At 71.1% G+C, this 56712-nt stretch carries 52 protein-coding genes (2 of these 52 cut by a window edge); 24 read left to right on the top strand and 28 right to left on the bottom strand.

Going from position 1 to position 56712, the window contains the following annotated elements:
* Positions 1-6544, bottom strand: the 5' portion of a protein-coding gene (locus KBX46_RS13405; protein ID WP_210792743.1) for a type I polyketide synthase. The gene continues 3512 nt to the left of window position 1, outside the view; 6544 of the gene's 10056 nt are visible here — the first part of the coding sequence; it begins with the start codon at positions 6542-6544; its stop codon lies beyond the left edge, outside the window.
* Positions 6545-6849: 305 nt separating this feature from the next.
* Between KBX46_RS13405 and KBX46_RS13400 the strand changes: the two genes are divergently transcribed.
* A complete protein-coding gene (locus KBX46_RS13400; protein ID WP_088947709.1) occupies positions 6850-7224 on the top strand; it encodes a DUF5988 family protein in 375 nt (124 codons plus the stop codon).
* A 78-nt stretch (positions 7225-7302) separates the two neighbouring features.
* Here the strand turns inward: KBX46_RS13400 and KBX46_RS13395 are convergent, their stop codons facing one another.
* The gene (locus KBX46_RS13395) at positions 7303-8055 is read right to left on the bottom strand and encodes an ABC transporter permease (RefSeq protein ID WP_099852477.1); all 753 of its coding nucleotides are present in this window, start codon (positions 8053-8055) and stop codon (positions 7303-7305) included.
* Positions 8056-8068: 13 nt separating this feature from the next.
* On the bottom strand, positions 8069-9037 hold the full coding sequence (locus tag KBX46_RS13390) for an ATP-binding cassette domain-containing protein (protein ID WP_210792742.1): 969 nt from the start codon (positions 9035-9037) through the stop codon (positions 8069-8071).
* A gap of 214 nt (positions 9038-9251) precedes the next feature.
* Here KBX46_RS13390 and KBX46_RS13385 point away from each other — a divergent pair, with 214 nt between their 5' ends.
* Complete coding sequence (locus tag KBX46_RS13385) at positions 9252-10109, top strand: metallophosphoesterase (protein WP_307871529.1); 858 nt, start codon at positions 9252-9254, stop codon at positions 10107-10109.
* Positions 10110-10264: 155 nt separating this feature from the next.
* Here KBX46_RS13385 and KBX46_RS13380 read toward each other — a convergent pair whose 3' ends face one another.
* The 3 genes from KBX46_RS13380 to KBX46_RS13370 are packed head-to-tail and all read right to left on the bottom strand — an operon-like array spanning position 10265 to position 15257.
* On the bottom strand, positions 10265-13039 hold the full coding sequence (locus KBX46_RS13380; RefSeq protein ID WP_210792740.1) for a LuxR family transcriptional regulator: 2775 nt from the start codon (positions 13037-13039) through the stop codon (positions 10265-10267).
* Positions 13040-13084: 45 nt separating this feature from the next.
* Positions 13085-14860 carry a 2-isopropylmalate synthase gene (locus KBX46_RS13375; protein WP_307871530.1) on the bottom strand — a complete coding sequence of 592 codons (1776 nt, stop codon included), beginning with the start codon at positions 14858-14860 and terminating at the stop codon, positions 13085-13087.
* A 58-nt stretch (positions 14861-14918) separates the two neighbouring features.
* On the bottom strand, positions 14919-15257 hold the full coding sequence (locus tag KBX46_RS13370; protein ID WP_099857337.1) for a hydroxyisourate hydrolase: 339 nt from the start codon (positions 15255-15257) through the stop codon (positions 14919-14921).
* A 273-nt stretch (positions 15258-15530) separates the two neighbouring features.
* Between KBX46_RS13370 and KBX46_RS13365 the strand changes: the two genes are divergently transcribed.
* Positions 15531-15710 (top strand): hypothetical protein, encoded by a 180-nt coding sequence (locus tag KBX46_RS13365; RefSeq protein ID WP_088947704.1) that lies wholly within the window; start codon positions 15531-15533, stop codon positions 15708-15710.
* Positions 15711-15814: 104 nt separating this feature from the next.
* On the opposite strand, the gene KBX46_RS13360 is transcribed toward KBX46_RS13365, so the two are convergent.
* The 5 genes from KBX46_RS13360 to KBX46_RS13340 all read right to left on the bottom strand — a co-directional run bounded on the left by KBX46_RS13360 (position 15815) and on the right by KBX46_RS13340 (position 22752).
* A complete protein-coding gene (locus KBX46_RS13360) occupies positions 15815-19036 on the bottom strand; it encodes a BTAD domain-containing putative transcriptional regulator (RefSeq protein ID WP_308159492.1) in 3222 nt (1073 codons plus the stop codon).
* A gap of 253 nt (positions 19037-19289) precedes the next feature.
* Positions 19290-20729 (bottom strand): AMP-binding protein, encoded by a 1440-nt coding sequence (locus KBX46_RS13355; protein WP_210792738.1) that lies wholly within the window; start codon positions 20727-20729, stop codon positions 19290-19292.
* A gap of 162 nt (positions 20730-20891) precedes the next feature.
* On the bottom strand, positions 20892-21506 hold the full coding sequence (locus KBX46_RS13350) for a YdeI family protein (protein WP_210792737.1): 615 nt from the start codon (positions 21504-21506) through the stop codon (positions 20892-20894).
* Positions 21507-21591: 85 nt separating this feature from the next.
* Positions 21592-22239: a TMEM175 family protein gene (locus KBX46_RS13345; RefSeq protein WP_199177082.1), complete on the bottom strand. Its 648-nt coding sequence runs from the start codon at positions 22237-22239 to the stop codon at positions 21592-21594.
* 147 nt (positions 22240-22386) lie between these two features.
* Positions 22387-22752, bottom strand: coding sequence for a DNA polymerase ligase N-terminal domain-containing protein (locus KBX46_RS13340; RefSeq protein WP_088947701.1), 366 nt, complete (start codon positions 22750-22752; stop codon positions 22387-22389).
* 67 nt (positions 22753-22819) lie between these two features.
* On the opposite strand from KBX46_RS13340, the gene KBX46_RS13335 reads away from it, so the two are divergent.
* A complete protein-coding gene (locus KBX46_RS13335) occupies positions 22820-23461 on the top strand; it encodes an alpha/beta fold hydrolase (RefSeq protein ID WP_210792736.1) in 642 nt (213 codons plus the stop codon).
* Between the two features lie 40 nt (positions 23462-23501).
* On the opposite strand, the gene KBX46_RS13330 is transcribed toward KBX46_RS13335, so the two are convergent.
* Positions 23502-24314, bottom strand: a complete 813-nt coding sequence (locus KBX46_RS13330) for a class I SAM-dependent methyltransferase (RefSeq protein ID WP_210792735.1) — start codon at positions 24312-24314, stop codon at positions 23502-23504.
* Positions 24315-24346: 32 nt separating this feature from the next.
* Between KBX46_RS13330 and KBX46_RS13325 the strand changes: the two genes are divergently transcribed.
* From KBX46_RS13325 to KBX46_RS13315, 3 genes are all read left to right on the top strand, one after another.
* Positions 24347-24745: a hypothetical protein gene (locus KBX46_RS13325; RefSeq protein WP_210792734.1), complete on the top strand. Its 399-nt coding sequence runs from the start codon at positions 24347-24349 to the stop codon at positions 24743-24745.
* 183 nt (positions 24746-24928) lie between these two features.
* Positions 24929-26005: an SMP-30/gluconolactonase/LRE family protein gene (locus tag KBX46_RS13320; RefSeq protein WP_210792733.1), complete on the top strand. Its 1077-nt coding sequence runs from the start codon at positions 24929-24931 to the stop codon at positions 26003-26005.
* Positions 26006-26075: 70 nt separating this feature from the next.
* A complete protein-coding gene (locus KBX46_RS13315; protein ID WP_210792732.1) occupies positions 26076-27212 on the top strand; it encodes a toprim domain-containing protein in 1137 nt (378 codons plus the stop codon).
* Between the two features lie 43 nt (positions 27213-27255).
* Here the strand turns inward: KBX46_RS13315 and KBX46_RS13310 are convergent, their stop codons facing one another.
* Together KBX46_RS13310 and KBX46_RS13305 are read right to left on the bottom strand one after the other, a co-directional pair.
* On the bottom strand, positions 27256-28221 hold the full coding sequence (locus KBX46_RS13310) for a CU044_5270 family protein (RefSeq protein WP_210792731.1): 966 nt from the start codon (positions 28219-28221) through the stop codon (positions 27256-27258).
* Positions 28222-28238: 17 nt separating this feature from the next.
* Positions 28239-28808 (bottom strand): RNA polymerase sigma factor, encoded by a 570-nt coding sequence (locus tag KBX46_RS13305; RefSeq protein ID WP_210792730.1) that lies wholly within the window; start codon positions 28806-28808, stop codon positions 28239-28241.
* Positions 28809-28995: 187 nt separating this feature from the next.
* Here KBX46_RS13305 and KBX46_RS13300 point away from each other — a divergent pair, with 187 nt between their 5' ends.
* A complete protein-coding gene (locus KBX46_RS13300; RefSeq protein WP_210792729.1) occupies positions 28996-29367 on the top strand; it encodes a DUF302 domain-containing protein in 372 nt (123 codons plus the stop codon).
* A gap of 31 nt (positions 29368-29398) precedes the next feature.
* Here the strand turns inward: KBX46_RS13300 and KBX46_RS13295 are convergent, their stop codons facing one another.
* Entirely contained in the window at positions 29399-30583 is a 1185-nt protein-coding gene (locus KBX46_RS13295; RefSeq protein WP_210792728.1) for a MalY/PatB family protein, read from the bottom strand.
* A gap of 177 nt (positions 30584-30760) precedes the next feature.
* On the opposite strand from KBX46_RS13295, the gene KBX46_RS13290 reads away from it, so the two are divergent.
* Together KBX46_RS13290 and KBX46_RS13285 are read left to right on the top strand one after the other, a co-directional pair.
* Positions 30761-31948 carry an amidohydrolase family protein gene (locus KBX46_RS13290; RefSeq protein WP_210792727.1) on the top strand — a complete coding sequence of 396 codons (1188 nt, stop codon included), beginning with the start codon at positions 30761-30763 and terminating at the stop codon, positions 31946-31948.
* Positions 31949-32051: 103 nt separating this feature from the next.
* Positions 32052-32621 carry a hypothetical protein gene (locus KBX46_RS13285; RefSeq protein ID WP_210792726.1) on the top strand — a complete coding sequence of 190 codons (570 nt, stop codon included), beginning with the start codon at positions 32052-32054 and terminating at the stop codon, positions 32619-32621.
* A gap of 3 nt (positions 32622-32624) precedes the next feature.
* On the opposite strand, the gene KBX46_RS13280 is transcribed toward KBX46_RS13285, so the two are convergent.
* The gene (locus KBX46_RS13280) at positions 32625-33542 is read right to left on the bottom strand and encodes an oxidoreductase (protein WP_210792725.1); all 918 of its coding nucleotides are present in this window, start codon (positions 33540-33542) and stop codon (positions 32625-32627) included.
* A gap of 55 nt (positions 33543-33597) precedes the next feature.
* On the opposite strand from KBX46_RS13280, the gene KBX46_RS13275 reads away from it, so the two are divergent.
* On the top strand, positions 33598-34050 hold the full coding sequence (locus KBX46_RS13275) for a MerR family transcriptional regulator (protein ID WP_088951664.1): 453 nt from the start codon (positions 33598-33600) through the stop codon (positions 34048-34050).
* Here the strand turns inward: KBX46_RS13275 and KBX46_RS13270 are convergent.
* Positions 33962-34969, bottom strand: a complete 1008-nt coding sequence (locus tag KBX46_RS13270; RefSeq protein ID WP_210792724.1) for a GlxA family transcriptional regulator — start codon at positions 34967-34969, stop codon at positions 33962-33964. The genes KBX46_RS13275 and KBX46_RS13270 overlap by 89 nt on opposite strands.
* Before the next feature lie 104 nt (positions 34970-35073).
* Here KBX46_RS13270 and KBX46_RS13265 point away from each other — a divergent pair, with 104 nt between their 5' ends.
* The 3 genes from KBX46_RS13265 to KBX46_RS13255 all read left to right on the top strand — a co-directional run bounded on the left by KBX46_RS13265 (position 35074) and on the right by KBX46_RS13255 (position 37015).
* On the top strand, positions 35074-35733 hold the full coding sequence (locus tag KBX46_RS13265; protein ID WP_210792723.1) for a DJ-1/PfpI family protein: 660 nt from the start codon (positions 35074-35076) through the stop codon (positions 35731-35733).
* Positions 35734-35771: 38 nt separating this feature from the next.
* Complete coding sequence (locus KBX46_RS13260; protein ID WP_210792722.1) at positions 35772-36086, top strand: hypothetical protein; 315 nt, start codon at positions 35772-35774, stop codon at positions 36084-36086.
* A 278-nt stretch (positions 36087-36364) separates the two neighbouring features.
* Positions 36365-37015 carry a DinB family protein gene (locus KBX46_RS13255; RefSeq protein ID WP_210792721.1) on the top strand — a complete coding sequence of 217 codons (651 nt, stop codon included), beginning with the start codon at positions 36365-36367 and terminating at the stop codon, positions 37013-37015.
* Positions 37016-37027: 12 nt separating this feature from the next.
* On the opposite strand, the gene KBX46_RS13250 is transcribed toward KBX46_RS13255, so the two are convergent.
* The gene (locus tag KBX46_RS13250) at positions 37028-37324 is read right to left on the bottom strand and encodes an NIPSNAP family protein (RefSeq protein ID WP_308159490.1); all 297 of its coding nucleotides are present in this window, start codon (positions 37322-37324) and stop codon (positions 37028-37030) included.
* Between the two features lie 101 nt (positions 37325-37425).
* Positions 37426-37911 carry an N-acetyltransferase gene (locus KBX46_RS13245; protein ID WP_210792719.1) on the bottom strand — a complete coding sequence of 162 codons (486 nt, stop codon included), beginning with the start codon at positions 37909-37911 and terminating at the stop codon, positions 37426-37428.
* Between the two features lie 104 nt (positions 37912-38015).
* Between KBX46_RS13245 and KBX46_RS13240 the strand changes: the two genes are divergently transcribed.
* From KBX46_RS13240 to KBX46_RS13225, 4 genes are all read left to right on the top strand, one after another.
* On the top strand, positions 38016-38516 hold the full coding sequence (locus KBX46_RS13240; protein WP_141908990.1) for a GNAT family N-acetyltransferase: 501 nt from the start codon (positions 38016-38018) through the stop codon (positions 38514-38516).
* 332 nt (positions 38517-38848) lie between these two features.
* The gene (locus tag KBX46_RS13235) at positions 38849-39559 is read left to right on the top strand and encodes a class I SAM-dependent methyltransferase (RefSeq protein ID WP_088947684.1); all 711 of its coding nucleotides are present in this window, start codon (positions 38849-38851) and stop codon (positions 39557-39559) included.
* 195 nt (positions 39560-39754) lie between these two features.
* Positions 39755-40372 (top strand): TetR family transcriptional regulator, encoded by a 618-nt coding sequence (locus KBX46_RS13230; RefSeq protein WP_088947683.1) that lies wholly within the window; start codon positions 39755-39757, stop codon positions 40370-40372.
* Positions 40373-40497: 125 nt separating this feature from the next.
* Positions 40498-41997 (top strand): FAD-dependent monooxygenase, encoded by a 1500-nt coding sequence (locus KBX46_RS13225; RefSeq protein WP_210792718.1) that lies wholly within the window; start codon positions 40498-40500, stop codon positions 41995-41997.
* Positions 41998-42015: 18 nt separating this feature from the next.
* On the opposite strand, the gene KBX46_RS13220 is transcribed toward KBX46_RS13225, so the two are convergent.
* Both KBX46_RS13220 and KBX46_RS13215 read right to left on the bottom strand, forming a co-directional pair.
* Entirely contained in the window at positions 42016-42516 is a 501-nt protein-coding gene (locus KBX46_RS13220) for a hypothetical protein (RefSeq protein WP_210792717.1), read from the bottom strand.
* 148 nt (positions 42517-42664) lie between these two features.
* Positions 42665-43006: a helix-turn-helix transcriptional regulator gene (locus tag KBX46_RS13215; RefSeq protein ID WP_231927348.1), complete on the bottom strand. Its 342-nt coding sequence runs from the start codon at positions 43004-43006 to the stop codon at positions 42665-42667.
* A gap of 98 nt (positions 43007-43104) precedes the next feature.
* On the opposite strand from KBX46_RS13215, the gene KBX46_RS13210 reads away from it, so the two are divergent.
* The 3 genes from KBX46_RS13210 to KBX46_RS13200 all read left to right on the top strand — a co-directional run bounded on the left by KBX46_RS13210 (position 43105) and on the right by KBX46_RS13200 (position 45380).
* Positions 43105-44124, top strand: coding sequence for an NADPH:quinone reductase (locus KBX46_RS13210; protein WP_210792716.1), 1020 nt, complete (start codon positions 43105-43107; stop codon positions 44122-44124).
* A gap of 135 nt (positions 44125-44259) precedes the next feature.
* Positions 44260-44796, top strand: coding sequence for an alpha/beta hydrolase (locus KBX46_RS13205; RefSeq protein WP_210792715.1), 537 nt, complete (start codon positions 44260-44262; stop codon positions 44794-44796).
* Positions 44797-44846: 50 nt separating this feature from the next.
* Complete coding sequence (locus KBX46_RS13200) at positions 44847-45380, top strand: hypothetical protein (protein ID WP_210792714.1); 534 nt, start codon at positions 44847-44849, stop codon at positions 45378-45380.
* 70 nt (positions 45381-45450) lie between these two features.
* Here KBX46_RS13200 and KBX46_RS13195 read toward each other — a convergent pair whose 3' ends face one another.
* On the bottom strand, positions 45451-46203 hold the full coding sequence (locus tag KBX46_RS13195) for an MBL fold metallo-hydrolase (RefSeq protein WP_210792713.1): 753 nt from the start codon (positions 46201-46203) through the stop codon (positions 45451-45453).
* A 139-nt stretch (positions 46204-46342) separates the two neighbouring features.
* Between KBX46_RS13195 and KBX46_RS13190 the strand changes: the two genes are divergently transcribed.
* Positions 46343-47146: an SGNH/GDSL hydrolase family protein gene (locus KBX46_RS13190; RefSeq protein ID WP_088947677.1), complete on the top strand. Its 804-nt coding sequence runs from the start codon at positions 46343-46345 to the stop codon at positions 47144-47146.
* Positions 47147-47248: 102 nt separating this feature from the next.
* Here the strand turns inward: KBX46_RS13190 and KBX46_RS13185 are convergent, their stop codons facing one another.
* The 3 genes from KBX46_RS13185 to KBX46_RS13175 form a co-directional block, all read right to left on the bottom strand.
* Positions 47249-48112, bottom strand: coding sequence for an alpha/beta fold hydrolase (locus tag KBX46_RS13185; RefSeq protein WP_210792712.1), 864 nt, complete (start codon positions 48110-48112; stop codon positions 47249-47251).
* A 113-nt stretch (positions 48113-48225) separates the two neighbouring features.
* Entirely contained in the window at positions 48226-49146 is a 921-nt protein-coding gene (locus tag KBX46_RS13180) for an RNA polymerase sigma-70 factor (RefSeq protein WP_210792711.1), read from the bottom strand.
* Complete coding sequence (locus KBX46_RS13175) at positions 49143-50348, bottom strand: NAD(P)/FAD-dependent oxidoreductase (protein WP_210792710.1); 1206 nt, start codon at positions 50346-50348, stop codon at positions 49143-49145. The genes KBX46_RS13180 and KBX46_RS13175 overlap by 4 nt, the downstream gene beginning before the upstream one ends.
* Positions 50349-50542: 194 nt before the next feature.
* Here KBX46_RS13175 and KBX46_RS13170 point away from each other — a divergent pair, with 194 nt between their 5' ends.
* Positions 50543-51316: a maleylpyruvate isomerase N-terminal domain-containing protein gene (locus KBX46_RS13170; protein WP_210792709.1), complete on the top strand. Its 774-nt coding sequence runs from the start codon at positions 50543-50545 to the stop codon at positions 51314-51316.
* 117 nt (positions 51317-51433) lie between these two features.
* Here KBX46_RS13170 and KBX46_RS13165 read toward each other — a convergent pair whose 3' ends face one another.
* The 3 genes from KBX46_RS13165 to KBX46_RS13155 all read right to left on the bottom strand — a co-directional run bounded on the left by KBX46_RS13165 (position 51434) and on the right by KBX46_RS13155 (position 53733).
* Positions 51434-51763 (bottom strand): TraR/DksA C4-type zinc finger protein, encoded by a 330-nt coding sequence (locus KBX46_RS13165; RefSeq protein WP_210792708.1) that lies wholly within the window; start codon positions 51761-51763, stop codon positions 51434-51436.
* A gap of 1170 nt (positions 51764-52933) precedes the next feature.
* Positions 52934-53572, bottom strand: coding sequence for a hypothetical protein (locus tag KBX46_RS13160; protein WP_210792707.1), 639 nt, complete (start codon positions 53570-53572; stop codon positions 52934-52936).
* On the bottom strand, positions 53569-53733 hold the full coding sequence (locus KBX46_RS13155; protein ID WP_210792706.1) for a hypothetical protein: 165 nt from the start codon (positions 53731-53733) through the stop codon (positions 53569-53571). Before KBX46_RS13155 ends, KBX46_RS13160 begins: the two co-directional genes overlap by 4 nt.
* 72 nt (positions 53734-53805) lie before the next feature.
* On the opposite strand from KBX46_RS13155, the gene KBX46_RS13150 reads away from it, so the two are divergent.
* Positions 53806-56712, top strand: the 5' portion of a protein-coding gene (locus tag KBX46_RS13150; protein ID WP_210792705.1) for a tetratricopeptide repeat protein. Its footprint extends 1182 nt past the window's final position; only the first 2907 of its 4089 coding nucleotides appear in the window; its start codon is at positions 53806-53808; the stop codon falls past the right edge of the window.

The raw sequence follows: 56712 nt of genomic DNA, 5'->3' as shown, positions 1-56712 counted from the left end.
GGACGCCGGCCACGTGGGCGGCGCTCAGCTCGCCGATCGAGTGCCCGGCCAGGTAGTCGGGGGTGATGCCCCAGTGGGCGAAGAGCCGGAACAGGGCGACCTCGACGGCGAACAGCGCCGGCTGGGTGTATTCGGTGCGATCCAGCAGGTCGACGTGTGCCGGGTCGAGGACGAGGTCGCGGATCGACCGGTCGAGGTGGGCGTCCAGGTGGGCGCAGACCGCGTCGAACGCGTCGGCGTAGACCGGGTACGCGTCGTACAGCTCCCGGCCCATCCCGGCCCGCTGGCTGCCCTGCCCGGTGAAGAGCACCGCGGTGCGCCCGTCGACGGTGACGTCGGTGCTGAGCGCGGGAGCCGTGGTGTCGTCGCGCAGGGCGGTGAGGCTCAGGCGTACCTCGTCGAGGTCGGTCGCGACGATGGTCGCGCGGTGGTCGAGGGCCGCGCGGGTCGTGGCCAGTGACCAGCCGAGGTCGGTGAGGTGCGCGGCGGGCTCGTCGGTGAGGTGGTCGAGCAGCGCCGCCGCCTGAGCCCGCAGGGCGGGGGCGGTCGCGGCGGAGAGCGTGACCGGTACGGCGGGAAGCGACCCGCCGCCGGTCGGCGCCACCGGTGCCGGGGCCGCCGGGTGTTCCAGGATGACGTGAGCGTTGGTGCCGCTCACGCCGAACGACGAGACGGCGCCGCGCCGGGGACGACCGGTGTCCGGCCAGTCGCGGCGCTCGGTGAGCAGCCGGACGGTGCCGGCGGACCAGTCGACGTGCGGTGACGGCTCGTCGGCGTGCAGGGTGCGGGGCAGCACCCCGGCCCGCAGCGCGAGGACGGTCTTGATGACTCCGCTGACGCCGGAGGCGGCCTGGGTGTGGCCGATGTTGGACTTCAGCGAGCCCAGCCACAGCGGGTCCGCCTCGTCGCGGCCGGAACCGTAGGCGTTGATGACGGCCTGCGCCTCGATCGGGTCGCCGAGGACGGTGCCGGTGCCGTGCGCCTCGACCACGTCGACGTCGGCGGCCGTGAGTCCGGCATCGGCGAGCGCGGCGTGGATGACCCGCTGCTGGGCGGGGCCGCTCGGGGCGGAGAGGCCGTTGGAGGCGCCGTCCTGGTTGACCGCGCTGCCCCGGATGACGGCGAGGACCTGGTGGCCGTTGGCCTCGGCGTCGCGGAGCCGTTCGACGACCAGGACGCTGACGCCCTCGGCCCAGCCGGTGCCGTCCGCGTCCGCGCCGAATGCCTTGCACCGGCCGTCGGCGGCCAGGCCGCGTTGCCGGCTGAACTCGACGAAGACCATCGGGTTGCCGATCACCGCGACGCCGCCGGCCAGGGCCAGGTCACATTCGCCGCGCCGCAGCGACTGGGCGGCCAGGTGCAGGGCGACCAGCGACGACGAGCAGGCGGTGTCGACGGTGAGCGCCGGGCCTTCGAGGCCGAGCGCGTACGAGATGCGGCCGGAGATGACAGCGGTGGCGGTGCCGGTGAGCAGATAGCCCTCGGTGCCCTCGGGGGCGTTGCGGACGCCGGCGCCGTAGCCCTGGCTCGACGCGCCGACGAACACGCCGGTCCGGCTGCCGCGCAACGAGTGCGGGTCGATTCCGGCCCGTTCGAAGCCCTCCCAGGCGGTCTCCAGGAGGAGCCGCTGCTGGGGGTCGGTGGCGAGCGCCTCGCGGGGGGAGATGCCGAAGAAGTCGGCGTCGAAGTCGGCGGCCTCGTGCAGGAATCCGCCGGAGCGGGTGTAGCTGGTGCCCGGGTGGTCCGGGTCGGGGTGGTAGAGGGCTTCCACGTCCCAGCCGCGGTCGGCCGGGAAGTCCCCGATCGCGTCGCGGCCGTCGAGCACCAGTTGCCACAGGTCGTCCGGGTTGCGGACGCCGCCGGGCAGGCGGCAGCTCATCGCCACGATGGCGACCGGCTCGTCGGTCGTGGCGGGAGCCGTAGTGGGGTTCGCCGACGGGGCCGGGACGGTGCCGGCCACCTCGTCGCGCAGCAGCCTGGCGATGGCCTGGACGTTGGGGTGGTCGAAGGCGAGCGTGGTGGGCAGCCGCAGGCCGGTCGCGGTGCAGAGCCGGTTGCGGAACTCGACGGCCGACAGGGAGTCGAAGCCGAGGTCGCGCAGTGCCCGGTCCGGGGTGACGGCGGAGGCGTCGGCGTGCCCGAGCACCGCGGCGGCCTCGCCGCGCACCAGGTCGACCAGGAACGTGTCGCGTTCCCCGGGTGTCATCCCGGCGAGTTGCTCGCGCAGCCCGGCGGCCTGGCTGTCGTCGTCGGGAGCCGCGGCGGACAGCGCGGTGCGGGCGTCGTCCAGGTCGGCGAGCAGGGCGCTGGGCCGTCCGACGGTGAAGGACGGGGCGAACCGGTCCCAGCGCACGTCGGCGACAGTGACGGTGGCCTCGCCGAGCCCGACCGCCTGCGCCAGCGCGACAGTGGTCTGCTCGGGCGGCATCGGCGGCAGGCCGCGGCGCAGCAGGTGGTCGGCGGTCTCCTGTTTGGTGGCCATACCGCCGCCGCCCCAGGCGCCCCAGGACACGGCGGTGGCGGCGCAGCCGCGGGCCCGGCGAGACTCGGCGAGCGCGTCCAGGTAGGCGTTGCCGGCGGCGTACGCGATCTGCCCGCCGCTGCCCCAGGTGCCGGCGACGGAGGAGAACAGCACGAACGCGTCCAGGTCGTCGGGCTCGCCGAAGAGCCGGTCGAGGTTCGCGGCGCCGGTGACCTTGGCGTCGAGCACGTGGGCGAACTCGGCGAGGGTGACGTCGGCGATCGGCGTGTGCTGGGCGACACCGGCGGTGTGGATGACGGCACGGATCGGGTCGCCGGCGTCGGCGCTGTCGCGGACCAGTGCGGTGATCGCGTCGAGGTCGGCGACGTCGCACGCGGCGACGGTGACCCGCACACCGGTCGCGGTGAGTTCCTCGGTCAGCTCGGCGGCCCCGGGCGCGGCCGGACCCCGCCGGCTGGTGAGGATGAGGTGGTCGGCGCCGTTGCGGGCGAGCCACCGGGCGAGTTCGGTGCCGATGCCGCCGGTGCCACCGGTGATGAGGACGGTGCCGGTCGGCTGCCAGGTGGGCGCGGTGCCGGTGGCGGCGCGGGTCAGCCGGCGGGCGAGGACACCGGACGAGCGCACGGCGACCTGGTCCTCGACGCCGTCGCCGGCGGTGATGCCGGTCAGGACCGCGCAGAGCCTGTCGGCGGCCCGCTCGTCGAGGGTTTCCGGCAGGTCGACGAGACCGCCCCAGGAGGCGGACTGTTCCAGGGCGGCGACCCGGCCGAGGCCCCAGACGAACGATTGCGGGACCCGGCGTACCGGGTCGGCCGGGCCGGTCGAGACCGCGCCACGGGTGGCCGCCCAGACCGGGGTCTGCGGGTGGGTCTCGCGCAGGGCGGCGAGCAGGTCGGTGGTGGCGGCGGTGCCCCGGGTGAGGGCCCGGTGCTGGTCGGTTGGGTGTTCGTCGAGGGCGAGCAGGGACAGGATGCCGACCGGGGTGGCGCCGTCGAGCGCCCGGGCGAGTTCCGCCTCGGGGGTGACGGTGACAGTCGCGCCGGCCCGGGTCATCCGGTCGGTGATCGTCGAGACCAGGTCCTGGTCGGTGCCCGCCGGCACGAGCAGCAGCCAGCCGCCGTCGAGTCGCGGCTGCGGCAGGTCGGTGCGCGGTCGCCAGGTCACCCGGTAGCGCCAGGTGTCCAGCGCCCGGTGCTCGCGGCGTCCCCGACGCCAGTCGCCCAGGTGCGCGACGGCGTCGTTGAGGTGGCCCATGCCGAGACCGGTCAGGTCCCCGTTGTCGACGGCCGCCCAGAACTCGGCGTCGACCGGGTCGGCGGCGACCAGCTCGGGGGCCGGGTCCGGCCAGAACCGGCGCCGTTGGAAGGCGTACGTGGGCAGGTCGGTGCGCCGGGCCTCGGGCAGCACGGTGGACCAGTCGACGGGGGCGCCGGCGACGTGCGCCTCGGCGAGCGCGCGGACGATCCGCCGCTGGTCGCCTTCGCCACGGCGCAGCGTGTGCAGGACCGGGGTGGTGACCGTGTCGCTGATCCCGGCGGTCAGCACCGGGTGCGGGCTGATCTCCAGGAAGAGACGGTTGCCGGCGGTGGCCGCTGCGGTGACGGCCTGGTCGAGGCGGACCGGGTTGCGCAGGTTGGCATACCAGTAGCCGGCGTCGAGGGCGCCGCCGTCGGCGAGGGCGCCGGTGACGGTGGACAGGAACGGCACCGACGCCGGGCCGGCGGTGATGCCGGCCAGCGCGGTGGTCAGTTCGGCCGCGACCGGTTCCACGGCGTCGCAGTGCGAGGCGTAGTCGACAGCGACCCGTCGGGCCCGGACGCCCGCCGTCTCGCACCGGGTCAGGAAGGCGTCCACGGCCTCGGCCGGGCCGGCGACCACGACGGCGGACGGCCCGTTGACGGCGGCGATCGTGACGCCGTCGGCCAGCAGGTCTTCGACGGTGCCGAGCGGGGCGCTGACCGAGACCATGCCGCCGGTGCCGGCGAGCTGGAGCAGGGCCCGGCTGCGCAGCGCGACGACCTTCGCGCCGTCCTGGAGGGACAGCGCGCCGGCCACGACCGCGGCGGCGATCTCACCCTGGGAATGGCCGATCACCGCCGAGGGGGTGACGCCGTGGCTGCGCCAGAGTTCGGCCAGCGACACCATCACGGCCCAGAGCGCCGGCTGCACCACGTCGACCCGGTCGAGCAGGCCGGGGTCGTCGGAGCGGAGCACGTCGAGCAGGTCCCACTCGACGTGCGGGCTGAGCGCGTCGGCACAGGCGGCGATCCGGTCGGCGAAGACCGGCGCGGTGTCGAGCAGGTCGGCGGCCATGCCACTCCACTGGGAGCCCTGGCCGGGGAAGACGAAGACCACCTCGGCGTCACCGACGGCGGTGCCGGTGACCACGTCGGTGTCGGTGGTGCCGCCGGGTGTGGCGAGGGCGGCGAGGCCGGCCCGGTGCCGCGGGCCGAGGACGACCGCGCGGTGGGCGAGCACCGAGCGGGCGGTACGCAGCGTGTGCGCGACGTCCGCCGGTTCGGTGCCGGCGCCGGGGCCGTCGAGGTGGGCGGCCAGCCGCGACGCCTGGTCCCGCAGGGCGTCGGCGGTGGCGGCGGAGATCAGCCAGGGAAGCTCCCCGGCGCTCGGTGCGACCGGCTCGGCCGGCTCCACCACCGACGCCGGCTCGGCGGCCGGTGCCTCCTCCAGGATGACGTGGGCGTTGGTGCCGGACATCCCGAACGACGACACCCCGGCGCGGCGCGGTCGCTCGCCGGTCGGCCAGGGACGTTCCTCGGTGAGCAGGCGTACGTTGCCGGCGGTCCAGTCGACGTGCGGGGTCGGCTCGTCGACGTGCAGGGTCCGGGGCAGCGTCTCGTGCCGCAGCGCCTCGACCATCTTGATGACACCGCCGACGCCCGCAGCACCCTGGGAGTGCCCCAGGTTGGACTTGAGGGAGCCGAGCCACAGCGGACGATCCTCGGGCCGGTCCTGGCCGTACGTGGCGATCAGCGCCTGGGCCTCGATCGGGTCACCGAGCACGGTGCCGGTGCCGTGCGCCTCGACGGCGTCCACGTCGGCGGTGGTCAGCCCGGCGTTGGCGAGAGCCTGCAACACGACGCGCTGCTGGGCGGGGCCGTTGGGGGCGGTGAGCCCGTTGGACGCGCCGTCCTGGTTGACGGCGGAGCCGCGCAGCACGGCGAGGATCGGGTGGCCGTTGCGTTGGGCGTCGCCGAGCCGCTCCAGCATGAGCAGGCCCACGCCCTCGGACCATCCGGTGCCGTCCGCGGCGCCGGCGAACGACTTGCACCGTCCGTCCGGGGCGAGACCGCGCTGGCGGCTGAAGCCGATGAACGCGGTCGGCGAGGCGAGGATGGTGGCGCCGCCGGCCAGGGCCAGGTCGCACTCGCCCAGGCGCAGCGCCTGACCGGCGAGGTGCAGGGCGACCAGCGACGACGAGCAGGCGGTGTCCAGTGTGACGGCCGGTCCCTCCAGGCCGAGCAGGTACGCGACGCGGCCGGAGATCACGCTGGGCGCGGTGCCGGTGAGGAAGTAGCCCTCGCTGCCCTCGGGCGGGTTCTGCTGGAGCAGCGAGACGTAGTCCTGGGTGCTCGGGGTGCCGGCGAAGATGCCGGTCCGGGTGCCGCGCAGGTGGTGCGGGTCGATGCCGGCCCGTTCGGTGGCCTCCCACGCGGTCTCCAGCAGCAGCCGCTGCTGCGGGTCCATCGCCATCGCCTCGCGCGGGCTGACGCCGAAGAACTCGGCGTCGAAGGCGGCCAGGTCGGCCAGGAAGCCGCCGTCGCGGGTGTAGCAGGTGCCCGGGTTGTCGGGGTCGGGGTGGTAGAGCCCGTCGAGGTCCCAGCCGCGATCGGTGGGGAATGCGCCGATGCCGTCGCGTCCCTCGGCGACCAGCTGCCAGAGGTCCTCGGGGCTGTGCACCCCGCCGGGATAGCGGCAGGCCATGCCGATCAGGGCGATCGGCTCGGAGCCGGCCGACTCCAACTCCCGAATGCGTTGACGCGCCTTGTGCAGGTCGGTCGTCACCCATTTCAGATAGTCCCGGAGCGTTTCTTCGCTTGCCATACGATGCCACCTCTTCAAGGCAGAGCGACCCGGAATGAGCTGGGCCGGAATACGGCGATCCGCAATCAGGACGCTATGGAAGCCCTGGTGGGCCAACAACCCCTGCGGGGTCGCGACGGACCCTCGCGCGCCCCGACGGCACCCCGATGCCGGTCAGCCGGTAGGGGTAGGTAGGGGATATCTACGGGGGTGCCCCGGGAGTCATTCTCAATACACAAAGCACGGAGCAGAACGGGACGGCAGCGAGGAAGCGCCGATCCGGGCTCCGCCGGAAGGACCGGGTGACTCTTCGGGAGGGCAGAACAATGACCACGACGCTGTTGACGCCGATCGATGCTTCTACTGACACTTTCGGCCCGCCGGCCGAGCTGAGCAGGTTCCTGGGTCAGCACTACTTCAGTCACGACGCCGCCAACCCGGCGACCAACCCGCCGCTGGACTTCGAGAAGGCGGCCTTCCACTCCCGGACGGTGGTGACCGCCGAGCAGCTCACCTCCGTGGTGCAGGTCAACCTCGTCGGTGGGCCCAGCGTCATCCCGCGCAGCCTCGTCGTCAGCAAGACACTGGCGGCGAACGAGAAGCTGAAGATCTGCCACCTGGACGGGTACGAGCACTTCGAGCGTGACGCGGAGCTGGCCAACGTGTTCGTCTGGTCGATGCGTACCTCGATGGCTTTCTGACCAGCGCCGCCGGCCTCGGTGCCACGGCCCCTGCGAGGGGCATGGCGCCGAGGCCGGCGGCGTTGGGGGTGGCGCGGTTCAGGCGAGCTGGCGGCGCAGCAGCCGCAGGGACCAGGTGGTGCTGAGGACCAGCAGGCCGATCGCGACCAGCGCGCCGATCAGCACGATCTGCTGGTCGTAGTTGCCGCTGATCAGCTCACGCTCGGCCTCGACGACGTAGCTGAGCGGGTTGGCCCGGGACAGGTAGTACAGCCAGTCCGGGGCGCGGTCCATGGGCAGCAGCACACCGGACAGCAGCATCAGCGGCACGACGATGCCGCTGACCACCGGGGCCAGCGCGAACTCGTGCTTGAGTTTGAGCGCCAGGCCGTAGGAGGTGAAGCCGACCGCGACCGCGGTGATGGCGAGCAGGACCAGCCCGGCCAGGATCGGCAGTACGCCGGCCCGGAAGCCGAGGATGAACGCCAGCCCGATCATCAGGATGGCTTGGACGAGCAGGAGCACCACGTCCTTGAGGACCCGGCCGGTGAGCAGGGCGACCCGGCTGAGCGGGGTGACCTGCATCCGCTCCAGCACTCCGGAGCGGGTGTCCGGGATCAGGGAGAAGCCGGCGTTGGCGGTGATGAACAGGGCGAGCTGGATGAGCATGCCGGGGACGAACCACTGCCATGAGCTGAGGCCGCTCTCGTCGGTGGTGTCGCTCAGCAACGGCCCGAACAGGACCAGGTAGACCAGGGGCACCGCGACACCGACGATCAGCGTGCCGGGGCTGCGGAGGGCGGGACGGACCGCCCGGTCGAACGTCAACCAGGTGTCTCGCAGGAACGACATGGGGATCCTCACTTCACAGGCCCGGGAACGCCGGGGCGGTCTCGCTGTCGCGAAGGCTGCGTCCGGTGACGGTCAGGAACACGTCGTCGAGTGTCGGCCGGCTGGTTCGCACCGAGAACACGTCGACGTTGATGCGGTCGAGTTCGCGCAGCAGGCCGGGCAGCACGCGGTCGCCGCGGGCGATGCGGAACCGGACGGTCGCGCCGTCGACGGTCACCTCCGTCGCGCCGTCGAGTCGCTCGGCGGCGGCGGCGGTTTCCGGGGACGCGGAGGTTTCCAGGGTCACCAGATCGCCGTTGACCTGGGCCTTGAGCTCGTCGGCGGTGCCCTCGGCGACGATCCGGCCGCCGTCGATGACGAGGATCCGGTCGCAGAGGCTGTCGGCCTCGTCCAGGTAGTGGGTGGTGAGGAAGACCGTCGTCTCGTAGTCGCGGCGCAGGTTGCGGATGTGGTCCCACAGGTTGCTGCGGCTCTGCGGGTCCAGTCCGGTGGACGGCTCGTCGAAGAAGACCACCGGCGGCCGGTGCAGCACGCCCATCACGATGTCGATGCGTCGCTTCTGGCCGCCGGACAGGGCACCGATCATGCGGTCCTCGAGGCCGGTCAGGTCGTACTGGTCCAGCATCTCGGCGACCCGGGTGCGGGCGACCGACGCGGACAGGCCCTGGAGTCGGGCGTGGGTGACCAGCTCCTCGCGGACCTTGTACTCGACGCCGGCCGAGGAGTTCTGGCCGACGTAGCCGATCAGCTTACGGACCCCGGCGGGGTCGCTGAGCAGGTCGCAGCCGCCGATGTTGGCCTCACCGGAGGTGGGCCGCAGCAACGTGGTCAGCATCCGCAGCGTGGTGGACTTGCCGGCTCCGTTGGGGCCGAGGAAGCCGACCATCTCGCCGGAGGAGACGTCGAGGTCGATGCCGCGTACGGCTTCGACGGTGAACTTGTTGATCTGGAACGTCTTGGTCAGACCGCGCGCCTTGATCATCGGTGGTCTCCTCTCGACAGGGATCCCACCGTCGGCGGAAATCCTCGAAAACGGCGCTGGCACCGGCATTCGCCTATCGCAACCAGCATCGGGAGAGGCCTGTGCACGGACAACCCTTAGCGGGCCCCCTAGCTCCCGTAGGCCAGCTCAGATGGCCCGTGATCCGGTCCGCGACCGTTCCGGTCGGCACCGGTCCGCGCCTACGATCATCGTCGTGAGTGTTCCCGGCACGGTCCCGCACGGCAGGTTGTTGGCGATCAGCGATCTGCACGTCGGCTATGCCCGCAACCGGGAGACGGTGCTCGGGCTGCGCCCGGGGCACGCCGAGGACTGGTTGATCGTCGCCGGCGACGTCGGCGAGAAGATGGCCGACGTCCGGTGGGCGCTGACAGTCCTCGCCGAGCGCTTCGCCACGGTGATCTGGGTGCCGGGCAACCACGAGCTGTGGACGCCCGCCGACGACCCGGTCCAGCTGCGCGGCGAAGAGCGCTACCGCGAACTCGTCCGGATGTGTCGTGACCTGGGCGTCGTCACGCCCGAGGACGACTTCCCGGTGTGGCGCGGGGCCGGCGGCCCGGTCGTCGTGGTGCCGCTGTTCGTGCTCTACGACTACACGTTCCGCCCGCCGGGCACCACGAAGGAGCAGGCGCGCCACTGGGCCGAGTCGGCCGGGATCGTCTGCACCGACGAGTTCCTGCTGCACGCGGACCCCTACCAGGGCGCCGACGACTGGTGTCGGGCCCGGCTGCGGGAGTCCGAGCGGCGCCTCGCCGCGTGCGATCCGGCGCTGCCGACCGTGCTGGTCAACCACTTCCCGCTGACCCGGGAGCCGACCTGGGTGCTGCGGTATCCGCAGTTCGCCCAGTGGTGCGGCACCACCGGCACCGCGAGGTGGCACCTGGAGCACCGGGCGGCCGTGGTGGTCTACGGCCACCTGCACATCCCGAGGACCACCCTGGAGGACGGGGTCCGCTTCGAGGAGGTCTCGCTCGGCTACCCCCGCGAGCAGGACCTGTACGGCCGGCACGGTGACCCGCTGCGTGTCATTCTTCCCGCCGGCGAGCCGTCCTGACCGAAGCGGGCGCACCCCCGTCGCATGGTCGCTTCCCCAAGCCCGCCCCGCCCGGTTCGCGCCGGCCCGTTGGCCGTGCGCACCCCCGCTGAGATGGCCCACGCACACCGCGGCCCCGCCACGCGTCGACGCGGTGCGGGGCCTGGTGTGCGGGGTCAGACGGTCGCGGACAGGTCGAGTTCGAGGTGGGCCGGCAGGTCGGTACGCCCCACCACGCCGAGCTTGCGGTAGATGCGCGTCAGGTGCTGCTCCACGGTGCTCACCGTGATGTAGAGCTTGTCGGAGATCTCCCGGTTGGTGTAGCCGATCGCGGCCAGGGCCGCGACCCGGCGTTCGGCGTCGCTGAGCATCGCGGCGCTGCCGGTGACGCTCGGCTGTGCCGCGGCGGTCTCCTTGTCGTCCCAGCCGATGTCCCGCGAGAGCCGACGGAGCAGTGGCTGTGCGTCGCACTCCTCCGCCAGGGCCCGGGCCCGCCGGCCGATCATTCCCGCCCGCCGCGACTCACCCAGAGCGTGGTACGCCTCGGTCAGGTCGACGAGCACCCGGGAGTGCTCGTACCGGTCGGCGCCGGACTGCAACAGGTCGGCCGCCTGCCGCAGCAGCATCGGCCGGTGCCGCAGCTGGCTGGTCGCGGCGAGCAGGCGCAGCGCCGAGCCGTGCACGCGCGGCATGTCCTTGCCGCAGCGACCCAGCTGATCCTCGATGAGCCGGCGGGCCTGGTCCGGGCGTCCCATCCGCAGCAGCGCCTCGGCGGCGTCGGTGCGCCACGCCACCAGACCCGGAGCGTCCAGCTCCCAGGTGGTCATCAGCTCACCGCACTTCTGGAAGTCGCGCAGCGCCAGCGGCAGGTGGCCGGTGGCCATGCTGTAGCGACCACGCGCGTGCAGGTAGTGCAGCCCGTACCGGGTCTGGAACATCGTCTCCGGAACCGGCTGGTCCAACCACTCGGCGACCTCTTCGAAGCGACCCATCGCGGTGCAGGCCGTCACCAGGCTGGCCAGCGGCACACCGACGGCCACCCCCCAGCTGCTCGGCGGCATGATCTCCAGGGCCAGACGGGCGTGCCGGGCCGCGCCGGGCAGGTCACCGAGGCGCAGAGCCACCTCGGCCCGGATCGCGGAGAGCCGGGCCTGCCGGCTGGGTGCGCGCCGGGTGTGCGCCTCCTCGATGAACAGGTCACACCACGGCGCGGCCTGCTCGGCGTGTCCGCCGTAGGTGAGGGTGAGCAGGGCGCTCTCCACCGTGTCCAGGCTCATCTCGTCGAGCCGGGAGCTGCGCAGGATGCGCTCGACGACCCCGGCCACGCTCTCCGACGGGGTGGCGCTGAGCACCGTGGACAGCGCGTTGGCGGCTTCCAGGCGACGGCTTGCCGAGACCGTGGAGACGGTCACCGGGGCCGGCCGGAAGTGCTGGGCCAGCGGTGCGTACGAGCAGCGCAGCCAGGGCCGGGTCATGGCCAGCTCACCGGCGGCGGCCGGGTCGAGGTCCACTCCGGTGGCCGCGAGGTGCTCCAGGATCACCTCCGCCTCGGCGAGCTGCCCGTGCCACAGCAGCGCCTTGGCCAGGATCACCGCGTCGCTGCCCTGGAGGAAGCCCTTGTCCAGGGCCCCGGCGAGCTCGGGCAGGTAGCTGCTGGAGGAGCTGGGGTTGACCCGCCACTCCGCGCGTACCAGAGTGGTCATGATCTTGATCTTCTGCCGTTCGTCGGTGCAGGCCCGCCAGGCCAGCTTGAGGTAGCTGACGGCCGACTCCACCTGACCCTCGCGCAGGGCCTGCCGGGCTGCGTCCTCCAGCGCCGCCACTCCCCACGCCTCGCTGGCCTCCTTGGCGCACAGCAGGTGCTCGGCCACGACCCGCGCGGACGCGCCGCCGTCGTAGGCGAGCACCGCCGCGCGCCGGTGCAGCTCCGCCCGCTCGTCCTGGTCGAATCCGGCGAGCACGGCGGCCGCGGCCACCGGGTGCCGGAACCCACCGAGGGTGAAGATGCCGGCCGTGGTCAGAGCCCGCATGGCCTGCGCGACCACGCCGGCGTCGGTGCGCAGGAGCCGGTCGAGCGCTTCGGTGTCGGCGAGCACGGCGACGCCGCGGGCGACCTCCAGCAGCTGCGGATCGCCGCGGCGCAGGCAGGACACGACGGCCTGGGCGTACCGCTCCCCCACCACCACCTCGTCCGGCGCGGCGCCGGTCTCCTCGGTGGCGGTCTGGTAGTCCTCCAGCAGGCCGCTGACCAGCAGAGGGTTACCGCCGGTGAGCTGGTACCACTGGCCGGCGAGCCGTTCGGCGACCTCCGCTCCGACCGTCTCGGCGGCGAACTGCTGGACGCCGAGGCCGGTGAGCGGGGTCAGCTTGACCCGGCTGCCGTGCCCCGGGCGCAGCAGTTCCGCCTGCCAGGACGGTTCCGCGCTGCGTCCGAACTCGGTCTGGGTGAAGGCGACCAGGACCGGCGCGAACCGGGCGCGGCGGGCCAGGTACGCCAGGCAGACCACCGAGGCGCGGTCGGCCTGGTGCACGTCGTCGACGAGCAGGGCCAGCGGGTAGCGCTCGGCCAGTTCCAGCAGGATGGTGCAGAGCCCGTGCACGATCTGCACGTCGATGTGCTCGTTGTCGTCGCGGTTGTCGGCGGCCAGGGCCGCTACCGTTCCCTCGTGCAGCAGGCTCATCGCCCGCTCACGCTCACGGTCCTGCAGGGGCGCGTCGTGGAAGAGCTGGCTGAGCAGCGCCAGGGGCAGGTTGCGCTCGGCGTGGGCGCCGCTCGCGGTGACCGCGAGTGCACCGAAGTCGACCGCCCGGTCGGCCAGGGTGTGCAGTAGTTCGCTCTTGCCGGTGCCGACGGTGCCGGTGATCATCGCCACCCGGCCACGGCCCGCGACCGCCTCGGTGAGCAGACCCTCGAGGCCGGCCACCGCCTTGTCTCTTTCAACGAGTCCCATGTGGATCTCCCCAGGTCTGGTGTGGTGAACGGCCTCGATTGGTGTTCAGCCGGCCAGGTTGAGGCCGACGGTGCCGGCCAGGACCGGGCGCAGCCGGGGCGGCGCGGGGTGCATCGCCGGGGCGTCGAGATCCCCGACGGTTTCCAGGGCGTTGCCGGAGCGGAGGGCGCGGCTGAGCGCGGCGCGGACGGCGGCGAAGGCCGCGGTGTCCGGCTCGGCGTCGATGCCGACCCCCCAGACGGTACGGGTGCCGAGGCGACACTCGGCGTAGACGACCACGTCGTCGCGCTCGCACACGGCGCCAACCCCGGTGCGGTGCACGGCGCGCACGTCGATCCCCCAGGACAGCATCGTGGTGCGGATCTGCTCGACCGCGTCGGCCCGGGCGGCGCCGACGGTGAACCCGCCGCCGCCGACGTGCAGCTCGGTGGCGACCATGTCGCGGAAGCGCAACGGCACCGACAGCGGGCGCTGCACGACGTACTCCTTCAGGAACAGCTCCCCGATGCGGGCCGGTGGGATCTCCACCCCGGCGGCGTCGGCCTGCGCCTGGACCACGCCGGCGAATTCCAGCTGAAGGTCGCGCGGCAGGCGCAGACCGTGCCGGCTGGCCAGCACGTAGGCGACGCCGCCCTTGCCGGACTGGCTGTTGATCCGCACCACGGTCTCGTAGGTGCGGCCGACGTCCTCCGGGTCCAGCGGCAGGTACGGCACCTCCCAGGGCAGGTCGTCGACGGACGCGCCGATCGCCATCGCGGCCCGGGCTCGCTCGTCGAAGCCCTTCTTGATGGCGTCCTGGTGGGAGCCGGAGAACGCGGTGTAGGCCAGGTCCCCGCCGTACGGGTGGCGCGGGTGCACCGGCAACTCGTTGCAGTACTCGACGGTGCGCCGGATCCGGTTGATGTCGGAGAAATCGATGCCCGGGTCGACGCCCTGGGTGTAGAGGTTGAGCCCAAGCGTGACCAGGCAGACGTTGCCGGCCCGCTCGCCGTTGCCGAACAGGCAGCCCTCGATCCGCTGCGCGCCGGCGAGGGTCGCCAGCTCCGCGGAGGCGACCCCGGTGCCGCGGTCGTTGTGCGGGTGCACCGAGAGGCACACGTGCTCGCGGTGGGACAGGTTGCGGTCCAGCCACTCGATCTGGTCGGCGAAGATGTTCGGCATGGTCCGCTCGACAGTGGTCGGGAAGTTCAGGATGATCGGTCGGTCCGGCTCCGGCTGCCACACGTCCATGACCGCTTCGCAGACCTCGAGTGAGAACTCCAGCTCGGTGTCGTTGAACAGCTCGGGCGAGTACTGGTAGCGCAGGTCGGTGCCGGCGAGGGTGCGTTCCGCGTACTTCATCATCAGCCGTGTCCCCTGGACCGCGAGGTCCAGGCACTCGGCCCGGGTCATGCCGAAGACGACCCGGCGAAACAGCGGCGAGGTGGCGTTGTAGATGTGGATGCGTGCGCGGGGAGCGCCGGCCAGGCTCTCCACGGTGCGGCGGATCAGCTCGTCGCGGGCCTGCGTCAGCACCGTGATGCAGACGTCGTCCGGAATCAGGTCGTCCTCGATCAGCAGCCGGACGAAGTCGTGATCGTCCTGGCTCGCCACCGGGAAACCGACCTCGATCTCCTTGTAGCCCATCTCCACGAGCAACCGGAACATGGCCAGTTTCCTGGCCGGACTCATCGGGTTGGCCAGCGACTGGTTGCCGTCGCGCAGGTCGGTCGAGAGCCACCGGGGCGCGGTGGTGACCGTACGGCTCGGCCACCTTCGATCCGGCAGGCTCACCGGAGCGGCGGGCAGGTAGCGGCCGGCAGATCGTCGACTCGGGTTCACGATGGGTTCCTTTCCTCGCTGTGAGGAGCCGGGACTTGCGGCCCGGGCGCCACCTGACTCATCCCCGGGTGCCGAAGTACATCGAGTACGAGTAGGGAGTGAGGAGCACCTGGACCTGGCAGGTGTCGGACTCGTCCTGGACGCGGAAGGTGACAGCGATCTCCGGGTAGGCGGCGCTGACGCCGAGGCCGGAGAAGTAGTGGTCGCTGTCGAAGACGATCCGGTAGGGGCCCCTCTCCAGAAGCTCTGCCGCCCAGTCGTCGATGTGGCCGTCGGGGTCGGACTCCGCGTCGGCGACCGGCTTCCAGCCGCCGTCAGAGGCGCGTTCGAGTCGCGCCCGGATGCCCGCCGCGGGGCGGCCGAACACACCGTCCAAAGCTTGCGCCGAAACACTCATGTCGTTTTCACCTGCCAGTCAGTCCCGTCGCTCGTGCCCGCAGTGCGAACGGGCGACGGTTGGTTGCCGGATTCCCGGCCTTGGGCAGAACTGTGCGCCGGCTGGCTATCGGATGGCCTTCGCCGTTCTATCGCCGGCTATCCGCCGCTATCCGATAGCGGTGATAGGGGTTGGCAGGTGAACAGATAACGCGGTGATGGGGCTCGTTCCTACGTTGGTGACATCGCCGAACACGGCGGAACGAAATCCCCCCTCAGCTGGAGGAACATCGCCATGCGCAACAACGTCTCGATCACCGTCAAGGCCCGTATCGCCCTCGCCGTCGTCGCCGCCGCCATCACGGTCGGGCTGTTCGGAGCGACCGCCGCACAGGCCGACGGCGCCACCGCCCCGGCCCCGGCGGCCACCCCCACGCCGAGCACGACCCCTTCCCCCAGCCAGCCCTGGGGCTGATCGTCACCGCGTGGGGTTCCGGCGGGCCATCTGATCAACGGCCACCGGGCGCACGTCCCGGGAGCCCGGTACGGCTGACGAGCCGGCCGGTAGCACCCCGAGTTTCAGCCCTGACGAATACCCTGCACCACCGAGGAACCGCTGCCCGTGCGATCCGGCCGTTGCGGCCGAGGTTGACGCACCAGCGGAACGACGTTGTCTCGCACCGGTTCGGCCGCCACGGACGCCGGGTGGTCCCGGCCGCCGGCCGCCACGTACGCCTCGGTCAGCTTGGTCAGCACCCGCTGCTCGAACTTCGGCGCGCGGATGCCCCGGAACAGTCCCAGTGCACGGTGCAGGTGCACCACCGCCTGCGTCGCGTAGCCGCGTTCGAGCGCGAGCTCCCCGAGAGCCAGCGACACCCGCGCCTCGATGAGTCGCTCGCCGGCCGTGCTCGCCAGGCTCAGCGCGCTGTGCAGCGCGGTTTCCGCGGCGACCAGATCACCGGCCGTCATGTGCGCCACGCCCATCCCGTGCAGCGCGTACGCCTCACCGACCGGGTCACCGATGTCCTGCACGACCGCCAGCGCCTCGGCGAACGCGCTCGCCGCCGCGAGAGGATCCCCGGTGTTGAGGTAGGTGTCTCCCATCCGGTGCAGCACCTGTGCCTCCACCCGACGGCTGCGGGCGCTGCGGCTCAACGCCAGCGCCTCCGGCAGGATGCTCAGCGCCTCGTGCGGATTGCCGCTCTCCGTGTGCACCTGCGCCAGGCTGTGCAGCACGTAGGCGGCCGCGCCCAGGTCGCCGCTGCGCCGGAAGCTCGCCAGCGCGTGCTCGTAGCGGGTGGTGGCGGCCGGCAGGTCGCCCCGGATCCGGTCGGCGAACGCGATGTTGCGGGTAACCAGTGCCAGCCCCTGCTCGTCGCCGAGCCCACGGAAGATGGCCCCGGCGGCTTCCAGGTCGCGGCGCGCCTCGTCGAACCGCTGCTCGGCGAGGCACAGTGAGCCGTTGGAGTAGAGCATGGCGGCCTGTCCCCGGCTGTCACCCGCCGCCAGGCTGGCGGCGAGCGCGACGCGGTGGGTCTCCCGCCAGTCGTTGAGGTAGATGCGCGGCTCGAAGAGGGTCACCGCGGTGTGGGCGAGCGTCCAGCACAGATCGGTGAAGCCGGCTTGCGCGGCCTGACGCACACCGGCGACCAGCGAGTGCCGCTCCCGTTCGAACCAGTTCAGGGGATGGGTGACCAGCTGGCCGGTGAGCCGGTCCGGCAACGGCCAGCGCGGTGCGTCGCTGTTGAGGACGAAGTAGGCGCCGCCGTGCAGGCCGCAGTGGGCGGCCTCGGCGAGGAACAGCAGGGCACCGAGCACCCGGCACAGGGCGGCGTTGCGGTCGGCGACGGTCTCCTCGGCGGCGAGCCGTTCGCGGGCGAAGACCCGGATCAGGTCGTGGAACCGGTACTGCGGGACCTGCCCCGGCCCCATGCTGGTGCTCTCCACCAGTTGCGCCTCGGCGAGGTCGTCCAGCAGGTCCTGGGCGTCCATCACGGGCTCGTCCAGCAGTGCGGCGCTGACCCACCCGGAGAACGACGGGACGTCGAGGACCGCGAGTCGACGGAAGAGCCGGCGGGCCTCCTCGGTGAGGCTGTCGTAGGTGAGCGAGATGCTGGCCCTGATCCCCATCCCGCTGTGCTTCAGCTCGTCCAGCCGCCGCGCCTCGTTGTCGAGCCGCTCGACCAGGTGCTCGACGGTCCAGTGCTGGCGGGCGGAGAGTCGGGCGCCCGCGATCCGCAGCGCCAGGGGCAGGTTCCCGCACAGGTAGGCCAGTTGCGCGGCCGCGGCGGGCTCCTGGTCGATCCGTTCCCGTCCGGCGACGTGCGCCAGGAGTTCCAGCGAGTGCTCCTCGTCGAAGACGTCGACGTCGAGGTGGATAGCGCCCGGCAGCCCGGCCAGGCGGCTGCGGCTGGTGACCAGCACCGCCGAATGGGGGGTGCCGGGCAGCAACGGCAGCACCTGGCTCTCACCGGCCACGTTGTCCAGCACGATCAGCATCCGGCGGTCGGAGAGCAGGTCACGGTAGAGCTCGGCGCGCTCCTCCAGCACTTCGGGCATCGCGGTCCCGGGGACGCCGAGGGTCCGCAGGAAGCGTTCCAGCACCTGCATCGGGCCGACGCGCTGTGGGCTGCGGCCGTGCATGTCGGCGAACAACTGGCCGTCCGGATACCGCGCCGCGGCCCGGTGCGCCACGTGCACGGCCAGGGTGGTCTTGCCGATGCCCGGTTTACCGGCTGCCACCACGATCGGCACCGCGAACTGCGTCGGGCTCTCGGCGGCCATCAACAGCTGCTGCTCGATCACGTCGATCTGCTTGGACCGGCCGGTGAAGTCGGCGATGTCCGTGGGTAGCAGGCAGGGCACGGTGACCGGGACGACCGGTTCGGTGGGAGCGACGATCACCGGCGGAGTGATCGCGCCGAGGGCAAGGTCGTCCACCGGTGCGACGACCAGCGCCGGCGGGACCGGCACGGGCAGCAGCAGCGGCGGCGCTGGGGAGATCGGCGCTGGTGGGACGGCCGATGGCGGGGCGGGCGCGGGTGAGACCGGTGCGGCGAGTTCCTCGTCGGAGGTGAGGATGGCGTGTTCCAGTTGCTGAAGCCACTGGTTCGGTTCGAGGCCCAGCTCATCGATCATGGTGCGGCGGGCCTGCCGGTAGACGCCGAGAGCCTCGGCCTGACGGCCGGATCGGTACAGGGCGAGCATCAGCTGGCCACGGAGCCGTTCGCGCAGCGGGTGCTGTTCGACCAGGTCGGAGAGCTCGGGGATGAGATCGCGGTGCCGGCCGAGTTCGAGTTCGAGTTCGACGCAGTCCTCGTGGAGGTTGATCCGCCGTTCGTCGAGGCGGTTGGCCGCCGACTGGACCAGCCGGCTTTCCAGCCCGTAGAGGGCACGGCCACGCCACAGAGCAAGGGCGGCGCGAATGTGTCGGACCGCCTCGTCGAAGTTCTGGCTGGAACGGGCCCGGCGACCGCCCTCGACGAGACTGACGAACCGGTCGAGGTCCAGGTCGCCATCGGTGACCCGGAGCAGATAGCCCTGGGACCGGGTGACGATGGTGTCCGGATGGTCGTGGGTGTTGAACAGGCGTCGGAGCGCCGAGACGCAGATCTGCACCTGGGCCCGCGAGGTGCTGGGCAGGTCGTCGCCGTAGATGGCCTCCATCAGGCGCCCCACCGGGACGACCCGGTTGGCCTCCAGCGCCAGGCTGGCGAACACGATCTGCTGCCGGTGTCCGCCCAGGTCCAACCGATTGCCGTCGATCAGAACCTCAAGCGGCCCCAGAACCCGTACCTCCACGAGCACCTCCCCCGCGGTGACGCGACGTCGGAGTCGCTCGGCGCCGTACTTTCGGTCGGCTGGCGATCCAGCCCTGCAACCGTAGCGAGCCCGGCCTGGAGATAGAGACATCTAGATACACGACTCACCCCCCGTGTTCGCCTAGAGACTACGAGCAGTCACCACGGGTCGAAAATATGAGAGCCGGTTAGCTGACCGAAGGTCCCAGCCAAACTCGACCTTTCGGCCAGGCAGGTCATCGAAATGCCATGTGTCAGTTACCGCCCGGCAACGTCCCCGATTCCATCAGCGACAGTAAAGTTGTCTTTTGCACCTTGCCGAGGGCGTTACGCGGTAACGATTCCACCAGGTGGACACGGCGCGGCCTTTTGTGCCGGGCCAGCCGCTTTTCCACATAGGTCACCAGCGTACGAGCTGCCAGTGACTGCTCGCCGACGATGAACGCCACCACCTCCTGGCCCAGGTCGTCGTGCGGGGCGCCGACCACCGCCACCTCGCGCACCTGCGGATGGGTGAGCAGGCAGTCCTCGATCTCACCGGCACCGATCCGATACCCGCCACTCTTGATGATGTCGGCGCTGGCCCGCCCGACGATGCGGTATTCCCCCGCCTCGCTGACCGTCGCCACGTCGCCCGTGCGGAACCAGCCGTCGGCGGTGAACGTCTCGGCGGTCTTGTCGGGCAGGTGCAGGTAGCCGTCGAAAAGCGTCTCGCCACGGATCTGCAACGCCCCGAAGGTCTGCCCGTCGGCCGGCACCGGCGCACCCGCGTCGTCCACGAGCCGGGCCTGCACCCCGCGTACCGGACGGCCGACCGACCCGACTCGACGAGGGCCGTCGGCGCGCGTACTGAGCGTTATCAGGGTTTCGGTCATGCCGTACCGCTCGACGGGCCGGTGCCCGGTCAGCCCCTCCAGCTTGGCGAAGACCGGCGCGGGTAGTGGCGCGCTGCCGGAGACCAGCAGCCGGGCCGCGGACAGCGCACGGGCGGCCGTCGGCTCGGCACAGATCCGGCTCCACACCGTGGGCACCCCGAAGTACAGCGAACCGCCGGCGGCCGCGTACCGGCCCGGGGTCGGCCGCCGCGTGTGCACCAGCGGCGAACCGACGCGCAGCGGCCCCAGCAGACCCAGGATGAGACCGTGTACGTGATAGAGCGGCAGACCCTGCACGAGGACGTCCTCGTCGGTCCAGTCCCAGGCGTGCGCGACCGCGTCGATACCGGCCCGGATCGCCGCGTGACTCAACAGCACGCCCTTCGGCGGGCCGGTGGTGCCACTGGTGTAGAGGATCAACCCGGTCGTGGACGGGGCGGGGCCGCTCGTCGGCACCTCGCCACGCCGGCCCGGGTCGACCGGCACCACGGGTATCGGACAGTCCGCCAGCACCGGCGCGTCCGGTTCACCGGCCAGCAGCAGCTGGGCCCCCGAGTCGGTGAGCACGTGGGCGAGTTCGGCGGCGCCGGTGTCCGGCGGCACCGGAACCACCGCCACCCCGGACAACAGGCCACCGACGATGGCGGCGACCGTTGCCACGCTCGGGGTGGCGAGCACCGCCACCGTCCCGGCTCCGGCGATGTCGGCGGCCACCGCGCCCGCAGCGGCCCGCAACGCCTCCCGGGAGATGGCGTCGCCGTCGACGCGTACGGCGTCCGCACGATCGGGCACGTCTCCGGACAACGACGGCAACAGCATGGCCAGCCCCCTCGCGGCCGCACAAACGCAACCGAAGCTGAATCTACGGACCCGGCCGGCGTCGGCCCACCCCTAACTCCTGACACGGCGGATCCCCGTCGTCGGCCCACCAGTCATCCGGTACAGCCGTTGCGCCTCTGCCGCCGCCCTCGGACGGATGCGCTATGCCGATGGCGGCGGATCCGCTGGTCTGGCCTTCTGCGGATAGAACGTCTCGTGGCGGGCCAGCATCGCGACGAATTCGCGGATCTTCCGCTCCCGCGTCTCAGCCCGCTTGACGCCGTTGACGCGGTGGATGAGAGCGAATCGATTGGCCTTGGTGAGGACGTCGAGCATGGCCTGGGCAGCGGGGTCGGCGGCGATCGCGGCGAGAAGGTCGGCCGGCACCTCGGCCTCCGAGGGAGGAGCGTAGGCGGCCGCCCACCTCCCGTCCGCCTTCGCGGCGTCCACCGCTGCGCGGCCCGGAGGCAGCATCCGACCCTGCTCCTCCAGCCGAGCCACGTTGGCGACGTTGCGCTGCGACCACGAGCTGCGGGGCCTGCGTGGGGTGAACCGGATCCAGGAGCTCTCCTGATCCCGCTTACGGGCCTGCCCGTCGATCCAGCCGAAGCACAGCCCCTCGTCAACCGCCTGTTGCCAGGTCAGCGTGGTGACGCTGCCGCCCTTCCTGGCCAGTGCGAGCCAGATGCCCGGTGACGTGGCGTGGTTGGCCAACAACCACGCACGCAGCCCGTCGCCGTCCGCGACGATCAACTCATCCAGTTCAGCTCCCGCCACGACAGCAGGCTAACCCGCCGCCGACCGCGTCCACACCGGGACACCCAGCGGTCCGGCGATCCGCGAACGTCGGGGTCGTGGGGGGCTAGCCGGGCCGGTCGGTGGCCGTGTCCTCGCCGTACTCGCCGCGGATGGGGAGGTAGTAGGCGGGCAGGAAGCCGGCGATGATGACGACGCCCGCGATCGGCACGAACGCGCCGACGAGGATGCCGGAGCCGATCCAGACCAACGCGAGCGCGAACCTGCGGCCGATGGCCCGGATGCCGAAGGGGCCGAGGTCGGGGTCCAGCAGTTTGGCGCGGCGGAGATGGGCCCAAATGACGTTGAACAGGGCCGCCGCCGTCCACAGTGTGGCGCCGTAGACGACGACCGCGACGCGCAGACCCTGTTCCGCGCGCAACGCGTCGGCGAGCAACGACGTGGAGAACGGCAGGAAGGCGATGACCATCAACAGCAGGGTGTTGAGGAACAGGACCTCCCGGTCGACGTGCCGGACCCGGTCGAACATGACGTGGTGGTTGACCCACACCTGCCCGATGAGCAGGAAGCTCAGCGCGTATGCCAGGTACGACGGCCACAGCGCGCCGAGGCCCCGCAGGAGATGCCCGAAGTCCTGCGGGGGTTGGATCTCCAGCACGAGCAGCGTCACGGCGATGGCGAACACAGCGTCGCTGAAGGAGATCAACCGACCGGGTTGACGCACCAGACGAGGATTGTCGCTCTTGGACCGCACGCCCTGATTATGCGGTGACGAGGCTCCTGCCGGAGTGCTGATCGCCGGAGGGTTCGACACCGCCGCCGACCTCGCAGAGGCGATGCGGTGATCCGACGGCACCGCCCGGCCCGCGCAGACGTGAAGTCCAGAGGTCGACGACAGCAACTATCCGAGATCGTCGGAGGGCTGTTCCTTCGTCAGGTGGAGCAGCCACCCCTCACCGGTGCGAATCAGCGCGTACCGCCGACTGCCGGTGCGGCCGTGCAACGTGAACAGCATCCGACGGTCGGTGCGGTCGTGCTCCTCCCAGGTGCCGATGTCGGCGATCGACTTGTCGGCGTCCTCGTAGGTGAGGTGATCGAGGTGGTGGTCGGGCACGGCGATGGCGAGCCGGTTGTCGCGGGGGCTGTCCGGCAGGCCCCGCGGCACTGCCCAGGAGCGCAGCACACCGCCCTCCTCGAGCCGCAGGTCGAAGTGCGGCCGTGGTTTGCGGTGATCGTGCAGGACGAAGGCTGGCGCCACTCTTGCCATTGTCGCCGCTGGGCGGCTCCATCGCTTGCCAACGCGCATGTCGTACCCGGGTGCGAGGCTTCGGGTCATGGCGACTTTCGTTCTGATCCACGGCGGTGGGGGCAGCGCCTGGGACTGGCATCTCGTGGTCCCCGAGCTGACCAGCCGCGGCCACGACGTGGTGGTGCCGGAGCTGCCGATCGAGGACAGGTCGGCGGGGTTCGCCGAGTTCTGCGACACGGTCCTCAGCGCGATCGGCGACCGGCGCGATCTTGTGGTCGTCGGCCACTCGTATGGCGCGTTCACCGCGCCGCTGATCGCCGACCGTCTGCCGGTGCGGCTGATCGTCCTGCTCACACCGATGATCCCCCAGCCCGGTGAAAAGCCCGGGGACTGGTGGGGCAACACCGGTTATCGCGGCGCGGAAGGGCTGACCGAGGAGGAGCAGTTCTACAACGGGGTGCCGGCCGAGCTGATCGCGCAGGCTGCGGCGCACAACCGGGACCAGGTCAGCGCGGAGGGCAACGAGCCGTGGCCTCTGAACGCCTGGCCGGACGTGCCGACGAAGGTGCTCATCGCCCGCGAGGACCAGTTCTTTCCGGCGGACTTCCAGCGCCGGGTGGCCGCCGACCGATTCGGCGTCACCCCGGATGAGATCGACGGCTGCCACGCGGTGTCGTTCAGCCATCCGCAGCAGCTCGCCGACCGGTTGTCCGCGTACCTGCGCTGACGGTGCTGGCAGCCTTGTCTCACAGTCACCGGCGGGGCTGCTACATCGGCGACGCGCCAGTCGTCGGCCGGGTGCCACGGACCGCCCAGGCGCGGGCCGTGAGCCCGATCGACCCGTCGGGTCCGGGCGGCAGCCGGGCGGCGAGCAGATCCCGCAGGGCGGCCTGCTCGGGCTCCGCCAACGAGGCCAGGTACGCCGGGGCGGAGCCCTGCCCGCCGAGGAACGGTGTCCAGTAGTCGGCGAAGCTGGCGAAGACGGTCGGCACCTCGATCGCCCGTACCGAGATGTCCGTGAGCCCGCCGTCGCGCCACAGCGCCTCGAGCACATCCGGCCGGCACAGCGAGAAGCCGCGGCCGTCGTCCCGGGCAGCAGCGGCGGGGTCGAGCGCGCTGGCCGCGTCCCAGAAGTGCCGCATCATCTCCATTCCCTCGGCGTAGTCCCAGACGTACGCGGCCACCGCCCCACCGGGGTTGACCACGCGGGCGAAGTCCGCCACCGCCCGCGCCGGCTCGGGTACGAAGTTCAGCACCAGACCACTCACCACCACGTCGACGGCGTCGTCCGGCAGGGGCAGCACCCTGGCATCGCCGACCGCGAAGTCGGCCCTCGGGTCGGTGACCTGGGCGCGGGCCTGCGTCACGAACCCCTCGGAGGGGTCCACGCCGGTGATCTGGCGCGGTTGCGCGGTCGTCAGCACGGCCGAGGTCAGCACGCCGGTGCCGCTACCCACATCGAGCCAGCGCAGCCCGCGCGGCAGGTCGAGCCAGCGCAGGAATTCCACCGCGACGAGCCGGCTCCACCGACCCACGTAGGCCTCGTAGGCCGTACCGTCGGCCCAGACTGGGGATGCCATGGCGGCACCATACCTGCGGTCGGGAGGGCACGATGATTGATCTGGTGACCGTCGGGGCGATCGTCGGCGTCCTGCTCGTCGGTGTCGTGGTCCCGGTCCGCAAGCCGGTCGACGCTCGACGGGTGGTCCGGTGGTCGGCTCTGGTGATCACGGTGCTGGTGGCCGCCGCGCTGACTCCCTACACCGTGGACGATTCCGGGGCTGCGGCCAGCTACCTGCTCGGCGTGCCAGTGGTGGCCGCGACGCTGCCGGTGCTCGCGCAGCGGATCGGTCGGCTGACAGTGGTCGCCGACGTGGTGGCCGCGCTGATCATCACCGCGTGGGGGCTGCTGCTCGGGTTGGGCATCGGTGGCGCGTTCCTGCCGGTGGCGGTGCTCCTGGTGGCCAGCATCGTGGGGATCAGGGCACAGCGACCGTCCACGACCGCCTGAGGCAGTGGCCACTGCGCCGGAAATCTGGCAAACAACAGACCATGCATTGACGTTAATCACTGGCTTGTCGCATATGCTGCGTCGTACCCACGTTGACGGCCCGCGCGCGCCGTGCCGCCCCCGCGACCACGCCCGCCGTCGATCGCCGGGCTTCGCGCCCGCCGACGTCGACAGGAGTCTTCGATGAACTGGCGTCCCACCATCGCCGCGCTGGGCGGTCTGTGCCTCGCGCTCAGCACCGCACCCCTCACCAGCGGGGCCACCGCCGCTCCCCCGGACACTCTGCGTGCCGCTCATGTTAGCGCTCACTCCGCAGCCGGTGGCGCGCTCGCCAATCCGCCCGGCACGCCAGCAGGCGCATGCCCGGCGGGGACCGGATACGGCCCGCCGCTGCCGGCCAGTTCCGTGACAGCGCCCAGGATCCAGGGTGGATTCTCGTTCCTCGAAGGGCCGGTCTGGGTCGCCGACGGTGGCTACCTCCTGATGTCCGACATGGCCGCGGGCACCGGGCCGTACAACGTCCAGCCGTCCACGATCCGTCGGTTCACCCCGCCGGCGACCTTCGACACGTTCATCGCCAACGCGGGCAGCAACGGCCTGGCGCTCAGCGCCGACGCCCAGCAGGTCGTCGCGGCGACCCACGACCAGCGGAGCGTGTCCGCGTACCGGCTGAGCGACCGGACCCGCAGCACCGTCGCGGCGAACTACCAGGGCCGGGCGTTCAACTCGCCCAACGACGTCGCGGTCCGTTCGGATGGCGTCGTCTACTTCACCGACCCGAACTTCCAGCGCGGCAACCGCGCCGACCAGATGAGCGGGCGTACCAGCGTCTTCCGCGTCTCCGGCGGCCAGGTGTCACTGGTGGACGACCGGCTGCGCCAACCCAACGGCATCGCGCTCTCGCCGGACGGGACCGCACTGTACGTGGGTGCCTACTCCGAGAACAAGATCTACAAGTACGCCGTCCAGCCCGACGGCAGCACCGGCGCTCGCAGCGTCTTCGTGAACTACATCGGTGGTCCGGACGGCGCGACGATCGACTGCGCGGGCAACGTGTACTGGGCGTCGGGCTCGGACTCCCTGGTGCACGTCTACTCCCCCACGGGCACACAACTCGGCACGATCCGGGCTGGCACCTCCGGTACGACCAACGTGGCGTTCGGCGGCACCGACCGGCAGACCCTCTACGTCACCTCGGGCCCGCGGAACGACTCCGGCCTCTACAGCGTGCGACTCAACATTCCCGGCTACCCGTACTGAACGCAGGGGCGTACCCCGATCCTGGCGGTGACGGGCCGGCGGCAGCTAGCGTGGATCCCGGAGGTAGCCGATGGGCGCACCCCGACTCCGTCAGCCGACGCCAGCGGTACGCGGCGCCGGGCTTGAGCCCGGGCGTCTGCTGGCGGCCGTCGACGCCGCGGTGTCGTACTACCGCGCGCAGCTCGCGCACGCCGACGCGCCGCGCGCCTACCTCGCCGAGCGCGGCCTCGGCGTCCTCGTGCAGCGGGAGTGGCCGTGGCGGGTCGGGTACGCCCCACAGGGCTGGAGTGCGCTGACCACCCACCTGCGCGCCGCCGGCTTCACACCGGAGGAGTTGATCGGCGCCGGCCTGTCGACCCGCACCCGGACCGGCCCGGACCGCCTCATCGACGTGTTCCGCGACCGGGTCATGTTCCCGGTACGCGACCCGGCCGGGCACACAGTGGCATTCCTCGGCCGCGCCGGCCCACATGCCGGAGACGTACCGAAGTACCTCAACAACCCGCGGACAGCGATCTACAACAAGAGCCACCTGCTGTTCGGTCTCGCCGAGCAGCAGGACCGCATCACCGCCCGATGGACCCCGGTCCTCGTCGAAGGGCCCGCCGACGTCCTCGCGGTGTGGCTGTCCTACTCCCGGTCCGGCCGGACCGGAGCGGTGGCTTTCGCGCCCTGCGGCACCACCCTCAGTGACACCCAGGCCACCATCCTGCGGGAGCTGCCCGGTGCCGCGCGGGGCCTGGTCACGGCCTTCGACGCGGACCCGGCGGGCCGCGCGGCGGTGGACCGCGCGTGGCACCTGCTCCGACAGGCGCGCTGTCCCGGCCCGCTGCTGGCGGCCGAGTTCCGCGCCGGCGCCGACCCGGCAGACCTGCTGCGCGCCCCGCACGGCAGGGCCGCACTGCGGGCGACGCTGCGGCGACGGGCGCAGCCCATGCTCGACGCGGTGGTCGACCACCGCCTCACCCGGCTCGTCGAGCGACACCCCCGGTTGCTGGAGGATATCGACGGCAGGTGCGCCGCGGTACGCGCGCTGGTGCCACTGCTGTTCGAGGCGACCACCCCGCAGGAGGCGATTACTGTGGCTCGTCGCATCGTCGCCCACACCGGGGTCGGCGTGGACACCGTCGCGACCATCGCGATCGCGCACCTGGAAGGCTCACTACGCGACCTCTCCTGGCTGGGTGAGGACCGACCAACCGGGTAGGAGATCGGCGCGGTGAGCCGCGCACAGGCGATCCCAGCACCGGTCAGGGCAGTTGCCCCGGTCGGTCCACGATGGCGAGCCGGATGAACGCGGCAGTCGAGTACAGCGACTCCTTGCCGTTGCGCACCACCGACCCACGTCTGCCGAGGAAGACGTGGCTGTCCCGGTCGAAGATGAAGTCCTCGTGGCCACCGATCACGCCGGGCATCCGAATCGCCACCCCGTGCCGGCCGGCGGCGTCCACCACGTCGCCCGAGATGACGACCGCTCCGGGCTCCCGGGCCAGCAGCTCGTACAGCGCCGCCAGCGCTCGGGGCGGCACGTAACCGTCGAGCATCGACCGCGCGGTGGTGTACGCCATGCTCACGTCCCCGTAGACGGCCTCTTCGTCGGCACCCTCGGGAAGATGCAGGTCGACCGGGTGTTCCCGAAGGTGTCGAAGCAGCTCGTCCGGGTCGGTGGGCAGATCGTCGTGGTACGCGGGCGGCGGGAACGCGTCGAGCTCCTTGTCGGGATCGCCGGGATCGTCCATGCGGTGCACCCTCAGCTCGCTCCACCCGTTCGGGTCGGCCTCCGGTCGAAAACGTGTCTGCGCGTGGGCGACTCCCCCAGCCGACTCCCACCTCTGCACGCGAATGGTGATGTACGGGCCGCTGTCCGGCATCTCCCGCGTCGTCGCCAGGCGCTCCGTGAAGACGTACTGATCGGGTCGAGCGGTGAGCTCGGGCTGCTGCCGGGCGGCGTCGGCCGCCCTCCGGAAGATCTCCGCGGCGCTGGCAGTGGGCGGCGGCTTGTCGCCCACTCTCATCGTCTGGACCGCCAGCGCACCGGCGGTCAGTGCGACTGCCAGGCCGAACGCCCCGGCGAGGCGCCAACCGCGCAGGAACCAGGCACGACGTCCAGCGGGACGGGCCGCCGAGATCAGTTCGGCCCGCCGGGCGACGTGTGCGGTCAGGTCCGTGAGGAGCTGCTCCTCGAAACCGTGCGACGACTGATCGGTCTTGTTCATGACGCCATCTCCTTCCATCAGGCGAGGGTGGTGACTGGGCGGGCGAGCACAGCGCGGACGACGCGACGGGCACGATGCAGACGGACCCGGGCGGCGACCGGCGAGATCCCGAGGGCGGTCGCCGCGTCCGCGACGGTGAGGCCGTCCACGGCGACCAGTTCGACAAGCGTCCGGGTGTCCTCGGGCAACTCGCTCAGCGCGCGATGGGTACGGCGGGCCGCCGACTCGGCATCGATGCGCTCCTCGATGCGAGCGATGTCGTCGGGGCCCAGGTCCCGTCGTCCGGCCAGCCGGCCGGTCACCCGCAGCCGTTGGGCCGCCCGCCTTCGCTCGTCGCCGATGACATTGCGAGCCACCCCGTACAGCCAGCCGATCTGGCTGCCCCGGTCCGGCCGGTAACCCGCTGCCGACTCGATCACCGCGAGGAACACGTCGGCGGTCAGGTCGGCGGCGAGGTGCGGATCGTCGACCCGCCGTGCCACGAACCGGCCCACCGCCTCCACGTGCCGCCGGTAGAAGACCGCGAAGGCCACCGGGTCGACTCCGATGCCGGAGATGTCATCGTCCGCTGGGCTGGGGTCATTCACAGGCCGTCCTCTCGTAGCCGTTACACCCCTTATTCGTACGGCGGAGTGCGGGTGTTACCGGAGCCGGACGCGGTGCCGACGGCGGGTTGGCGGCAAACCCCCGCGAACCGGCCCCGGTTGCGAGCAGGATGAGATGGATTCGCCCAGCGACACGGTGAGCGGGGGTTCGACCGTGAACGACGGACTGATGACCAGGCGGAGCGCCCACGATGTCGGAGAGACAATCTCCGCGTTGCGGGCTGAGGCGCAACGGGTCGGTGCTGCGGTGGTGGCGGTGGTCGACCATGCGGCGGCCGCCCGAAAGGTCGGACTGAGCATGCCCGACACGCAGGTGATCATCTTTGGGAACCCGCAGGCGGGCACGCCGCTCATGCTGGCCCGTCCCGAGATCGCCATCGACCTGCCGATGCGGCTCATGGTGCGCGACGACGGGCAACCCGGCTCGCTGATCACCTGGCAGGACCCCGCGTACCTCGCCCAGCGCTACGGGCTCGGTGCGGACCAGCTCGCGCCCCTGAACGCCCCGGCCACTGTCGCTTCCGCGGTCGAGGGTCGCTGAGCCCGGCCCGGCCGCACCACGCGGAGTCCCCCTAGGGGCGAGCGACGGCGGCGGCCATCCGGCGTACCGCCTCGGTGATCAGCTCCGGCGCGGTGGCCAGATTCAACCGGACATGCCCGCTGCCGCCGGTGCCGAAGGCCAGACCGGAGTTGAGCGCCACCCGGCCCCGGTCGAGGAACACCGCGGCGGGGTCGTCGCCGAGACCCAGGGCACGGCAGTCGAGCCAGGCGAGATAGGTGGCCTGACCGGGCTGGTAACGGATGGCCGGCAGGTGCTCGGCGAGCAGCGCGGAGAGCAGACGACGGTTGTCGTCCAGGCCGGCCAGCAGGGCGTCGAGCCACTCGCCGCCGTCGGTGAAGGCGGCGGTGTGGGCGATCACGCCAAGGTGGCTGGTGCTGACGCTGGCCTCGAACGGAACCCGGGCGAGGTCACCGGCCGCCGCCGGGCCGGCGACCAGGAGACCGCCGCGCAGACCGGCCAGGTTCCACCCCTTGGAGGCGGACATCAGTGACATGCCGTTCTCCGCGCCGGGCACCGAGAGGTACGGCACGAAGCGCGCTCCCCCACCCACCACCGGCGCGTGGATCTCGTCGGCGACCACCCGCACCCCGTGCCGCTCGGCCAGACGGGCGACGGCGGTCAACTCGTCCACGGTGTGCAGGACGCCGGTCGGGTTGTGCGGGCTGCACAGCAGGTACGCGGCCGGCTGCCCACCGGCCCGAGCCTGCCGAAACGCCTCCTCCAGCGTGTCGAGGTCGATCCGCAGGTCCTGGCCGAGCGGCGCCTCGACGATCCGGCGGTCGGCGTGCGCCACGAACTCGTAGAACGGTGGGTAGACCGGGCAGTTGACCACCACCGCGTCCCCCGGCTCGGTGACCAGCCGCAGCACTTCGACGATGCCGTGCATGACGTCGGGCACCAGCGCGGTGCGTTCCACTGCCAGCCCGTCCCAACCCCACCGACGCCGGGCGAACTCCGCCAGCGCCTGCGGGTACGCCGTACCGGAGGTGTAGCCGGTGTCGCCGCGCGCGACGGCGTCGGTGATCGCCCGCGCGACCGGCTCGGCCAGCGGCACGTCCATCTCCGCCACCCAGAGCGGCAGCACGTCGTCGGGGTACTCCCGCCACTTGAGGCTCGTCCGTTGCCGGAGCTGGTCGAGCGTGAGCTGGCGAAGGGGGTTCACCGGGCTTCGGGCACCACTGAGCACACCAGTCATCGCTGAAGCCTATTCCGCTTCGTCTGGGCCCCGCCGACGTCGTTGGATGGGCCGGCGATGAAGGACCGTGACCGTCCCTGGTTGCCGCCGCCGTCGCAGGGGCCAGAGTTCGAGCAGGATTCCGTCGCCGCCGAATGAGAGCCTGACCGGAGCGGTTCACATCAACGGGGAGGGTCGATGACGAAGCGTGCGATCCGGGTGGCGCGGATGTTCGACGGCGAGCGACTCGTGGACGGCGGGGTGCTGGTCCTGCTGGACGGTGGGCGCATCGTCGACGTGCAGCGGGGCCGGGCCGAGGCGCCGGAGGGCTGGCCGGTGCGCGAGGAGCCGAACGGCACCGTGCTGCCCGGTCTGGTGGACGCTCACGTACACCTGTGCGCCGATGCCGGTCCCGACGCGCTCGGCCGGCTCGCCGAGCGTCCCGAGACGGACCTCGACGCGGTTGTCGAGGCGTCACTGCGCGCGCATCTGGCGGCTGGCGTCACGACCGTTCGGGACCTGGGCGACCGGCGCGGTGCCGTGCTCCGGTGGCGGGCCCGGGAGGTGCGCGACGACCTGCCCACGGTGGTGGCCTCGGGTGCCCCCGTCACCACCGTCGGCGGGCACTGCTGGTCGATGGGGGGCGAGGTGAGCGGCGTCGACGGGATCCGCGAGGCCGTACGCCTGAAGGCGGCAGCCGGGGCCGACCTGGTGAAGGTCATGGCCAGCGGCGGCGTGTTCACCCCCGGCACGGACACCACCCGGCCGCAGTTCACCGACCAGGAGCTGACCGCCGCGCTGACCCGGGCGCACGATCTGGACCTGCCGGTGACAGTGCACGCGCACGCGCTCAACGCCGTCGAGCAGGCGCTGCGCGTCGGTGTCGACGGCATCGAGCACTGCACGTGCGTGACCGCGGCCGGCGCCCACGTCCCCGACGAGGTCGCGGACCGCCTGGCCGCGTCCGGGGTGGCGGTCTGTGCCACGCTCGGCACCGACCCGGCCGTGGTCACGCCGCCGGAGGTGGTGGCGATGGCGGCGCGGGCCGGGCTCAGTGCGGCAACGCTGCGCGACGGCGCCGCCACCCTGCACCGGGCCGGGGTCCGCCTGGTGGCCGGTTCGGACGCGGGTCTCGGCCCCGCGAAGCCGCACGGGATCCTGCCAGAGACGCTGGTCGAGTACGTCGCCTGCGGCATTCCCGCCACCGCCGCCCTCACCGCGGCCACCTCGGTTGGTGCCGAGGTGTGTGGCCTGGGGCGGCGCAAGGGCCGCGTCCGCCCCGGGTTCGAGGCTGACCTGCTGGTCGTGGACGGCGACCCGACGAGCGACATCAGCGCACTGCGCCGCCCGCTCGCCGTCTACCGCGCCGGCAACCCGGTGAGGTGACGATGTCCGAGCAGCAGGCATCCACGCTGTAGAAGCCTCAGCTGGTCAATCCCGGCCGGCCTCGGGGTTTCGCCGGCTGTCGCTTCCGGGTAGCGGGTGGGTCATGAACCGCAATCTCGTGAAGGCTCTGCAGGTCGCGTGGGGGCTGCCGGAGTTCCGCAGCGGGCTGCGACACCTCATCGATCTCGACGAGGTGTCGGTGCTGCTGGCCACGCTGTCCGTCGCGGATCAGGATCGCGAGGTGGAGAGCAGCCTGTTGAGCCTGCTGCGGTCCAGCTTGGACACTGTCGAGATCCGGGAAGCGGTGTTGCTGCTGCTGGAGCGGGACGAGGTGCGCAGGCCGCTCGTCGCGGCGGTGGTGGAGCCGCTCGCGGACCGGCCGGGTCAGGCCGCTGCCATCGCCTCGGCGGCCGAGGATCCCGCGGTGCGACGTGAGGTGCGGGCGGTCCTCGACAGCGCCAAGGCGCGCGAGCTGATCTGGCAGGCGATCGACAACCAGGTCAGCGACAACCGGTTCGGCTTGATCCGTCGGGCGGCGGTGCTGTTCGTCAGACACCCGAGCGTCCGACGCCTCGCGTGGGCCGCGCACCGGCACGGCGTGTTGCGCGAGCTACGCCGCCGGCCGCTGCCCACGCCTGACATTGCCGAGGACGGCGGACGAGCGCGAGCGTGAGGGTTATCCGATGACGTCGAGGCCGGTCAGGTCGGCCGACAGCGCCCAGAGGCGGGCCGCCTCACTGTCGTCTGTGGGGCTGCCGTCGGTGCGCTGGCAGTCCAGGCAGTAGTCGCCGCCGTTCGCGTCGAGTTGAGGTGACGTGGCGGCCCAGACCTGGGTCGCCGCGCCTTGCTCGACGGTCTTGAACAGCCCCGGCGTCGGAGTTCCGTCCGCGTCGATCCAGCCGGCGGCGACCATCTCCTCGACCGCGAGGTGTCGTTGCAGGGGCGTGCGGACCCAGCCGGGGTTGACCGAGAAGGCGCGGACGCGCTGCCCTCTGCCGAGCAGGTCGAGGTGACGGGCGAACAGCACATTCGCGAGTTTGGACTGGGTGTACGCCTCCCACTTGTCGTAGCCGCGCTCGAACTGCACGTCATCCCACCGGATACGCCACGTCGGGTTGCGCCCGGAGGCGACCGAGACGACACGAGCCGTGCCGGCGGCGGTGAGCGCGGGCCACAGGAGGTTCACCAACGCGTAGTGGCCGAGGTGGTTGATCGCGAGGTGCGCTTCCCAGCCGTGTCCTGTCCGTGTCTCCGGGCAGGCCATGATCCCGGCGTTCGCGATCAGGATGTCGAGGGCGGAATGGCTGCGAAGGAACCGTTCGGCGAACGCGCGGACGGAGCCGAGGTCGGCAAGGTCGAGTTGATCGACCTCGACCCCGGGTACGCCGGCGAGCGCACGTTGCGCCGCGTCCGGCCGGAGGGCGGGGACGACGACCCGAGCCCCGGCTTGGGCGAACGCCCGGGTCGTGGCGAGTCCGAGGCCGGAGTAGCCACCCGTGACGACGGCGGTCCTGCCGGTCAGGTCGATGCCGGCGAGGACATCCGCGGTGGTGCTGTGGGCGCCGAACATGGTGTGGGTCGTGTGGCTTGTCATGTCGCGGACGCTAGGTGCTAGACCGAGGTCTAGGTCAATGGCTACGGTCGACGCCATGGCAGACGGGGACCTGAGTATCGGGCAGGTGGCGCAGCGCACCGGCTTGAGCGTGCACACTCTGCGGCTCTACGAGCGTGCGGGCCTGTTGGCCGGTGACGTGCGGCGGGACGGGTCCGGCAGGCGTGTCTACAGCGCCTGGGATGTCGAGTGGCTGGCGAACTGCGTGAAGTTCCGCGCTTCCGGCATGCCGCTCACGACGATCAGCCGCCTGGCCCAGCTCGTCCGCGAGGGCAGCGGCAACGAGGCCGAACGGCTCGATCTGCTCCGCGAACACCGGCGCCACATCACCGAGCAGTTGGCGCGGCTGAGCGACTGCCTCGAGCTCGTCGACGTCAAGGTGGCCAGCTACGAGCAGCACCTCACCGCCGGCGGCTCGGGAGATCCCTGGCAACAGCAGCACCCGGTGACGGTTGCGGACGGAAGACCCTCCGGTACGCCCCGGGCGTGACGCCGAGGAGTTGTCCGAACTGGAACCGGAAGTTGCTGGTCGTCGGAAAGCCGGTCTGGGCAGCGATCCGGTCGACGGTGTGGTCGGTGGTCTCCAGCAGGTCCTGCGCGTGGCGGATGCGCACCCCCGACACCCACTGCATGGGGCTCTGCCCGGTCTCGTCCTTGAATCGGCGGGTCAGCGTGCGCACGCTCATGCCGGCAGCGGCGGCGATGTCCGCGAGGGTCAGGTCACGGTACGCGTTCGCCTCGATCCACGAGAGCGCTCGTTGCAGCGTCGACGTCCGGTGCGTTGCCCGGTTCCGAACGATGTACTGCGCCTGCCCTCCGGGGCGGTGCAGCGGCGCGACGGCGAGGCGGGCGGCGTCCGCCGCGACGGCCACCCCGTAGTCGCGCTGGACGATGTGCAGGCACAGGTCGAGACCGGACGAGGCGCCAGCGGACGTCAGGATGCTTCCGTTGTCCGTGTAGAGCACATCCGGGTTCAGCCGGACAGCGGGATGCCTTCGTGCGAGTTCGTCAGCGGCGAGCCAGTGGGTCGTCGCGTCTCGGCCGTCGAGCAGGCCCGCTTCGGCCAGCGTGAACGCGCCGACACAGATCGAGGCGATTCGCGTCCCACGGTGGGCTCCGGCCCGCAGTGCCGCGAGAACAGCGGGCGGCGACGGTTGCAACGGGTCGTTCCTCCCTGGCACCACGACGAGGTCGGCCCGCTCGATCGCGTCCAGCCCCTCATCGACGGCCAGGCGCACCGGACCGGCCTGGACGGACGGTTCGTGACCGGCGACGACGACCCGGTATCCCGGGCGGCCGTCCGGTAGGCGCACGCGTCCGAAGGTTTCGATCGGGGTGGCCAGATCGAAGGCAATCACATCGGGGAGCGCAAGCACGACGACGGTGTACACCCCCGCAGGATAGGGCACTTCGCGATTGGCCAGATCCAGGAGCTATCTGTCTTGATAGCCATGGCAACGCGGTCCGGCGCGGCGCAAACATAGGAGGAAACGCTCACCGGAAGAGATCCTCAATGACACAGGTCCACGTCCAGATCGTGCTCTTCGACGGCTTCGATCCCCTTGATGTCATCGCCCCGTTCGAGGTGCTCACCGCCGGCAGTCAGTTCCTCGGTGGCGCGCTCGCCGTGGAGTTCGTCAGCGCGAGCGGTCCCGGCGTCGTACGAGCCGGCAACTCCCAGATCACCCTGACGGCCACCGCCAGGCTCGATCCGGACGTACCCGGCTACGTGGTCGTCCCGGGTGCGGTCGGCCCCGTCGGCGGGGACCCGGACGCCGGAGACGAGACGATCCCCGTACTCCTGGGTCGGTTCGCGCAGAGCGACGCGATGCCCCTCATCCGCCACGCGCTCGACAACCCGAAGATCACCGTCGCGGCCTTCTGCGGGGGATCACTCGCCCTCGCGATGGCCGGTCTCCTCGAAGGTCGCACCGCGACCACGCATGTGCTCGGCATCGACATGCTCGACGCCACCGGCGTGCACGCCGTCCGCGCGCGCGTGGTCGACGACGGCGGCCTGGTCAGCGGCGGCGGCGTGACGTCGGGTCTCGACGTAGCCCTCTACCTGCTCGAACGGGACTTCGGTTCGCAGGCCGCGCACGCGGTCGAGGAGCTGTTCGAGTACGAGCGTCGCGGCACCACCTGGAAGACCACAGGTCAACACGCGGCCTGACCTGCCCCGCCCCTCGAAGAAGGAAAGTCACCAAGCAGATGAACACCATTGTCGGCACCTGGCTGCTCCGCATGAAGACACCCGTCGGCACCATCGAGGCCGCCTACCACTTCGAGGAAGAGGATGGCGTGATCCACGGCAGCGCGACCGGCGCTGGCGAGACCACGCCCCTCACCGACATCGTGGTCCACGAGGACCCGACCGGGCAGCGCGTCACCTGGCGGCAGAGCATCACCAGACCGCTGCGCCTCAACCTGGCGTACGACGTCATCGTTCACGGCGACGCCCTCTCCGGCGAGTCCCGCGCCGGGCGGCTGCCGCGGACGCGCGTGAACGGTGAGCGGAGCGCGTGAGGGGGTTCCCATGGCGGTCCACGTGGTCACGGCAATCCTCGCCAGCGGCACCGGTCGCCATCGCCGCGAGCATGTTCCCGCGCTCCGCGCCCCCTGGGTCGGCGCCCGCCGGCGCCGCACGTGCGCCCGCGTCGCCGGACATCGGGCGGCGGGCTCTGTCGGACCGGCCCGCTAGCATCGCCGCGAACGCCATCGAGACGGAGGCTGTCATGACCCAGGGCGACACCACCACGTTCGTCGACAGGGACCTACGAGGCGCGCGGTTCAACAGGTCGACGTTGGCCGGCGCGGTCATGCGCGGCGTCGATGTCAGCGGGCTCGACATCGATGCGCCGTGGCTGGCGGACGGCACGCTGCTGATCAACGGTGTCGACGTGGTGCCGCTCGTCGAGGCCGAGCTCAACCGACGGTTTCCCGGCCGCGAGCTGAAGGATGCCGGCGATCCCGAGGGCCTGCGCGTGGCGTGGGCGGCACTCGAACGAGCCTGGTCGGCGGCCGTCGACCGGGTGGAGTCCATGCCGCAGAGCACCGCCGAGGCCTCGATCGGTGGCGAGTGGTCGTTCGCGCAGACCCTGCGCCACCTCGCGTTCGCCACGGACGCATGGCTCGGCAAGGCGATCCTGCGCCTGCCGCAACCCTTCCATCCGCTCGGGCAGCCATACACCGAGTACGAGACGGATGGATTCGACATGTCGGTCTTTGCCACGCGGCATCCGAGCTTCGCCGAGGTGCTCGACCTGCGTGCCGAGCGGCAGGCCATGGTGCGCGGCTTCCTCGCGACCGTCACACCGGGGCTGCTCGCCGAGCCTCGGCCGACCCCGTGGTCACCCGCGCACGAGCGGCCGGTCCTGCACTGCCTCCACGTGATCTTCGACGAGGAGTGGGAGCACCTTCGCTACGCGACACGCGACCTCGACGCGCAGCAGTAGGACCGGCCGGGCTCAGTCGGTCGGCAGGAGCGGTCGCATGAAGGTCCGCTCGTACCGCACGACACAACCCGAGTCGTCGCGGATGCTGTCCGCCGCGACGAACTCCGGGTCATTACCGAACCGAGCACGGTACCGCTCGTAGGCTGCCAGGCTCTCGAAACTGAACAGCGCCTCCGCCTTGTCGCTGGCTCCCTCGGCGGGCAGGAAATAGCCGTGGTGCACGCCACCGTGCGCGGCCACCAGCCGCATCCACTCACGAGCGAAGCGCTCGAATGCCTCGATCTGCGCGGGGTCGATGGTGTAGTGCACGACGCAAGTGATCATCGCGCCACCATACGGGCCGGTGCTCGCGCATCGCAGCACGACCGCGGTCAGCGGCAGGAGCGTGCTGGAAGGTTCGAGAATGCCCGCTAGGCCGTGTCTCCTGGATCCTGGTCGGTGGGATCGAAGCTGCGGTTGAGCAGTTCCAGGCCGGTAACGGGCTGGAAGCCGACCTCGGTATAGAGCCTCAGAGCCGGGGCGTTGTCGGTCTCGGTCTGGAGTGACACACGACGCGCGCCAGCGGAACGCGCGTTGTGGATGGTGTGCTCCAGGAGGGCGTTCGCGATGCCGCTACGGCGATGGCGCGGGGCCACGTAGAGGTCGCGGATCGACCATGCGGTGCCCAGCGTGAGCGACGCCGGCATGATCATGGCCGTGATGAAGCCGCAGACGTCATCGGCTCGGATGGCGGCAGCGGCGGAGAGCCGGTGTTGCGCGAGCTGGTCGTGCAGCCAGGTGCGGGTGATCTCAGGGGATGACGGTTGGCCGTAGTGCACGCGATAGTCGTCAAACAGAGCAGCTACCTGATCGAAGGCCGGATGGGTGCAGCCGATGGGCACGATCGTCGTCGTCACGCCGTAAGTGTGGCCGACGGTCAAGCCGAGGTTGGTTACTGTCCCCCGTCTCGACAGCAGGTGCGGCACATCGCTGGGACGAGTGGTGACTAACCTCCCAGGCCATGGGTGAGGTACGCAGGGCGACGGTGGCAGATGCAGCGGAGCTGGTTCGCCTACGTGGGGTGTTCCTCGAGGATGGCGCCTCTCCCGAGCCGGCCACTGACGAATGGCGGCGAGTGGCGTTCGAGGTTCTTCAGATCCGGCTCGCCGCTCCGGACCCGACAATGGTTGCCTTCGTTGTCGACCGTGCTGACCGGTCCGGCGCATTGGCTGCGTGCGCGGTTGGTGCTGTCGACTGCCGGCTCGGCGGGCCAGACGATCCAACGAGCGAGAGCGGATACATCTTCAACGTGGTGACTGATCCGGACCAGCGGCGACGCGGCTACTCCCGACTGTGTGTGACGGCACTGCTCGACTGGTACCGCGACCGCGGAATCCGGACTGTGGACCTGCGCGCGTCCCCGAGTGGCGAACCGCTCTATCGCTCGCTTGGCTTCGGCCGCACCACCTATCCAGCTATGCGGCTTCGACTGCCCACGAACCAAGTGACGTTGGAGCACTAAGGGCTGGTTGGCGGGGCCACGACCAGCTCGGTATCCGGGTCGTGGTCAGTCCGCGAAGGGCCGGCCACGATCAGGGTGCCCGGTGTCCGGTCCACTTGAAGCTGGCACCGTCCACGGTTGTTGGCACCAGTGGTGGCGCCGTCCGGATTATGTTGGCACTGGTCTCCGGTCTCCGACATCTGGCGTCTGTCTCGCTGTAGCTGGTGACGGCCAGGGCGGTGTCAAACCTCGAAGGTGGGTGCTCGGTTCACCGAAGTTGGCTTGGAAACTGGTAGCGTGCGCGGCTTCCGAGACCTACGCGTCCGCACCAGTTCACGAGGAGGAGCCGAACGATGACGGATACCGGAACGCGGTTGGAAGGCGGCGGCACTTCTGGGTCACGGAGCAGGCGAGCGGACGACTGGTTGGCAGACATCCGGATCTCCTACGACACGGTCGCCGACAGTTACTCCGACTACACACGGGTGGCTTTGGCTGGGGAGCCCTATCTGCTCGCGGCCTTGGCGTTGTTCGCCGATCTGGTCCACGCCGCCGGCGGTGGCCCGGTGGCGGACGTGGGCTGCGGACCAGGCCATGTCACTGCCCACCTGCATAAGCTGGGCGTCGATGCCTTCGGCGTCGATTTGTCACCCGCGATGATCGACATCGCTCGGCGGGAGCACCCCGACCTGCGGTTCGAGGTGGGTTCGATGACGGACCTACAACTCGCTGACGCATCGATCACTGCCCTGCTCGCCTTCTGGTCGTTGATCCACATCCCCGACGACGAGATCCCGGCGGTTCTTAGCCACTTTCGGCGGGTGCTGCGTCCCGATGGACCTCTGTTGCTCGGCTTTCACGTCGGAGATGAGTCACGGCTGAAGACGGAAGGCTACGGCGGTCATCCGATGAAGGTCTACGTGCACCGCCGTCAGCCGGACCGGATGGCGACCTGGCTGCGCGATGCCGGATTCACGGTCAAGGCCCAGATGCTGCTCGGCCTCGACGAGAGCCTTCCAGGAGCGGTCCTCTTTGCACACCGCCGGCAAGAAGGTGCCAACTAAACCTGGACGGAAACGCTTCCGCCGTCCGCACCTAGTTGGCACCGCAACTGCTCACGCGCGACGATTAGTGCCACCTTCACGTGGACCGGACACCCGGGACCACGGGCGTTCCCGCAGCATGAACGGCAGTTCCTATCGGCATTTCTGCGTGGCCCGCATGTTTGCGTGTCACGCAAGAAGTGCTAGCGTGGTGGCATGACGGGGCTTCGGGAGCGCAAGAAGGCCGAGACGCGGGCGGCGCTCGGCTGGGCCGCCATCCACCTCGCCGTCGAGCGCGGCTACGACAACGTCCGCGTCGAGGACATCGCCGAGGCGGCCGGTGTCTCCCCGCGCACCTTCAACAACTACTTCTCCAGCAAGGCGGAGGCGATCGCCTCCCGCCACCTCGACCGCAGCCTGCGCACCGCCGCCGCGCTGCGCGAACGCCCCGCCGACGAGCCGCTCTGGGCGGCGCTCACCCAGGCAGCGCTGGAGCAGTTCACGCCCGGCCCCGAGGTCGAGGCGATGCCCTCCCCCGCACACGCCCAGTGGGTGGCCGGTGTGCGCACCATGCTCGCCGAGCCCGCGCTGCAGGGCGAGCGGCTGCGCGCCGTCGCGGTCGCCGAGGCCGAGCTTGCCGCCGCGGTCGCCGAGCGCACCGGCACCGACCTCGCCACCGACATGTATCCGAGGCTCGTCGCGGCCGCCGCCAGCGCCGCCGTCACCGTCGCCATGCAGCACTATCTCGACAGCACCGACCCGCCCACCCCGATCGAGCGCCTGATCACCGACGCCTTCGCCCAGGTCGCCGCCGGGCTCCCGCCGCCCCGCTGAAGCCCCGGCCCGCACTCACCGCACAACCTCATCCACGCCTTTCAGCCGCGTCGTACCTCCGCGGCGGGCCGGCCGCGTGCCGCGCCTGCCGTGGCGATGACGCACACCCCGAAGGGATCACCATCATGATCGATGTCCTCATCGTCGGAGCCGGCCCCAACGGCCTCATGCTCGCCTGCGAGCTGGCCCTCGCCGGCGTACACCCCGTCGTCCTCGAACGCCACGCCGCGCCCACCGGCGAGCCCCGCGCCAACGGCCTCGTCGGCCAGGTCGTCCGCCTGCTCGACCGGCGCGGGCTCTACGGGCGGCTCAGCGGCGAGAGCACCCCACCGTCGCCCCAGCCGGCCTTCGTCTTCGGCGCGTTCCCACTGGATCTCACGATGGTCGCGGAGAACCCGCACTACGTGCTCGGCGTGCCGCAAGCCCAGCTCGAGGCCGCCCTCGCCGATCGGGCCGTCGAGCTCGGAGTCGACCTGCGCCGCGGCCACGAGGTCGTCGACCTCCGCCAACGGCCCGACGCGGTCGAGGTCTGCCTTGCCGACGGTACGCAGCTCACCTCCCGCTTCCTCGTCGGTGCGGACGGGGGCCGCAGCGCGGTGCGCCGCCTCGCCGGCATCGGCTTTCCCGGCGCCACCTTCGACCGGTCCATCTCCCGTACCGCCACGGTGAGCGTCCCTGCGTCGTCCCTCGACCCCGAGACCGGTGGCCTTCGTGCGCCCGGTTACGGCGTCGTCCCACCGTTCCAACACACCCGCACCGCGCGCGGCCTGATCGCCTGGGCCCCGTTCCCCGGCCGTCCGGCGATCCTGAGCACGACGGAGTGGCCCGACGCGCCGACCAGCGACGATACCCCGATGGACCTGGCGGAGCTGCGCGCCAGCGTCGCCCGGGTGCTCGGCGTGGACATCCCCTTCGGCGCGCCAGAGGGCCCCGGACTGTTGCGGCGGCTGACCGGCGGCAACACCCGCATCGCCGACCGCTACCGCGCCGACCGGGTGCTGCTGGTCGGCGACGCCGCGCACGTGCACCCCGCGATCGGTGGCCCCGGCCTCAACCTGGGCCTCCAGGACGCCGTCAACCTGGGTTGGAAGCTTGCCGCCACGGTGCGCGGCTGGGCACCGCAGGGTCTGCTCGACACGTACGAGACCGAGCGCCGCCCCGTCGCCGAACGGGTCGTCATGTCCACCCAGGCACAGTCGGCGCTCATCGGCCCCGGCGACGAGATCACCGGCCTTCGGCAACTCTTCGCCGAGCTGCTGCGCAAGCCGGAGGTGACAGGGCACATCGCGGCGCTGATGTCCGGCGCGGACATCCACTATCCCGCCGATCCGGCCGACCCGTTGGCGGGCCGCTTCGCCCCCGACGTGGTCGTGCACAGCGAGCACGGCGCGCTACGCCTCGCCGAGCTGACCCGCGCCGCCCGGCCGCTGCTGTTGGACTCCACGGGTGCCTACGCCGGAGTCGCCGCGCCGTGGCGAGACCGGGTCGACGTGGTCACCGGCGCGCTGGAGGGCACGACCGCGACCGCGTTGCTGGTACGCCCCGACTGCTTCGTCGCCTGGTCCGCCGGAAACGCCGACACCCTGCGCGCCTCGCTCGCCCACCACTTCGGCCTTCCACTGTGAGCGACAGAGCCGTCCGCCTCACCGAACCTGGTCGGCTGATCTCCTCGGACCGCTTCCCGCTGATCGGCGGCTGTACGAAACAGTTGTCCCCACCAGCAACACCGCGCCGGTGAAAAAGTAGGTGTTGATTCCGATGCCGGTCCAGAACTCGCCCGTGGAGATGTCTGCGGCCCCCATGAAGCCACCGCGACGGACGCCCGTGACCATCAGCAGATTCTCGGCCATCCCCGGAACACCCCGGATGACGAGCAGCACGCTGCCGCCCAACAGCGGCGCCAGCAGTAACCACCGAGGGAGATGTCGAGCCGGCGGGCGGACGGTGGCCAGGACGACGGCTGCCCCGATGGCCGACATCGAGATGAGCACAACGTTGAAGATCACGTAGGCCCTCATGTCCCAGGGGCCGTCACCGGTCGGATCGTCGCCGGGAAAGAACACCAGGATCACGTGCGACACCACAAAGAAGATCAACCATGCGAAGGCGCCGTACGCCCAGCGACGATCGGTGAGAGCGGGCATACCAGCACCATCGCCTCGGCAGCACCCTGACGCCTCCCTCCCTGGGTGGGTCTCACTCCCGCAGAGGAGCGAGGCGCGGGGGCGTCAACGCACGCATCGCGACGAACGGGATCACTCCTGCCGGAGATTCTGTTTTCGCTCGTCTGCGTCATGCGGTTGAGGCGGGCGCCTCTTCGGCGTCATGTTCGCGGAGCATGCTCAGCAGCCCGGGAAAGCGTTGTTCCACGTCGTCGTAGCGCAGCGTGACCAGCCGGCGAATGCCGTCGACGCGAGTGCGGATCAGTCCGGCATCGCGCAGAACCTTGATGTGGTGCGACAGCGTCGACTTGCCGATGGTGAAGCGGCTGCCCTTGAGGACGTCGCTGCCGCACGTCCAGTCCCCAGCGGCGTCGAGGGCACGCACCAGCGTGAGCCGCACCGGGTCGGCGAGCGCGCTGAGCACGACGTCGATCGTCACGGTTTCGATGGAAGGTTCGATCACCTCGGTCACGAGACGAAGCCTAGCCAGATGTTGCGGAAAGTACGACCCTCGTCGTACTGTTCGACGCAGCTCGAACAGTACGATGCAGATCGAACATAGGATGTGTCATGAAAGCGATCGTCTACCGCGACAACGGCGGCCCCGACGTGCTCCAACTCGTCGAGCGTCACCTGACCGCACCCGACGCCGGCGAAGTCCGAGTCCGGGTCGCCGTGTCCGGGGTCAACCCGACCGACTGGCAGGCCCGCTCCGGCATCGCCCACCGCAAGCTGTTCTCCGAGATCACCCCACACCTCGACGGCGCCGGCGTGATCGACGCCGTCGGTGACGGGGTTGATCCGGGCCGGGTCGGTCAGCGGGTTTGGCTGTTCATGGCCGCCGCCGGTCGGCCCACCGGCACCGCAGCCGAGTTCACCGTCGTACCCGCCGATCAGGCTGTGCCACTGCCCGACGGGGTCAGTTTCGACGTCGGCGCCTCACTCGGCGTCCCCGCGCTGACCGCACACCGTGCCCTCACCGTCGCCGAGGACGGACCACGCCGCCTGCACCCCGGTGCACTCGATGGCAAGGTGGTGCTCGCCGCCGGCGGAGCCGGCGCGGTCGGGCACGCGGTGATCCAACTCGCCCGATGGGCAGGCGCCACCGTGATCGGCACGGTCAGCGGCCCGGAGAAGGCGAAGCTGGCCGCTGCGGCTGGAGCCCACCACACGATCAACTATCGCGAGGGTGACCCGGCCGCCGCCATCCGCGCGATCGCCCCCGACGGCGTCGACATCGTCGCCGAGGTGGCGCTCGGCGCTAACCTCACCCTGGACCTGGCCGTGCTGCGTGCCCGCGGCACGATCGCGACGTACGCCAACGAGGGCGGACGGGCGGTCGAGCTGAACGTGGGCAAGAACATGGTGTTGAACACCCGCCTGCAGTTCCTGGTGCTCTACACGGCTGGCCCGCAGGCGCGCGCCGCAGCCGTCGAGGACGTCGTCGCCGCGATCCGTGACGGCGCCCTGCCGGTTGGCGAGGAGCACGGCCTGCCACTGCTCCGCTTCCCACTGCACCGCACCGCCGACGCTCACCGAGCCGTGGAGGCCGGCGTGGTTGGCAAGGTACTGGTGGACGTCACGCCCTGACGTTCGACCAGCTACCGCATCTCCGGCTCGCATCGGGCGCGGATCGGCTCATCGGCAGATCCGCGTACCGGCCACTCGTCGTGCCCACTTCTCGGATCACGTGCTTTGATCAAGACGTCGATACGAGGGGGCCTGGTGGGGCGCAGAGCGATCATCTTTCACGGGACCGGCGGCAACCCGGACGTGTGCTGGTATCCCTGGCTGGCGGAGCGACTCCGGGCCCGGGGCTACACCGTCGAGGTGCCGCACCACCCGGGCATCAACGTCGAGCCGATCGCGACGTTCCTGCCGAAGGTGCTCGACGGGCACAGCTTCGACGAGGACACGGTCCTGGTGGGCCACTCGGGGGGCGCGGCCCTGCTGCTGGCGCTCCTGGAGCATGTCGATGTGACAGTCGCCCAGGCGATCCTGGTCGCGGGCTACTGCACCCGCCCCAACACTGAGGAAGAGCCGGTCCTCCAGCAGAGCTACGACTGGGCCGCGATCCGGTCGCACGTGCGGGACATCTACTTCATCAACTCACGCAAGGATCCGTACGGCTGCGACGACCGACAGGGGCGCGCCATGTTCGAGCGGCTCGGCGGCACCCAGATCGTGCGCGACGATGGGCACTTCGGCGACTACAACCAGCCCTACGACCGGTTCGAACTTGTCGACCGACTCATCCCCTGACGCCGCCGGCGCGACCCGGGGTGCGCTGCCCGGCATGGAAGACTGGCCGGGTGCCCTGGGAAGCCGCGATTCCGCCCCGCCCGCCGTCGCATCCCGTCGCCCTCATTCCGGTCGACCGTTCACATCGGGCGGTGCTCGGCAATCTGGGTCAGTTGTACCGTCATGATCTGTCAGAGGCTTACGGTCACCTCCCGAACGACGACGGCACGTTCAACGACCGGCCGCTGGACCGGTTCCTCGCCGGTGTCGACCCGCAGCGCCGCGCGTGGTTGATCGCTGCGGCCGGCCGGACAGCGGGCTTTGCGATGACGACCCCAACTGAGGACGGCGGCACGTCCATCACGAGTTTCTTCATCGTCCGCGCGCTGCGTCGCACAGGCGTCGGTCGCGCCGCTGCCGTTCGAATCATCGCCCTGTTCCCGGGGCGGTGGAGCATCGGCTTCCAGCGCTACAACCCCGGCGTCGAAGCGTTCTGGTCGCAGGTAGCGACCCAGGTCGTCGGGGACACGTGGAAGACCCACGACGGTCCCACTCCCGAAAGCCGGCCTCCCGACACCTTCCTCACCTTCTCCACCTCCGGATGAACCAGAGGCGGTAGCGGTCGCAGCGTGACGCCTGAAGAGACCGCGCCGCCTGCTGAGCACCGGGCACGGATCAACCTGAGGCACTCCTGCGCAGGTACGTGTCGGCCAACTGGCGAAGCCGTGCCCTGTCGAAGCTGTGCCCGTGGCCGGGATGGACGACGGACACGTCGAGGTCGGCGAGCATCTGCATGCTTCGCCGGTAGGCAGCCACGTCCGAGTTCGGCAGATCGTCGATCAAGGCACCGTCGTAGATGATGTCGCCGGAATACAGGGTCCCGGTGCGCTCCTCCAGCAGGGCGATGCTGCCCGGTGTGTGACCGGGAAGGTGCAGCACGGTCAGCACCCGCCCGCCCAGGTCGATCCGGTCGCCGTCGTCGACCATCCGGTTCAGGGCCATGGGTGCGATGCGGTAGCTGGCCGGGTCGTAGCCGGGACTGGGCAGGGCGTCGAGCATGAGCTCCGGGACGGGCTCTCCCGCCGGGTCGATCCCGAGTTTGTCGTAGAGCTCCGCGCCGTACAGGCTCGCCGGTACGCCCGCCACGAGGACCTCGGCCTCGGCGGGGTGGGCGGCCCGGTCGGCGAACTCGGCTGCTCCACCGACATGATCCAGGTGCGCGTGGGTGAGCAGGACCATCGGATCGCGGTGGAACAGGCGCGGGATCGCCTCGCGCAGGGGGACGACACCGAGCCCGGCGTCGATCACCAGGTCTCGATCAGTGCCGCGCAGCCACCAGAAGTTCGCGGACAGCAGCTCGTTGACGTGCGGCTCCGAGATCCGGATGACGTCGTCACCCACCTCGGCCTGCGTATGCCAGTCCACCATGTCCGCCAGTGTGCCAGCGCGGCCCCCGAACCCCTGACGGCCGCGTAACACCCCAGGACCCTTTTTAGGGATCTTCCCAACGTCGATATCCAGTGATATCTATGTCACACCGAATCTCCCACCCCCACTGGAGCGCGACGTGCGGAAATCCCGTCTGGCAACCCTCACCCTGAGCCTGGCGACGGCCCTGGCCGCCACCCTCACCCTGGCAGCGCCCGCCGAGGCCGCTCCCAGCGACCATTACGTCGCCCTTGGCGACTCCTACTCTTCGGGGGTGGGTGCCGGCAGCTACACCGCCGAGAGTGGCTCCTGCCAGCGCAGCACCAACGCCTACCCTGCGTTGTACGCCACCAACGTGCGACCCGCGTCGTACCGTTCGGTTGCCTGCTCCGGTGCCACGACCGCCAGCGTGAACAACACGCAGCTCAGCGCGCTCAGCACCACCACGACCCTGGTCAGCGTCACGGTCGGCGGCAACGATGTCGGGTTCGCCAACATCATGACCACCTGCGTGCTCTACGGGACCAACGACTGCGTGGCCGCCGTGCAGACCGCCGAGGACAAGGCGCGGGCCGACCTCACCAACCTGCTGCGCACCGTCTACAACGGAATCCGCACCCGTGCGCCGTCGGCCCGGGTGGTGGTCGTCGGCTACCCGGTCTTCTACCAACTGGGCACGACGTGTGTCGGGCTCAGCGCCACCTCGCGAGCGAAGATCAACGAAGGTATCAACCTGGTGAACGACCTCACCCGCAGCGCCGCCCAGGCCGCCGGCTTCACCTTCGCCGACGTCCGGTCGCAGTTCGTCGGGCACCAACTGTGCAGCTACGGCGACAAGTGGTTGCACGCCCTGAACTTCGTCAACCTCGGCATCTCCTACCACCCGACCGCGGCCGGCCAGTCCAGCGGCTACTACCCGGTCTTCCGCTCCGTCGCCGGCTGACGTCGGTGGCACGCGGGGCGATACCCATCGCCCCGCGTGCCCCGTCGAACTCGGTCGGCCCCGTACAGGATCAGCACTCGGGCCTACGGGCCGAGGAGATGGTCACGCGAGGAAGCCGTGCAGCGCCGCCGTGAGGTCGTCGGGGTTCTCCTCGGCGACGTGATGCCCGGACTCGATCGGGTGACCGCGCAGATCGTCGGCCCAGGGCCGCCAGACAGCGAGCGGATCACCGTACAGGTCCTCCATGTCGTCACGGGTCGACCAGAGAAACAGCGTCGGACAGCGGACTGTGCGACCGGCACGCCGGTCGGCTTCCTCGTGCTCCCGATCGACACCCAGGCCGGCGCGGTAGTCCTCCAGCATCGCCCGGACCGTGGCCGGGTCGTGGATGGCCTCCCGGAACTCCTCGTAATTCTCGGCCCCCATGCTCTGCGGCTGGGCCTTGTTGCCGTACCAGGCATCGGGGTCGACGGCGATGGCCCGCTCCGGCTTGTCGGGCTGCGCGAAGAAGAACCAGTGGTACCAGTCGTGGGCAAATCGCGCGTCGCACCTGGCGAGGGCCTCACTGATGGGCACGCCATCGAGAACCACGAGCCGGCTGACCACGTCCGGGTGGTCCAGTGCCAGGCGCAACGCCACGTAGCAACCACGGTCGTGGCCGACCGCGGCGAACGTCGGATGACCCAGGACGTCCATCAGACGGACCATGTCCCCCGCGACCGCCCGTTTGGACTGCTGCGAGTGGTCCGGGAGGAGCTTCGCCTTGCCGGACCTCCCGTAGCCGCGCATGTCAGGGCAGACGACGGTGAAGCCGCGGTCCACCAACCGCGGTGCCACCCGGTGCCACGTCGACCCGGTGCGCGGATGCCCGTGGATGAGGAGCACCGGGGGCCCCTGCCCGGCGTGCCGGACACGGAGTTCCACCTCCCCGACGTCGACCCTCTCGTCGGCGAAACCGTCAAACATGCGCGACGAGTATCCGAGCCGCCCGCCCCGCAAACCTGCGCCCACGTACCGTCTGGTCGCATCGACCCGGTCCCGGCCGCGAGGGCCGTCACCCGCGTCACCTTGGGAAAAGCTCAGCGTGTACGGACGTCGCGCCTGGCGCCTTCGGCGATGGCCCGGAGTTTGTCCGGGTTGGCGACGTTGTGGATGGCGATGATGCGGCCGCCGGCGTCGACCTCGACGGTGACGGTGGCGACCACACGACCCGGACCGCGGAACACCATGCCCAGCCCGCCATTGATCTCGACCAGCTCGGCGCTCATGTCGGCGGGCTCGACGCCCTGGTAGGTGACGGTGCCGATGGCCGCGAACCAGGCGGCCACCGTCTGTGCCCCCACCACCGGACGCATGGCCTGGCGGACCTTGCCGCCACCGTCGGTCCACAGTGTGACGTCCGGTGACAGCAGCTCCATGAGGGCGTTGATGTCACCGCCGGTCGCGGCGGCGAAGAACCGTCGGGTGACCTCGTGCTGCCGCGAGCGGTCCGCGACGAAGCGTGGCCGCCGGGCCCGAACGTGCTCGCGAGCGCGGTGCGCGGCCTGGCGCACCGCGGCCTCGGAACGGTCCACCGCCTCCGCGATCTCGGCGTGGCTGAGGTCGAAGACCTCCTTCAGTACGAACACCGCCCGCTCCAACGGACTCAGTGTTTCCAGCACAACCAGCATGGCCATCGAGACGGACTCGGCGGTCGTGACGGCGTCGGCGGTGTCCCCGGCGGTGAGGATCGGCTCCGGGAGCCACGGCCCGACGTACGTCTCGCGCTTGTGCCGGGTGGAGCGCAGCCGGTCCATCGCCAGGTTCGACACGATCCGCGTCAGATAGGCCCTGGGGTCGGCCACCTGCGCGCGGTCGGCGGCCGACCACTTGATCCAGGCGTCCTGCACCGCGTCCTCGGCGTCGGCCGCCGTGCCGAGAATGCGGTAGGCCACCGAGAACAGCAGGTTGCGATGCTCGTTGTAGACCCGTTGGTCGAGCTCCCGGAACGGATGGGTCACCGCGCGCCCCGGACCCGGGTGAAGCGGCCACCGCGGGGCCAGAACGCGCCCGCGGCGGGCATCCTCTTCATGCGGCCGTACGTCGGCCAGGGCGAAGCACTCACCGTCTCCTTGTACCAGGCCGCTCTGCGGCCGGTCAGATACATCCGTCGAGGACTGTCGTCGGGGTGGGTGAACTGGACGACCGCATCGTGCCGTCCCAGACTCACCGGCGTGTGGTAGTAGCCGAAGCGGAAAGGCTTCGCCTTCTTACCCTTGAGCGCGCGGACGATCGCCACCGCGGCGTGCACCCCGGTCGGCATGCCACCCTGGCAGGTGCCGTGCATGACGCCGTAACTCTGACGGATCGCGGCGGCGTCGCCCACCGCGTACACGTCGGGGTGCGACACCGACCGCAGCGCGGGGTCGGTGACGATCCGGCCGCGCTCCTCGACGGCCAGACCGGCTGCCGCAGCCAGCGGCGACACGCGCGTGCCACTCGTCCACACCACGACGTCGGCGGCCATGGTCTCCCCGCCGGCCAACTCGACCGAACCGGGCAGCACCTTCACCACCTCGACCCCGCTGCGCACCCGGACGCCCAGGCGCTCAAGCGCGGACCGCAGGTGCGCCCTGACTTTCGGGATCATGGTCGCGCCGGGTTCCTGCCGACCCAGGAGCACGACGTTCAGCTCCGGGTGCCGCTCGGCGATCTCCGCAGCCGACTCGACGCCGGTCAACCCACTGCCACCGACCACCACCGTGCCGCTGCCGAGCCGCGCCAGCCGGTCAGCCAGCAACTCGGCGTCCTGGACGCTGTTCAGCGTGTACGCGTAGTCCTCGACACCCGGCACCCCCGCCGTGTCGGCCACACTGCCCAACCCGTACACCAGCGTGTCGTAGTGCAGCACCCGGTCGTCGTCGAGCCGCACGGTCTTCGCATCCGCGTCCAGCGCCGTCACCCAGCCGCGCACGAACTGCGCGCCCGTACCCTCCAGCAGCTCCGGGATGCTCATCTCGGCGAGCCGCTGCCCGGTCGCCGTCATGTGCAGCCGCAGGCGCTCGGTGAACCGCTCCTGCGCGTTCACCAGGGTCACCCGCACACCGTCGCGGCGCCTGACCCGCGCCGCGAGCTGGATCGTCGCGGCCATCCCCGCGTACCCCGCCCCCAGAATCACCACCCGGTGCTCAGCCGCCGTCCCGACCTCGTGCTCTGTGCTCATCGTTCCGCCTCTTTCCTCGCGCCGACGACCACCAGACGCAAGCTGCCGACGTGTCCGTGACATGAGATCGACGTGACGCACGACATGGTCGACGTTCGCGCCCGCGTTCGGCGCCGGCGCCCCGCCCGGGTGTCGACGCGTTCGTCCGACAAATTCGCTATCCGGCGGCTGGAGCGCAGTGATACACAACCGAGGTGCAGAACACTGTGGAGTTCCCCGAGGTCCTGCGGTTGATCGACGACCGCTCGGCCGCGTTCCGCGCCGCGATCGCATCCGCCCCCGACCTTGACGTCCAGGTCCCGACCTGCCCGGACTGGACGCTGCGCGAACTGGCGCAGCACATCGGCGACGGCCGCCGCCGCCAGGCCGCCATCATCGCGGCGGGCCCGGGCGCTGAGCCCCCGGCGAGGACGGACCCGAAGGGCGCCCCGACCGCACCCCGCGACCGCGAAGCCCTGGACGCCTGGCTCGCCGAGTCGACCGAGCTCATGCTCGCCGCGATGCGCGAGGCCGGCCCGGACCGCGGCTGCTGGACCTGGTGGGGCCGCTCGCAGGCCCCGCAGACCAGCGGAGCCGTGGCCCGGCACCAGATCCAGGAGATGGCGGTCCACACCTACGACGCCCAGCTCACCCAGGGGGCCGCACAGCCGCTGCCGACGGACGTCGCGGTCGAGGGCGTCGACGAGTTCCTGACGACCGTCTCGGCGACGACCGTCCCCTGGCCCTTCAAGCCGGCGACCATCGACCTGCACGCGACCGAGGGCCGCTCCTGGCGCCTGACCCTCAACGCCGACGGCGTCCGCTGCGACGACCTCGCCGCCGACGCGGAGCCGGGCGACATGGCGATGCGAGGCACAGCGAGCGAGATGATCCTCTACTTCTACGAACGCCTCCCGCTCAACGGCTTGGAGACCAGCGGCGACACCGAGCCGATGGAGCAGCTCGCAGACTGGGACCCGACCGCGTAAACGCGCACGTGTGACGCCTCCGTCGGTTGTGCTGGGCTCCGCCCGTACCCTGCGAAGGTCAGGCTCTGATCGCCGGTGTGTGGCTGCCGTGCAGCGGCGCGGCAGCCACACGAGGCGTCACTTGTTGTGCTTCTCCTGGCACGGCACGCAGAAGCGCGCGTGCGGGAGAACCTCGAGCCGCTCGGCCGGGATGTTCTGGCCGCACTTCTGGCAGGCACCGTAGGTGCCTTCGCTGATCCGGCCCAGAGCACCGGTGATCTGCTCGATGTTGCGGCGGGTGGCCAGCAGCAGCGCAGCCTGGTTGTGCGCCTCGCTGGGGTCGCCGGTGTCCGCGTTGAGCTCGGTCAGTTCCCGCAGCCGAGCCGTTTGTGCGGCGAAGTCGTCCGCCAGGGACGCTCGCAGATCAGCCAGCCAGCTCTGATCAACAGCACGATGATCGACGCTCATGGTCTACCTCTCCAGGGAAAAAGAAAAAGGGCCGAAGCTCAAATGGCTTCGCCCTGCGGTCGTTCTGGGATGCAACGATTCCGCGGGAGGGTCTCGGCCGATTGGCGGCGGGCTCGACAGCTTGTGCGAGGGCGCGATGTGCAGCGCGCGGACAACCGGCACGCGCATCCCAACCGTCAGGCGTCGCTGCGTCGCTGCGCGAACAGCGCCAAGCGCTGCCAGCGCAGTGACGACAGACGAGCAGAAAGTCACCGACGGCATGCCTCCACCATAGGGGGACTCCTGCGCTAAAGCCAACGCCTGCGGAGGGCCCCCATGTTGGCCACGGCCTGCGACACGAAACGTCTCTTCACGGCTCAGACCGGACAATCACGGCTCCGAGCCACCGGCCTGGAAAACAGCGCCAGTCCGCTCACAGACAACTCGTCAGCCGGGGCATCAGCTGGGCGGAGAGGGACACTCCAGGACGGCGATCGAGTTTCCCGCGAACAGCCCCAGGTGCGGGTGCCCAGAGAAGATCTGAACTGCCTCGTCGTGCGAGTCCGCTTCCACGATGGTGTAGCCGGTCAGGGCGTCGGTGAAGTCCTCGACGGCCTGCTCATGCCACAGCGCGCGCCAGACCTAGACCAGTACGTCGGCGCGGCGGCTACCGTCGCACACGCCCACCACCGCCGCGCGAGGTTGCCCTCCTACAGCCCGCCGACTGATACGCGCGGGACCTGGGACGGCGATCAGCCGCTTCGGCGGTTACCGTACTGGCGCGGGCTCTGGACCGAGCCCCGGCCGCCGAGGTGCTGGCCCTTTCCGTGCGGTTGAGGCGAGACGGCCTTGCCCTTCGCGCGACGGGCAGCCCGATTCGAGGGAACGGCAGGCTGGTCGGTCTCGTCCGTGGTTGAGGTGTCGGCGTCCGCCGCGTGGGCGTCTTCGACGGGCTCAGGCTCCGGCATCGGTATCTCCCTGGGTTCTTGGGCAGTGCGGATCATCGACAGCCGACGGACGCGGGCTACTCGACGCCGGTGTGGGCACCCTGACGGTAGCGCAACGCCGGCACCCTCCGATCGACGGTCTCCAGCTTCACCACTCCCGCCAACCCGGCGGCTGACCGCCTCGTCGCCAGCACGGTCTCACGGCTGCACCAAGTGGATGCATTCGGACATCACGGAAATCGCGCTATCCGGCGGTCGCGGCGATGAACACCACCGCACCGACCACCACCAGCGCGGAGGCCAGGAAGGTCTGTCGGCGGGCCTGGCGCAACATCTCCCGGACCTGCCAGGCGTGCGCGGTGGTGAGCAGCCACCGCAGGTACGGGTCGGTCCGAACGATGTTGCGACGCGCGACGGCGAGGCCTTCTCGCAGTGCCGCCCGCTCCTCCGGCGGGGCCGTCGGCAGGCGGCCGGTGATCGCGGCAGCAATCCGGCGGTGCCGCAGCAGGCCGTCGATGTCGTCGGCGTACCCCCCGAAGTGGTACCAGGGCTCGGCCTGCAGCCGCTCGCGCAGCCCGCGCAGCTCCGGCCCGGTGAGTGACCCCGGGGTGGTCATCGGCGGGACGAGCACCTCGCTGGTTCGCCAGATCGCCCAGGCCACACCGAGCAGCGACACCAGCAGACCGCCGCCCGCCCACGTCGCGTGGACCCAGTCGGTGACCTTGCCGGCGGCGATGAGCGGGCCAGCGCCGAGCAGCAGCGCGCCCACCGCCCCGGCCGAGGAGATGATCCAGCGCGCCGCCGCCCGGCTGTCCGCGACCGAGTCCAACGGGGACGGGAGCGCGTCCAGCCCTCCGCCGCCCGTCGGCGGCTCCCCGATCATTGGTTGTTGTCGCGGCGGAAGACGACACCCAGCGGGCCGGTCTCGTCGTCGGGCAGATCGGTGTACGGCACCCAACGCTGGCCGTCGAAGAACTCCATCTCGCCGACATCGTTGATCCGCACGGCGTTGACCTGCGCGAGCTCCTCAGAATCGTCAGCCATGGATACAGTATCGGTCAGTCCGGCAATGCGCCCCGGCATCGGGTCGTCTACCGGCGACCGCGGGGAGCGTCTGTGATCCGGTTGACCGTCAGCGCGACCGACGTGGTCATGGCTGCGCGGGGTGAACGCTGGCGACACCCGGTGGGCCGGGCCGACCAACGCACCGCCGACCTGCTCTGGCGGCTACGCGGCGACCCCTCTGTGGAGCTGTCGTACGAGGTCGGCGCCGCGCTCGGCCACCGCTTCCTCGGCGCTCCCGGCGCGGCCCTACGCGCGGAGCTGGCCCGGCCCGGCCGGCACCGCCTCGGCATCGAGGTCACCGATCCGGCGCTGGCCGACCTGCCGTGGGAAACCCTGGTGCCGCCGGGCGAGGACCTGCCGCTGGCGCTGCGCCCCGACGTCGACGTGTGCCGGACCGGCCCCCGGGCAGCGGTGTCTGCGGCCCGGGTGGACGGCCCGCTGCGGATGCTGGCGGCGATCGCGAGCCCGGACGACTCCAACCAGCCGCTGCTCGACCACGAGCGGGAGCTAGGCCGGATCCTCGGCGCGGTGGAACCCGGGCACCGCCACGGAGTGCGGGTGCGAGTCCTGGAGTGGGGCAGCGCCGCCGCGATCCGCGCCGCTCTCGCCGAGGAGCCGTTCCACGTCCTGCACGTCTCCTGCCACGCGCGTCCCGGCGCACTGCTGCTGGAAACCCCCACCGGCGCGGAGGACCGGGTGGACGCCGCGCGGTTCCTGACCGAGGTGCTGCCGCCGGGCCGGACCGTACCGTTGATCGTGCTCGCCGGCTGCTCGACCGCCCGCCAGGGTCAGCGGGAGCTGCCCGGGCTGGCCGGCGCGTTGCTGGCCCGGGGCGCGCCGGCGGTCCTGGCGATGAACGGAACAGTCAGCGACGCGTACACCATCGAGTTCTGCGCCCGGCTCTACGAGCGGTTGGCCGCCCGGGGCGAGCCGGAACTCCTGGCGGAGGTCTCCGTCGTCCGCCGAGAGCTGGCGCCGACCTCCGCCGAGTGGTGGATGCCGACGCTGTTCCTGGCCGACCCCGCGCTGCGGTTGGCCGGCGGGCGGGTCGGCGGGGCCGTCGCCGCGCCGCCGGGCCAGTCGGTCGTCGGGGACGGCGTGGTACGCGCGCCGACGGACTTCGTGGGCCGGCGGGAGATCCTGCGCCGGCTGTCCCGGGGCAGGCTACGGGTCCTCGTGCACGGTATCGGCGGGATCGGCAAGACGAGCCTCGCCGCCGAACTCGCGCAGCGGTTTGCCGACGCGGGCGGCATCGTCGTGGCGATCAGCGGCGACGCCACTGTCGACGGGATCCTCGACGAGCTTCGCCGTCAGGTGGAGATCCGATGCGCCCGACCGGCGACCGCACCGGACGACCCGCTGCGACAACTCCTCGTCGCCCTCGCCGAGCCGGGCCAGGACTGGCGTCGACGGCTCGCGGCGAGTGGCACCGGCGGCACGCCGCTGCTACTCGTCCTCGACAACGCCGAGGACGCCCTGGACGCCGAGCACCAGCTGGCCGACGCGGACCTGGCCGCGTTCCTCGCCGACTGGGCGACCCGGCACGAGCTGGTCGTGACCAGCCGACACCCGTTCCCGGTCGCCGGCATCGAGCCCCACCACCTTGGTCCGCTCTCCTGGCAGGAAACCCGCAAGCTGCTCTGGCGGCTACCGGGCGTCGGCCGGCTGGCTCCGGCGGAACAGCAGCGGATGTGGCACCGGCTGGGCGGCCACCCGCGCGCGCTGGAATACCTCGACGGTCTGTTGCGCGACGGCAGCGCCCGAGCCGGCGAGGTGACCGGGCGACTGGCGGCAGTCGGCGGCAGCGACGACGCCAGGCCGACCGGCATCGGCGCGCCGCTGGCCGAGGCCGGCGCACTGGCCGCCGAGGACGTGCTGCTGCCCCGGCTGCTCGCCCACCTGGAGGCCGTCCCGGCGGCCCGCCGGTTGCTGCTCGGCGCGGCGGTGTACCGCACCCCGGTGGACCGGACCGGGCTCTCCTGGCAACTCGCCGACCCGGCGAACGGCGACGACCCGCCGCCGGAGTCGGCGGGGCTGGACGAAGCGGTCGAGACCCTGTCGCACCTGGGGCTGCTCGCCCCGCTGACCGGTGGTCACCTGGTGCACCGGTGGACGGCGACGAGCCTGCTGCGAATCGCCGGCCGCGACACGGTCACCGAGTCACACCGCCGGGCGGGCCGTTACTGGGGCTGGCGGGCCCGGACCGCCGCAGACCAGCGCGACTTCATCCGGCAGGTCGTCGAGGCGCGGTACCACCACCTGGCGGCGGGTGACACCGACAAGGCCATCACCTACTCCGAGCTGGCCTGCCAGGTGCTGCACGCGGCCGGGCACTGGGCCTGGGAGGAGAAGATCTGGCGGGAGCTCCTGCCGATGGCGCCGCCCGGCTCGGCGCTCGCGGCGAGCTTCCTCAAGGGACTGGGCGACGTGCACCTCAACCGGGGCGAGTACCCGCAGGCGACGGAGCGCTACCAGGCGGCGCTGGCCGTCTATCGGGACCTCGGCGACGACAGCGGGGTCGGCAAGCTCCTGCACCAGTTGGGCCTGGTCGCCGACAACCGGGGCGACCGGGCGACAGCGGACCGGCTGTACCAGGAGGCGTTGACGATCCTGAGTCGGCTCGGCGACCGCGGGGCTGTCTCCCGAACCCTGCACCAGCTCGCCGGCATCGCCCGGGGCAACGGCGACGTCGAGTTGGCCATGGCGCGTTACCTGGAAGAGTTGGCGATCGCCCAGGAACTCGACGACCTGGACGGGATCGCCGCGAGCCACCACCAGATCGGCATGCTCGCCTTCGAAGCCCGGGACCTCGTGAAGGCGGAGCAGTGCATCCAGGTGTCGATAACCACCTACGCGCGGATGGGCGTCCGGGTCGAGCAGGGCAGCGGGCTGGTGATGCTCGGGCGGATCGCCCTCGCCCGCTTCGCGTACGACATCGCCGAGTCCCGGGTCCGGGCC

The organism is Micromonospora sp. C81, from assembly GCF_018070425.1.
In the GTDB taxonomy this organism is placed as follows: domain Bacteria; phylum Actinomycetota; class Actinomycetes; order Mycobacteriales; family Micromonosporaceae; genus Micromonospora; species Micromonospora zamorensis.
This window is presented reverse-complemented; position numbering and strand designations above follow the sequence as displayed.

What these genes read in the sequence shown, in the direction of transcription:
- KBX46_RS13365 (WP_088947704.1), top strand. Translation starts at nt 15,531, where the DNA reads ATGCGCAACAACGTCTCGATCACCGTCAAGGCCCGTATCGCCCTCGCC.
- KBX46_RS13330 (WP_210792735.1), bottom strand. Translation starts at nt 24,314, where the DNA reads ATGGCATCCCCAGTCTGGGCCGACGGTACGGCCTACGAGGCCTACGTG.
- KBX46_RS13155 (WP_210792706.1), bottom strand. Translation starts at nt 53,733, where the DNA reads ATGGCTGACGATTCTGAGGAGCTCGCGCAGGTCAACGCCGTGCGGATC.
- KBX46_RS13340 (WP_088947701.1), bottom strand. Translation starts at nt 22,752, where the DNA reads ATGGCAAGAGTGGCGCCAGCCTTCGTCCTGCACGATCACCGCAAACCA.
- KBX46_RS13295 (WP_210792728.1), bottom strand. Translation starts at nt 30,583, where the DNA reads ATGACTGGTGTGCTCAGTGGTGCCCGAAGCCCGGTGAACCCCCTTCGC.
- KBX46_RS13210 (WP_210792716.1), top strand. Translation starts at nt 43,105, where the DNA reads ATGAAAGCGATCGTCTACCGCGACAACGGCGGCCCCGACGTGCTCCAA.
- KBX46_RS13380 (WP_210792740.1), bottom strand. Translation starts at nt 13,039, where the DNA reads ATGGGACTCGTTGAAAGAGACAAGGCGGTGGCCGGCCTCGAGGGTCTG.
- KBX46_RS13310 (WP_210792731.1), bottom strand. Translation starts at nt 28,221, where the DNA reads ATGAACAAGACCGATCAGTCGTCGCACGGTTTCGAGGAGCAGCTCCTC.
- KBX46_RS13290 (WP_210792727.1), top strand. Translation starts at nt 30,761, where the DNA reads ATGACGAAGCGTGCGATCCGGGTGGCGCGGATGTTCGACGGCGAGCGA.
- KBX46_RS13390 (WP_210792742.1), bottom strand. Translation starts at nt 9,037, where the DNA reads ATGATCAAGGCGCGCGGTCTGACCAAGACGTTCCAGATCAACAAGTTC.
- KBX46_RS13165 (WP_210792708.1), bottom strand. Translation starts at nt 51,763, where the DNA reads ATGAGCGTCGATCATCGTGCTGTTGATCAGAGCTGGCTGGCTGATCTG.
- KBX46_RS13335 (WP_210792736.1), top strand. Translation starts at nt 22,820, where the DNA reads ATGGCGACTTTCGTTCTGATCCACGGCGGTGGGGGCAGCGCCTGGGAC.
- KBX46_RS13220 (WP_210792717.1), bottom strand. Translation starts at nt 42,516, where the DNA reads ATGCCCGCTCTCACCGATCGTCGCTGGGCGTACGGCGCCTTCGCATGG.
- KBX46_RS13275 (WP_088951664.1), top strand. Translation starts at nt 33,598, where the DNA reads ATGGCAGACGGGGACCTGAGTATCGGGCAGGTGGCGCAGCGCACCGGC.
- KBX46_RS13300 (WP_210792729.1), top strand. Translation starts at nt 28,996, where the DNA reads ATGACCAGGCGGAGCGCCCACGATGTCGGAGAGACAATCTCCGCGTTG.
- KBX46_RS13240 (WP_141908990.1), top strand. Translation starts at nt 38,016, where the DNA reads ATGGGTGAGGTACGCAGGGCGACGGTGGCAGATGCAGCGGAGCTGGTT.
- KBX46_RS13160 (WP_210792707.1), bottom strand. Translation starts at nt 53,572, where the DNA reads ATGATCGGGGAGCCGCCGACGGGCGGCGGAGGGCTGGACGCGCTCCCG.
- KBX46_RS13400 (WP_088947709.1), top strand. Translation starts at nt 6,850, where the DNA reads ATGACCACGACGCTGTTGACGCCGATCGATGCTTCTACTGACACTTTC.
- KBX46_RS13395 (WP_099852477.1), bottom strand. Translation starts at nt 8,055, where the DNA reads ATGTCGTTCCTGCGAGACACCTGGTTGACGTTCGACCGGGCGGTCCGT.
- KBX46_RS13235 (WP_088947684.1), top strand. Translation starts at nt 38,849, where the DNA reads ATGACGGATACCGGAACGCGGTTGGAAGGCGGCGGCACTTCTGGGTCA.
- KBX46_RS13315 (WP_210792732.1), top strand. Translation starts at nt 26,076, where the DNA reads ATGGGCGCACCCCGACTCCGTCAGCCGACGCCAGCGGTACGCGGCGCC.
- KBX46_RS13370 (WP_099857337.1), bottom strand. Translation starts at nt 15,257, where the DNA reads ATGAGTGTTTCGGCGCAAGCTTTGGACGGTGTGTTCGGCCGCCCCGCG.
- KBX46_RS13355 (WP_210792738.1), bottom strand. Translation starts at nt 20,729, where the DNA reads ATGCTGTTGCCGTCGTTGTCCGGAGACGTGCCCGATCGTGCGGACGCC.
- KBX46_RS13225 (WP_210792718.1), top strand. Translation starts at nt 40,498, where the DNA reads ATGATCGATGTCCTCATCGTCGGAGCCGGCCCCAACGGCCTCATGCTC.
- KBX46_RS13195 (WP_210792713.1), bottom strand. Translation starts at nt 46,203, where the DNA reads ATGGTGGACTGGCATACGCAGGCCGAGGTGGGTGACGACGTCATCCGG.
- KBX46_RS13260 (WP_210792722.1), top strand. Translation starts at nt 35,772, where the DNA reads ATGAACACCATTGTCGGCACCTGGCTGCTCCGCATGAAGACACCCGTC.
- KBX46_RS13175 (WP_210792710.1), bottom strand. Translation starts at nt 50,348, where the DNA reads ATGAGCACAGAGCACGAGGTCGGGACGGCGGCTGAGCACCGGGTGGTG.
- KBX46_RS13185 (WP_210792712.1), bottom strand. Translation starts at nt 48,112, where the DNA reads ATGTTTGACGGTTTCGCCGACGAGAGGGTCGACGTCGGGGAGGTGGAA.
- KBX46_RS13320 (WP_210792733.1), top strand. Translation starts at nt 24,929, where the DNA reads ATGAACTGGCGTCCCACCATCGCCGCGCTGGGCGGTCTGTGCCTCGCG.
- KBX46_RS13265 (WP_210792723.1), top strand. Translation starts at nt 35,074, where the DNA reads ATGACACAGGTCCACGTCCAGATCGTGCTCTTCGACGGCTTCGATCCC.
- KBX46_RS13325 (WP_210792734.1), top strand. Translation starts at nt 24,347, where the DNA reads ATGATTGATCTGGTGACCGTCGGGGCGATCGTCGGCGTCCTGCTCGTC.
- KBX46_RS13285 (WP_210792726.1), top strand. Translation starts at nt 32,052, where the DNA reads ATGAACCGCAATCTCGTGAAGGCTCTGCAGGTCGCGTGGGGGCTGCCG.
- KBX46_RS13280 (WP_210792725.1), bottom strand. Translation starts at nt 33,542, where the DNA reads ATGACAAGCCACACGACCCACACCATGTTCGGCGCCCACAGCACCACC.
- KBX46_RS13230 (WP_088947683.1), top strand. Translation starts at nt 39,755, where the DNA reads ATGACGGGGCTTCGGGAGCGCAAGAAGGCCGAGACGCGGGCGGCGCTC.